Here is a 55,085-nt window from a genome sequence, read left to right on the forward strand (position 1 = left end):
CGGTGGACGGTGAAACACCTGGAGGCCGGCACCCTGAGGTGGACCTCGCCGAGCGGGCGCGCATTCGTGACCGAGCCGGCCACGTTCATCCGTGCGGTGAAACCCGAAGCGCCGCCGCCGGAGCCCGACCCAGGGTTGCCTACCGCCGCTGAAATCGCAGATCCTGCGATGAAAACTCCCCCCGTGTTAGGGTAGTAGCTGGTCTTACGACCCTTCACCAGGACGCGAACACGCAGCCACGACCCCATTGGGACGGCCATTTCGTATGGTGAGGCCCTGACGGATGCGGTCCCATGATCGCTCCAGCCCACGCCCGAAACGGCGTCGAGGCCGGTCACGGCCTACCCGTCCGACACAGCGCGCACCCGACACGTCGGCCGTCAAGACGGCCGCGCCCGGCGTGCCGGGGAGAATCCGTGACCGAAACCATTGCCGTGAAGGCAGATCGACTGTCCAAAGCGTTCGGGCGTCGCCCGCACGAGGTAGTCAAGAAAATGAAAGCGGGATCGAGCCGCGACGAGGTGTCCTCGCTGGGCACCGCCGCCGTGATCGACGCCTCCTTCGAGGTGCACCGTGGCGAGATATTCGTGGTGATGGGGCTGTCCGGCTCGGGCAAGTCCACCCTGATCCGCATGCTCAACGGTCTACTGGATGCCACCTCCGGCACCGTGACCGTGGCGGGTCAGCCGATCACCGGCATCCCGGCCGCCCAGCTGCGGGACGTGCGTCGCAAGAACATCTCCATGGTCTTCCAGCACTTCGCCCTGCTGCCGCACCGCTCGGTCATCGACAATGTGGCCTACGGACTCGAGGTGCAGGGTATGGGGCGCGAGGAACGCCTGGCCAAGGCCCGCACCATCATCCGTCTCGTGGGGCTCGACGGCTGGGCCGACAGCCTGCCGTCTGAACTCTCCGGTGGGATGCAGCAGCGCGTCGGCCTCGGCCGCGCACTCGCCGCCGACACCGATGTGCTGCTGATGGACGAGGCCTTCTCGGCTCTCGACCCGCTGATCCGCCGCGAGATGCAGGAACAGCTGATCGAGCTGCAGGCCGAGCTCGGCAAGACCATCATCTTCATCACGCACGACCTCAACGAGGCCATGTTCCTGGGTGACCGCATCGCGGTCATGCGCGACGGGCGGATCGTTCAGATCGGCACGCCGGAAGAGATCCTCACCGACCCGGCCAACGATTACGTCGCCCAGTTCGTGCAGGACGTCGACCGTGCCCGGGTGCTGACCGCTGCCAGTGTGATGGAGCCGGTGCGCGCCGTCGTCACGACCACCGGTGGTCCGCGTGCCGCCCTCCGCATCATGCGCGACTTCCAGACTTCCGCCGCGTTCGTGCTCAACCGCGACGGCAGCTTCGCCGGGGTCGTTCGCGACCGCGACGTGCTCAAACTCGTCAAGGCCGGGGACGCCGACCTGCGCTCGATCATCCTGGGCGACGCCGTCTCGGTCAGCCCGGATGCCCCGCTCGTCGAGCTGGTCGAACCCTCGGTTGAGAGCGACCTGGCCATTGCCGTCGTCGACGAGAAGAAGCGCCTGCTCGGCGTCATCCCCCGGGTGACCCTGCTGGCCGCGCTCGGCAACGTGAGCACGAACACCGGTGACCTGCCCGTGATCGAGCCGGCGGCGACCATCTCCGTCAGCATGATCACCGAAACCCTGCGCGAAACCGCGCTGGAAGGAGCCGCACTGTGAACGACTTCCGCCTTCCCCTCGGCACCATCGTCGAGGGCTTCATCGACTGGATCACCGACACGTTCGGTTTCTTCTTCGACTTCATCCGGGCCGCCTTCGACGGTGCGTATGAGCTGGTCGACTTCCTGCTGGTGACGCCGCCCTTCTGGGTGATCATCGTGCTCGCGGCGGGACTGGCCCTGGCCACCCGCGGCTGGAAATTCATGGTCGGAACAATCCTCGGCCTCACGGTGATCGTCGGCGTCGACCAGTGGGAAAACGCGATGGACACCCTCGCGCTGGTGCTCGTCGCCAGTGTGCTGGCGATCGCTTTCAGCCTGCCGCTGGGAATTCTGGCGGCCAAATCGACGGTGGCGTCCAACATCATCCGCCCGATTCTGGACTTCATGCAGACCATGCCGGCCTTCGTGTACCTGATTCCCGCGCTGATCCTGTTCCGCGTCGGCGTCGTTCCCGGCATCGTGGCCACCATCATCTTCGCGATGGCTCCGGGAGTGCGCCTGACCGAACTGGGTATCCGCGGGGTGGACCGGGAAGTCGTCGAAGCCGGCCAGGCCTTCGGCGCCTCGCCGTGGCGGATACTCCGCCAGATCCAGCTGCCGCTGGCCATGCCGACCATCATGGCCGGTATCAACCAGGTCATCATGCTCTCCCTGTCGATGGTCGTCATCGCAGGAATGGTCGGTGCCGGTGGGCTCGGAGCGGATGTCGTCGCCAGCCTGAACCGCATCGATGTCGCACTCGGCTTCGAGGCCGGCCTGGCCGTGGTGATCCTCGCGATCTTCCTCGACCGACTGACCGCGGCCCTCGGCACCGGCGACACCCCCCTCGGCCGCATCCTCGCGGCCCGCAAGCGTCGCAGCCAGCAAGCTCTGGCTGCCTGACCTGCTCACTGTTGCACCCCGGTCACCGTCAGGTGACCCGAAAGGAAACACCATGAAGAAACGATCACTGTCCCTCCTCGCCATCGGAGCCGTCGGGCTTCTCGCCCTGTCCGGCTGCGCGGCCTCCGAAGCGGAGACCGTCGGAAACGGCAATAAGGACAAGAAAGACATCACCATCGCCGTGTTCAACGGCTGGGACGAAGGCGTCGCGGTGTCCGAACTCTGGAAGGCCATCCTCGACGAGAAGGGCTACAACGCCGAGCTGGAATACGCTGACGTCGCCCCCGTCTACTCCGGTCTCTCCACCGGCGACTACGACCTGAACATGGATGTCTGGATGCCCAAGACCCACGCGTCCTACGTCAAGGAATACGGCGACGACATCGTCGATCTGGGGGCCTGGAACAAGGAATCACGGCTGACCATCGCCGTGAACGAGGACGCCCCGATCGACTCCCTCGACGAGCTGGCCAAGAACGCCGACAAGTTCGGCAATCGCATCGTCGGGATCGAGCCCGGAGCCGGCCTGACCAAGGCGACCACCGAGAAGGTCATCCCGACCTACGGCCTCGAGGACATGGAATACCTGACCTCGTCGACCGCCGCCATGCTCACCGAACTCACCGCGGCCACCAAAGCCGGCGAGAACATCGCCGTGACCCTCTGGGAGCCGCACTGGGCGTACGGTTCGCTGCCGATCAAGACCCTCGACGACCCCAAGGGCGCGCTGAAGGGCAAGGAGAGTCTGCACTCCTACGCCAAGGCCGACTTCGCCGACGACTTCCCGCGGGCCACCACCTGGATCAAGGGCTTCGACATGGACCTCGACAAGCTGTACTCGCTCGAAAAGGCCATGTTCGTCGACTACGACGGCAAGGACTACGAGCCGATCGTGGCGAAGTGGATCTCCGAAAACCAGGATTACGTGGACTTGCTCACCAGCAAGTAGCGCAACCCCACAAGGCCCGGATCCCCTCGATCCGGGCCTTTTTCGCGCACTATCGGTGGATGGCGGACACGATCGACCCCGCCCACGCGACCGCTTTCTCGAGCTCGCCCGCCGCCAGGGGACCGTGCGTGCCCTCCACGACGAACCCCACGGGCCTGGCCACGATATGGGCGCCCGCCCGCTCGAGGGCGTGCGCCATCTTGCCGGCGGCGTCTCCGTGGATGAACAGCCTGAGCCGCGTGTCGAACGCCGCGGCCCGCACCCCTCGCAGGGTTCCGTGGCTGAACTGGGCGAGGAACGTCTGCATCCGCGGCGAGGGACGCCAGCCGTTGACCGGGCCGCCCACGACGAGGAGTTCGACGCCGGTGAGACTGTCGAGTCCCAGACCGGCAACGGGAACGGCTCGGGTGTCCTCGCCGAGCTCTGCGGCAATCGCCTCGGCGATCACCTGGGTGTTGCCGAAGTTCGAGTCGTAGACGACGAGCGTGCTCATGTTTCCTGTGCCCATGGTGTCCTCCACTATCGGGTCCGGGGAGGTTCTGCCCTGTTCAGTCTGCCCCCGGCCATGCGGACCGGCAAGGGATGCGGCGCCTCGGCCGGGGAGCGGTTCAGTCGTCGAGGCCGCGGGCCACCAGGGCCTCGCCGATCGCGTCCGCCGCATACAGGGAGCGCACCACGACCGGCACAGCGAGGGCCAGCAGAGATCCCTGGGTTCCCCGGGCCCGGCGGGCCTCGATCACCTCGGTCACGATCTCGGCGACGAGGGGGATGCAGCGCAGGGTGAGGGCCACGAGCAGTCCGACCCGGTCGGCGTCGATCCAGCGGCGCAACGGCCGCAGCATCCGTTGGAACCCCTCGAGCACGGCCGTGACCGTGGTGGTCAGGGTGAACAGTGCGGCCAGCGCCACCGCGATCAGCAGGCGCCCGGCCATCAGGCCGGCGACGGTCCAGCCCGCGAACAGAGCCTGCACGGGCACGGCGATCAGCAGGACCCAGAGGATCGGCCCGATCTGCTGCCAGGCCGGTGCCAGGGGCACGCGCGCCACGAGGTAGAGCCCGAACACGACCGCGAGGGCGGCGCCGAGTTGCCACGGCTCCCCGAGCAGCCCCACGATCATCACCCCGGCGGAGAGCAGCGCCAGCTTGAGCAGCATCGGTGCACGGTGGATGAGCGAGTGCCCGGGGTGGTACAGCCCGATCATGCCAGCAGTGCCCGATACGACCCGAGGGCGGCCTCCGGCGTGCCGTCGGCGACGACCCGGCCGTCCTCGATCACCACCACACGGTCGAAGGCGGCCAGCAACTCGAGCTGGTGGGTCACCACGATGACCTGCTGGCTCATCCCGAGCAGGAGCTCGGTGATCCGGCGGGCGTTCCGCGCGTCGAGCAGGGTGGTCGGTTCGTCCGCCACCACGATCTGCGGTTCAGCGACGAGCACGGCGGCCAGGGCGAGCAGCTGTTTCTGACCGCCGGACAGTCGGTGCGCCGGGTGGTCGGCATGCTGGCTGAGGCCGAACCGATCCAGCGCGGCCGTCGTTCGGGCGGCTACCTCATCCCGGGTCAGCCCGCGCCGCCGCAGGGTGAACGCGACGTCCTCCGCGACGGTGGGCATGACGATCTGGTTGTCCGGGTTCGTGAAAATGAACCCCACCTTGCGCCGCACCTCTTTGGCGTTGCGGGCCACGTTCAGCCCGTCGACCGTGACCGTTCCGCTGTCGGGGGTGATCAACCCGTTGATCAGCCGCACCAGCGTGGACTTGCCGGAGCCATTGGCGCCGACGATCCCAACCCTCCGCTCGGTGAGATTCAGACGGATGTCGCGTAGCACCATCCGTTCGCCGAACGCATGCGAGACCCCGTCGAAGCTGATCGAGCTCATCGGCGACCGGCGAAGACCTTCGACGTGCGGGCTGACCGGCGACGCACCGGGATCAGCCCGGGGTAGGCCTTGTGCACCTGGCGTGCGACCAGCACGGTGACGACAGCCTTGAGCACGTCACCCGGCAGGAATTTCACGCTGTCGACCGCCGCAACCCAGACCGGCAGGCCCAGGTTCAGCGCGGTGACCGGTACGCCGACGAGGTAGACCACGACGATGCCGCCCAGCACGGTCGCACCCAGCGCGGCCCAGAACGGGTAGCGGGGGAGCAGCCTCCCGGTCAGGTAGCCGATGACCACCACGCCCAGCAGCCAGCCGTAGAGGTAACCGGCCGCCGGGCTCGTGGTGAACCAGACCAGCCCGCCGCGGCCGCCCGACAACAGGGGCAGGCCCGCCGCGGCCAGCACAAGGAGCAGCGCCACGGCGAAGAAGCCCTTCCGGGCGCCGAGCACGGCGCCCGCCAGCATCACCCCCAGGGTCTGGAAGGTGATCGGCACGGCCACCGCACCGATGGTCAGGGCGCCCGGCAGCCCCAGGGCAGCGATCAGGGCGGCGAAGATGGCAATCTGCGCGAGATCACGGACGGTGAGTGTGCGGGTGCGGGTGCGTGCGGTCATGCTCTTCAATCTAGAATCCTCCGGCGGCCCCGTTCCGACGAAGACCTACAAAGAATATGACCGAACTCTATAATCCTGGGCCGGCGGCGGATGTTCCGACCGGCACGGAGCCGGCGACGATCGCGTCAGCCGCCAGCGCCAGCGCCAGGTGGGACAGCGCCTGCGGCGTGTTGCCCGCCTGGTGACCGTAGCGAACGCCGTACTCCTCGGAGAGCAGGCCGACGTCGTTGGAGAGTGCTACCAGACGCTCCATCAGGGCCGTCGCGTCGGAGCCCCTGCCGGACGCGGCATACTGTTCGACCAGCCAGAACGAGCACGCCAGGAATGGTTGCTCGCCCGCGGGGAGACCGGCCACGGTCGTGTCGGTGCGGTAGCGCAGCACCAGGCCGCCGCTGAGAAGGTCGGCCTCGATCGCGGCCACCGTGCCGAGCATCCGTGGATCGTCCGGCGCGCAGAAGCCGACCTGGGGGAGTACGAGCAGGGATGCGTCCACATCGCTACCGCCGAAGTACTGGGTGAAGATGTTGCGCTCCGCGTCGAATCCGTGCCGCTCGATGTCCAGCCGCACCTTCTCGCGCAATTCGGCCCAGCGCTCGACCGGCCCGTCGAGTCCGAACTCGCTCACGCCGCGCACCATCCGGTCGAAGGCCGCCCAGACCATCACGCGGGAGTGGGCGAATTCGCGGGCCGGTCCGCGCACCTCCCAGATGCCCTGGTCCGGGCGAGACCAGTTGTGCTCGAGGTAGTCGATCAGGGCCCGCTGCAGCGGCCAGGAGAACTCCGTTTCAGTGATCCCCGCCTCGCGGGCAGCGTGCAGCGCAACCAGCACCTCGCCGATGACGTCGGCCTGGAACTGGTTGACGGCGCCGTTGCCCACCCGCACCGGTCCGGCGCCGCGGTATCCCGGCAGGCTGGTCAGCTCGCGTTCGGGGAGGTAGCGTTCGCCCGAGAGCCCGTACATGATCTGCACATCCTCCGGGTCGCCGGCAACCGCCAGCAACCGCCCGCAACAGCCAGGCCCGCCAGCCCTGGGCCTCCACCTCGTATCCGTGGGACAGCAGCACGGACCGGGTGAGGGCGGCATCCCGGAGCCAGACGTACCGGTAATCCCAGTTGCGGTGCCCGCCCCGGGACTCGGGAAGGGACGTGGTCGCGGCAGCCACGATTCCCCCGGTGGTCTCGTGCGTGAGCGCACGCAGCACGAGCATCGATCGCACCACCTCGTCCCGGAAAGCGCCTTCGTGGGTGTACGAGCGCGCCCAGCCCTGCCACCACTCGGCCGTGCGGTGCAGGGAGTCGGTGACATCCAGGGCGTGTGGCGGCTCCTCGTGCGACGGGTACCAGGCCAGTTGCAGGTCGACGGTCTCGCCGGCCGCGACGGTCAATTGCGAGACGTGCCGGTGGTCCGCCGGAGTCAGGCCGGGACCCCGCAGGATCACGGCGTCCGGACCCGCCACGGCGATCAGGTCACGCTGGTCTCCGCGGCGGAGCTGGCGAACCCAGGGCATGGTCGTCGCACAGCCGAAGCGGATGCGTAACTCCTGGCCCATCCGCACCGATCCGGAGATGCCCAGCACCCGGCGCACCAGGTCCGATCGCCGATCGCCGTGGGGCATGAAATCCAGGACCCCCACCTGCCCCGTCTCCGTCGTCCAGACCTGGGACAGGATGAAGGTGCCGTCGACATAGGAGCGTGTGCAGGTGGCCGAATCGTCCACGGGCGCCAGGAGCCATCGTCCGTGGTCCTCGTCGCCGAGGAGGGCCCCGAACATCGAGGCCGAGTCGTAGCGGGGCAGGCAGAGCCAGTCAATGCTCCCGTCCCGGCCGACGAGGGCCGCGGTGTGGCAGTCGCTGATCAGGGCATAATCTTCGATGTTGAGCGCCATGCAGACACCCTGCCAGCTAGGTTTGTCAGATGACCGCGCACATCTCGACGTTTCTTCTCCTGGGTGCGGGCGGGGACCTGTCATCCCGCCTTCTCATGCCCGCCCTGGGTCAGCTCCTGACGAAGCAGCCCGAGCGCCGGCTGCAGCTGGTCGGAGCGGGGCGGGAAGAATTCACTCCGGCCGCCTGGCGGGCCGTCGTGAAGAAATCGTTCGCCACGGCCGGAGCCTCAGGGTCCGCCGTGGACAGGGTCATCGCCGAGACCACGTATCACACGGCGAATCCCGCGGATCCGGCGGACCTCGCCCGGGTGCTGGCGGAATGCGAGGGCGTGCCGGCCGTGTACCTGGCCGTGCCTCCCGCCGTCGCCGCCCTGGTGTGTGACGCGCTCGCCGAGGTCGGGCTGCCGGCGGGCGCCCAGATCGCCCTCGAGAAACCCTTTGGCGTCGATGAGGAGAGCGCCGTCGCCCTGAACGCCCGGCTCGCCGGATTCGTGCCCGAGAACCAGATCCATCGCGTTGACCACTTTCTGGGGCGCTCCACCGTCTACAACCTGCTCGGGCTCCGATTCGCCAACCGGATCTTCGAACCGCTGTGGAGCAGCGAGCACATCGAGCGTGTGGACATCGTCTACGACGAGCAGCTCGGCCTGGAGGGCCGGGCGGGGTACTACGACCGCGCCGGCGCCCTGGTCGACATGATCCAGAGTCACCTTCTGCAGGTGCTGGCCGTGCTGGCCATGGAGCCACCGTCCTCTCTGGGAGCGGCCGACCTCCGGGATGCGAAGGGAATCGTGCTGCGCGCCACCCGGCTGCGCAACGGCAACCCCGCACGCAATAGCCATCGCGCTCGCTACACCGCCGGTGTCGTCGACGGGCACTCCGTGCCGTCGTACGTCGATGAGCACGGGGTGCGGGCGGAGAACAATACCGAGACTCTGGCCGAGGTCACTCTCGAGATCAACACCTGGCGCTGGGCGGGCGTCCCGTTCACCCTGCGATCAGGGAAGGCCCTCGCCGAGCGCCGCCGTGAAATCGTGATCACTTTCAAACCGGTGCCGTACCTGCCGACCGGGTTCGGCGCCCAGCCGGGCCCGACCGTCCTGCGGATCCTGCTGGTCCCGGACGAGATCTCGCTGGAACTGAACCTCAACGGCCCGGGGGACCCGCTCACCCTTGACCGGGTGCACCTCAACGCGGCATTCGGGCCGGGTCAACTGCTGGCGTACGGCGAGGTGCTCGAGGGAGTGCTCGGCGGGGATCCGACGCTCTCGGTGCGTGGGGACTCCGCGGAAGAGTGCTGGCGCATCGTGGCGCCGGTGCTTGCCGCCTGGCGCACGGATGCCGTACCCCTGGGGGACTATCCGGCGGGGACCACGGGCCCGGCGGATTGGAAACCCGTCGGCTGACTGACCCAGGAGCCCAGACCGGTCGGTCTGGCTGCTCGCGCCGCTCTTAAGCGACGAGTCGGGCGCGATCCGTCGACTCGGCCGCTTCGGGCGCGGCCGAGGAGAAGTGGGGCAGTGCCACGGGGGCCAGGGCTGCTCGCTCCGGCTCGGCCCACACGGAAATCGGGGCCGGCGTCCAGGACAGGGCCGTCGGCTCCGCCGAGACCTCGCCGCGCAGGGCAGCCGTCTCGATGCGCAGCACGGCAGCGAGCGAGGACGCGATCTGGTGTGCCTTCAGGCCGTGGAAGATCACATCGGTGTCGTCGCTGCTGCGGGGCACGAGGGTCCACTGCCCCTGGGTTCCGACAAGCTGCGCGAGCTGCTCGTGCAGAAGAGCGAAGACCTGTTCGTCGGTGAGCTCGGCCAGGGGCGGCGGGGTGACCGGCGCCACCGGTTCGACGCGACGTCGACGACCAAACATCGGGGAGCCCCTCTCGGCTGTGCTGAGTATTACTCCCAGTGTGCCGCCTTCACGCAGGCAAACCGTTCTGACACGCCGCAGAACCCCCGGTCAGTGCTCGATCTGGCGCTCGTCGGCGTCTTCGATGATCGTGCCGACGGCGACGGCGAAACTGAGTCCCCAGCCGATCCACATCAGGACCAGACGCCAGTCGTGTTTCTCGGTGCGGGTGGCGTGCAGGATGTTCAGCCCGCCGGCCAGTACACCGAGCATGGCACTGCTGAAAATGAACTTGCGCATAAAAGGGCCTCCTGCCTCCACGCTACCCGGCCCACCGGATATTCCTGTGATCCGACCCGTTTTTTCACCGGCCACTGCCCGCTGCCCGCCGCCCCACGAACTGCTCGCGAACCAATTCGACGGAGATTTTGCCGATATCGTGCCCCGGCGCACCGATTGGGTGGTTTTAACTCAAAATCTCCGTCGAATTGGTTCGACGCCGGGCCTGCTTCACCGGCACGGACTTCGTCGGAGCGGGCGGGCTGGTTCGCCGACCGGTCAGGGGGTGTTCGGGCCCTGGCCGATGCTCAGCCAGGCGTCGGTTCCGGGCTGGGGTCGGGCTCCGCCCCGGCTGCCCGGCCCGGTGCCGGGGGCGCTGCCCGGGCGGGAAGCGCGGGCGTTCTTCATCGCCTGGAGTTGGCGGTCGACGTCTGCTTTCGTCGTGCCGGCCGACAGCTGGCGTTCGAGGTCCGCGTCGGGCGCGGCGGTGGCATCGCTCAAGGCGCCGCTGGAGAGCAGCTCGTCGGTGGCGGCGGCGCGGGCCTGCATCTGCGCGACCCGGTCTTTGGCCCGGTCGAGGTTGATGCCGACATCGCTCATCTGGGAGCCGATCCCCGCCGCGGCCTGGTTGGCCCTCACCCGCGCCTCGGACGCGGAGTAGGTGGCCTTGATCGTCTCTTTCTCCGTGCGGAAGGCGGCGACCCGTTCAGCGAGGCGACGCTCGTTGTCGTGCAGTTGCGCCTGCTGGTGTTCCAGCGCGCGGTACTGGTTCTGCAGGGCCGCGACCTGGCTCTCGAGGAGGGAGCGGCGCTCGAGTGCCGTGCGGGCGAGGTCTTCCCGTCCCTGGTTCAGAGCCTCCTGGGCCCGGTCGGCCAGCCGCTGGTAGCGGGAGCCCATTTCCTGCCCCTGCAGCTCGATCCGTTTCTTCGTCGTCGCCACCTCGGCCAGTCCCTGCCGCATCTGCTGCAGCATCCTGACCTGTTGCTCGTAGCTGTCGTCGAGGGCCTCCCGGGGGTCCTCCAGCCGGGTCAGGGCTCGGGACGACTTGCTGCGAAGGATGACCCGCAGCCGCGAGCTGATGGTCATGATCCGTTCCCCCCGGTCAGACGGTTCGTTGACACCCGGTTCGTGGACCCCCGGTGCATCGCCTCAAGGACAGGAGGGGAGGGGAATGCGTCGTTGCCGTTGAGCGTGCGCAACTCCTGCACTCCGGCCCTCAGCGCGTCGACCTCATGGTCGACATCGGAATGCAGGGTCATCAGGCTGTCGTCGGTCAGGTCGCCGAGGCCGGAAGCGACGGCCGAGCGCAGGCGGCGCACCAGCACGGCGACCTGGTCGACCCGGCGGCGCGCCACCGGTATCGCCTCGGCGAGAACGGCGGGATCGCTCTCGCTCTGCAGCAGCCGCAACTGCGTTTCCAGCGTCGCGCCCTCGCTCCGGACCCGGCGAAAGAGCCGCGGGAGTTCGCCGAGCGGGCCCTCGCTGCTTCGGGCCAGGTCGACCGCTGCCTGCCCGCTGTCGAGAGTGTCCTGCAGCCGCACGCGCAGCTTCAGGACCTCGCGTTGCGGGCCCCGGACCACCCGGGCTTGTGAGCGCAGAACCGCGCCGGTCAGCATCCGGCTCGGGCGAAGGCGTTTGTAGAGCATGCGCACCACGACGAAGGTCACGATGAAGGAAACAAGGATGATGACGAAGAGTGCGATCAGCACCGAACTGAGCGTTGTCATGGGTCCGCCTTTTTCGAACGGTTCTCGTTGGGTCATGCCACGTCGCGACACGTTTGCAAACCAAAATACGCCGCTTTCCGACCCGCTGGTAGCCTTGAAAGTCCACCCAGGCGATCGCCTCCGCGCCCGCCGGAACGGACGAGACCATTTCTTCTTCAGCCGAACCCACGGCATCCGCCGATGGCCACGACGTGACCTATTCCCTGGTCGTGGTCTCCAACCGCCTCCCGGTCGAGATCGACGTCGCCGACGACGGCACCGAGAGTTGGCGCACCTCGCCCGGCGGGCTGGTCACCGCCCTGGAGCCGTTGATGCGGAGTTCCGACGGCGCCTGGGTCGGCTGGCCGGGAGTCGCCGACCGCACCTTCGAACCGTTCGAGAACGACGGCATCTCGATCGTGCCGGTGCGGCTGAGCGAAGCCGACCTCGAGGACTATTACGAGGGCTTCTCCAACGACACCATCTGGCCGCTGTACCACGACGTGATCGCACCGCCGAGCTTTCACCGCGAGTGGTGGGACGCCTATGTCCGGGTCAACCGGCGCTTTGCCGAGGCCGCCGCCGCCGCCGCGTCCACCGGCGCGACCGTCTGGGTGCACGACTACCAGCTGCAGCTCGTGCCACGGATGCTGCGCGAGGCGCGCCCCGACCTCGTGATCGGCTTCTTCAACCACATCCCCTTCCCGCCCTACGGGATCTACGCCCAGCTGCCCTGGCGCAAGCAGATCCTCGACGGCCTGCTGGGGGCCGACCTGGTCGGATTCCAGCGCCTGGCCGACGCGGGCAACTTCTCCCGGGCCGTGCGCCGCCTCTACGGTTACCCGACCCGCGGCGTCGCCATCGACGTTCCGGCGCCCGACGGCCAGACGCGGCGAGTGATCGCCAAACACTTCCCGATCTCCATCGACGCGGCCTCCTACGAGGAACTGGCCCGTGACCCCGAGGTTCAGGCGCGCGCCCGCCAGATCCGCGAAGACCTCGGCAACCCGAAGACCATCATGCTCGGCGTCGACCGCCTGGACTACACCAAGGGCATCGCGCACCGGATCAAGGCCTTCGGCGAGCTGCTCGCCGACGGCAGCCTGAGCGTCGAGGACGTCACCCTGGTGCAGGTGGCCAGCCCCTCCCGCGAACGGGTCGGGCCTTACATCGCGCTGCGGGACGAGATCGAACTGGCGGTCGGCCGGCTCAACGGGGACTTCTCGACCATCAGCCACACCGCCATCAGTTACCACCACCACGGCTACCCGCGGGAGGAGATGGTCGCCCTGTACCTGGCCGCGGACGTGATGCTCGTCACCGCGCTCCGGGACGGCATGAACCTCGTCGCCAAGGAATACGTCGCTGTGCGCTTCGACCGCGACGGCGTACTCGTCCTGAGCGAGTTCGCCGGGGCCGCCGACGAGCTCAAGCAGGCCGTGCTGATCAACCCGCACGACATCGACGGGGTAAAGGCGGCCATCCTCCGGGCGATCGCCATGCCCCGCCCGGAACGTCAGCGACGGATGCGCGCGCTGCGCCGCAAGGTCTTCGACAACGACGTCGCCGCCTGGTCCTCGTCCTTCCTCCGCACCCTCACCGAAGGAGCCGCCGTGCGCCCCGGAATCCCCGACGCCCTCGTGGGCGCGCTCCGCGAGGTCAGCGGCGCGGACAAGCTCCTCGTGGCCCTCGACTTCGACGGGACCCTCGCCCCGCACGTCGACCGGCCGGAAGATGCGCGGGCCGTGGACGGCACCCGGGGCGCCGTGCAGCGCCTGCTCGACCTGGACGGAGTGCGGGTGGCCTTCGTCTCCGGCCGGGCCCTGGTCAGCCTGCGGTACGTGTCCGACCCGCAGGATGACGTGCTGCTCACCGGCTCCCACGGGATCGAGGTGCAGCTCGACACCGCCGACATCCAGTTGGATCTCGTGGCCGCCGAACTGGAACAACTGGAAACCCTGAACCGGGTGCTCGAGGGCATCTCCGCATCCGTCGAGGGCACCTGGATTGAGCGAAAGCCCGCGGGGCGCGCCCTGCACACCCGCCTGGCCACGCCGCAGGCCGGCCAGGCCGCCCAGAAGGAGGCCAGGGACCAGCTCAGCGTGCTGATACCCGGGATGACCGTGCGCGCCGGCAAGGACGTGCTCGAGTTCGCGGTGCGGGGCAGCACCAAGGGGGACGCGCTCGAGCGGCTCCGCGAGTACACGGGAGCCGACCGGGTGTTCTACGCCGGGGACGACCTGACCGACGAGGACGCCTTCGCGGTGCTGCACGAGGGTGACCTCGGCCTCAAGATCGGCGCCGGGCCGTCACTGGCCGGCTACCGCGTGCGGGGGCCTGAGGAGGTTCCCCGGGTGCTGGGAATCATCGCGGACATCCGGGAGGCGGCCGCCACCGCGGCCGAGGCCCGGGCGAACTGAGCCCCACTTCGAGGTTCTAGACTCAGTGCATGACTGAGATCGATCTGAAGCCACGCAGCCGCGACGTGACAGACGGGATCGAAGCCACCACTTCTCGTGGGATGCTTCGTGCCGTCGGGATGGGAGACGCCGACTGGGAAAAACCCCAGATCGGTATCGCCAGTTCCTGGAACGAGATCACCCCCTGCAACCTGTCGCTGGACCGCCTCGCGCAGGCCGCCAAGGAAGGCGTGCACGGCGGCGGCGGCTACCCGCTTCAGTTCGGCACCATCTCGGTCTCCGACGGCATCTCGATGGGCCATGAGGGCATGCACTTCTCCCTGGTGTCCCGCGAGGTCATCGCCGACTCGGTCGAGGTCGTCATGCAGGCCGAGCGACTCGACGGCTCCGTGCTCCTGGCCGGCTGCGACAAGTCGCTCCCCGGCATGCTGATGGCCGCCGCGCGCCTCGACCTGGCCAGTGTCTTCCTCTACGCCGGCTCGATCGCGCCCGGCTGGGTCAAGCTCTCCGACGGCACCGAAAAAGACATCACCATCATCGACTCGTTCGAAGCGGTCGGCGCGGTGAAGGCCGGGCGGATGTCTGAAGCCGACGCCAAGCGGATCGAGTGCGCCTTCGCCCCCGGCGAGGGTGCCTGCGGCGGCATGTACACCGCCAACACGATGGCCAGCGTCGCCGAGGCCCTCGGCATGAGCCTGCCCGGCTCCGCCTCGCCCGCCTCCGCCGACCGCCGCCGCGACTACTACGCGCACCGCTCCGGCGAGGCCGTCGTCAACCTGCTGCGCCTGGGGATCACGGCCAGGGACATCCTGACCCGCAAGGCCTTCGAGAACGCGATCGCGGTGGCGATGGCGTTCGGCGGCTCCACCAACGTGGTGCTGCACCTGCTGGCCATCGCGAACGAGGCCGAGGTCGACCTGACCCTCGACGACTTCAACCGGATCGGCGACAAGGTTCCCCACATCGGCGACCTCAAGCCGTTCGGCAAGTACGTCATGAACGACGTGGACCGCCACGGCGGGGTTCCCGCCGTCATGCGCGCCCTGCTCGAGGCCGGGCTGATCCACGGCGACGCGCTCACCGTGACCGGCAAGACCGTCGCCGAGAACCTGGCCGAGGTCGACCCACCCGAACTGGACGGCGAGGTGCTGCGCACGCTCGACAACCCGATCCACGCCAGCGGCGGCATCACCATCCTCAAGGGGTCGATGGCCCCCGAGGGCGCCGTCGTCAAGACCGCCGGCTTCGACTCCGACGTGTTCGAGGGCCCGGCCCGCGTGTTCGAGCGCGAGCGCGCCGCCATGGACGCCCTCACCGAGGGCACGATCGAGAAGGGTGACGTGGTCGTCATCCGCTACGAGGGCCCGAAGGGCGGCCCGGGAATGCGGGAGATGCTCTCGATCACCGCGGCCATCAAGGGCGCCGGGCTCGGCGCCGATGTACTACTCTTAACGGACGGTCGATTCTCAGGCGGCACAACCGGACTGTGCATCGGCCATATAGCACCCGAAGCGGTGGACGCAGGTCCAATCGCCTTCGTGCGCGATGGTGATCTCATACGGGTCGATATCGCAGCTCGCACGCTCGACCTACTGGTCGACCCTGATGAGCTGGCCGTCCGGAGTGTTGGCTGGGCCGCTCTGCCTCCGCGCTACACCCGGGGCGTTCTCGCCAAGTATTCGAAGCTCGTGCAGTCCGCGGCCGTTGGCGCCGTGACCGGCTAGCTCACCATTCGCAATCGAACTAGGGATTTGATTTCATGACCGCGGACACCTCACCCGTGCCATCGCCATCGCCATCGCCCTCGCCCTCGACCGCCGCCGCGTCCGTGGACGCGGGCCAGGGCAAGCCGGAGATCCTGACCGGCTCGGGGGCCATCATCCGATCGCTGGAACTGCTGGGAGTGACCGACGTCTTCGGCCTGCCCGGCGGCGCCGTGATCCCGCTCTACGACGAGCTGATGACACAGGACTCCATCCGGCACATCCTGGTGCGCCACGAACAGGGCGCCGGCCACGCGGCCGAGGGCTACGCGTCCGCCAGCAACCGGGTGGGCGTGGCCATCGCCACCTCCGGCCCGGGCGCCACCAACCTGGTCACGGCCATCGCCGACGCCTACATGGACTCGGTGCCGATCCTCTGCATCACCGGTCAGGTCTTCTCGACCCTGATGGGCACGGATGCGTTCCAGGAGGCCGACATCGTCGGCATCACCATGCCGATCACCAAGCACTCCTTCCTGGTCAAGCGGGCCGAGGACATCCCCGCGGCCATCGCCTCGGCGCACCTGATCGCCTCCACCGGCCGTCCCGGCCCCGTGCTCGTGGACATCACCAAGGACGCCCAGCAGCAGAAGGCGCCCTTCATCTGGCCGCCGAAGCTCGACCTGCCCGGCTACCGCCCCATCACCAAGGCGCACGGCAAGCAGGTGCAGGCCGCGGCCCAGCTGCTCGCCGAGGCGAAGAAGCCCGTGCTCTACGTCGGCGGCGGCGTCATCCGCGCCCGGGCGTCGGAAGAACTGCTCGCCTTCGCCGAGCTGACCAACACGCCCGTCGTCACCACCCTGATGGCCCGAGGCGCGTTCCCCGACTCCCACCAGCAGCACCTGGGCATGCCCGGCATGCACGGAACCGTGTCCGCGGTGCTGGCCCTGCAGGAATCCGACCTGATCATCGCGCTCGGCGCCCGGTTCGACGACCGGGTCACCGGCAAGGTCTCCGAGTTCGCGCCGCACGCCTCGATCGTGCACGTCGATGTCGACCCCGCTGAAATCGGCAAGATCCGCGCCGCCGATGTGCCGATCGTCGGCGATGCCAAGGATGTCATCGCCGACCTCACCGCCGCCTACGCGGCCGCCGCGAAGACGACGACCCCCGACATCAGCGCCTGGTGGACCTACCTCAGCGGCCTGCGCGAGGAATTCCCGCTCGGCTACGCGGAACCCACCGACGGGCTGATGAGCCCGCAGTTCGTGATCCAGCGCATCGGCGAACTGACCGGGCCGGAGGCCGTGTACGCGGCCGGCGTCGGCCAGCACCAGATGTGGGCCGCCCAGTTCATCAAGTACGAACGTCCCAACTCCTGGCTGAACTCCGGCGGAGCGGGCACGATGGGCTACTCCATCCCCGCGGCGATGGGCGCCAAGGTCGCCGAGCCCGACCGGGTGGTCTGGTCGATCGACGGCGACGGATGCTTCCAGATGACCAACCAGGAACTCGCCACCTGCACGATCAACAACATCCCGATCAAGGTCGCGATCATCAACAACTCCTCCCTGGGCATGGTGCGCCAGTGGCAGACCCTGTTCTACGACGGGCGGCACTCCTTCACCGACCTCAACACCGGGCACGGCTCCGACATGGTGCCGGACTTCGTGAAGCTGTCGGAGGCCTACGGCGCCCTCGCCATCCGCGTGACCAGCGCCGACCAGGTCGACGACGCCATCAAGCTGGCGCTCGCGACCAACGACCGCCCGGTCGTGATCGACTTCGTGGTCAGCCGCGACGCGATGGTCTGGCCGATGGTGCCGCAGGGCGTCAGCAACAGCTACGTCCAGTACGCCAAGGACCATGCACCGACCTGGGGAGAGGAATAACCATGACCAGCCACGTTCTGAGCCTCCTGGTCGAGGACAAGCCCGGCCTGCTGACCCGCGTCGCCGGCCTGTTCGCCCGCCGCGGATTCAACATCGAGAGCCTCGCCGTCGGTCACACCGAGGTCCCCGGTCTGTCCCGCATCACGATCCTCGTCGACGTCGAGGACGCCCCGCTGGAACAGGTGACCAAGCAGCTGAACAAGCTGATCAACGTGATCAAGATCGTCGAACTGGACCCGGCGCAGTCCGTGCAGCGCGAACACCTGCTCGTCAAGGTGCGCGCCGACAACACGACCCGGTCCATGGTGCTGGAAGCCGTCACGCTCTTCCGCGCCCGCGTCGTCGACGTGTCCGTGGACGCCGTCGTGATCGAGGTCACCGGCGACTCCGGCAAGACCCAGGCTCTGCTGCGCGTCCTCGAGCCCTACGGGATCAAGGAAATCGCCCAGTCCGGCCTGCTGGCCATCGGCCGCGGATCGAAATCCATCAGCGAACGCGTCTTCAAGAACTGACCTGCCGGTCTCCACCGTTTGACCTTCCGGTCTCCACCAGCTCGACCCAATCCCCACACTAAGGAGAATTACCCCGTGTCTGAGATTTACTACGACAAAGACGCCGACCTGTCGATCATCCAGGGCAAAAAGGTAGCCGTCATCGGCTATGGCTCGCAGGGCCACGCCCACGCGCAGAACCTCCGCGACTCGGGTGTCGAGGTCGTCATCGGTCTCAAGGAGGGCTCCAAGTCCAAGGCCAAGGCCGAAGAGGCCGGTTTCACCGTTCTCAGCACCGCCGAGGCATCCGCCTGGGCCGACGTCATCGTCATCCTCGCGCCCGACCAGGTGCAGCGTCACCTGTTCGCCGCCGACGTCCTGCCGAACCTGGCCGAGGGCAAGGCCCTCGTCTTCGGACACGGCTTCAACATCCGTTTCGGCTACATCCAGGCCCCCGAGGGCATCGACGTCGTCATGGTCGCCCCCAAGGGACCGGGCCACACCGTGCGCCGTGAGTACGAGGCCGGCCGCGGCGTCCCCGTGATCGTGGCCGTGGAGAAGGACGCGTCGGGCCAGGCCTGGCCGCTCACCCTCAGCTACGCCAAGGCGATCGGTGGCCTGCGCGCCGCCGGCATCAAGACCACGTTCACCGAAGAGACCGAAACCGACCTCTTCGGCGAGCAGGCCGTTCTCTGCGGCGGCGCGTCGCAGCTGATCCAGTACGGCTTCGAGGTTCTGACCGAGGCCGGCTACCAGCCGCAGGTCGCCTACTTCGAGGTGCTGCACGAGCTCAAGCTCATCGTCGACCTGATGTGGGAGGGCGGCATCGCCAAGCAGCGCTGGAGCGTCTCCGACACCGCAGAGTACGGCGACTACGTCTCCGGCCCGCGCGTGATCGACCCGCACGTCAAGGAGAACATGAAGGCCGTTCTCGCCGACATCCAGAGCGGCGCGTTCGCCGAGCGGTTCATCCAGGACCAGGACGCTGGAGCGCCGGAGTTCCTCGCCCTGCGCAAGAAGGGCGAAGAGCACCCGATCGAGGCCACCGGCCGCGAGCTGCGCAAGCTGTTCGCCTGGAACGCCTCTTCCGACGACGACTACGTCGACGGCGAAGCCGCGCGCTAACACCCAAGCGCGTATCAACAACGGGGCCGATCCACACGATCGGCCCCGTTTGCGCGTTAAAACCGCTGATGGCCCGGGGCATGCGTCCGGGGTGCTTGCCGCGGCCGGCAGGTGTTTAACATGGTTTCCAGTGGATGAACCCGGCCGCTTCCACTTTCCTCACGCGCGGCCAGCAGACATCGACGACGGCAATCGCAGGTGAACCCATGGGCAAGCAGACGACACGGCAGCAGAGCGGGCATCCCCACTCCCTCGACGCGGTGAACGACCTGCAGAGGCATATTTCCGGTCTCGTGATCACGGTCGGCGACACCGGCTACGACGAGGCCAGACGCGTCTGGAACGGCATGATCGATCGCCACCCGGTCGCGGTCGTGCGGGCTGCCGATGCGGGCGACATCGGTCCGGTGGTGCAGTTCGCCCGCGCCCACGGCCTCACCATCGATAACCTGGTCGCCGCCGAGGTCCTGACCGCGGCGGGGGAGAACGTGACGGCGAGCGACTCCGAGAACTCCGAACTGCTCTGGGGGCTGCGCGGAGGCGGCGGCAACTTCGGGGTGGTGTCCACGTTCACGTTCCAGGCGCATCCGCTGCCCGCCGAGGTGTTCTCCGGCAACCTCGTCTACGGTCGGGACCGCTGGCTGGAGGCGCTCCGCGCCTTCGAGGCCTGGACCCGAGACCTGCCCGCCGAGCTGACCTCGATCATCAGCTTCCTGGTGCCGCCGCCCGGCTGGGAGCCGGGGGACGACCCGCTGATGCTGCTCGGCTTCGCCTGGGCGTCACCGGACATCGCGGCCGGCGAGGAGATCGTGGACCGACTGCGCCGGGCCGCGCCGCCCGACGCCGAGGTGGTCGAACCGGCGCGCTGGACCGCATGGCAGTCTGCCGTCGACGAGCTCTTCCCCCGGGGCGTGCGTGGGTACTGGAAGAACACCTCCTTCGACCGGCTCGACGACGACGTGATCCAGGTCATCGCCCGCCGGGCGGCCGAACAGACCTGGCGTGGGACGGGATTCGACATCCACCACATGGGCGGCGCGGTCGCACGGGTCGACGAGGAGGCCCCCCCGTTCCCGAACCGGGCGGCACAGTTCTGGCTGAACATCTACGGCTTCTGGCCCGATGCCGCCGACGACGAAGCCCGGATCGCGTTCGTGCGCGGGTTCGCCGCCGAGATGGAGCCCTTCGCCTCGGGCTGCCAGTACGTGAACTTCCTCGGGGCGGAACCTGACCAGGACCCGCTGGCCGCAGCATTGGCCGTCTTCGGGCCCGCGAAACTCCGGCGCCTCAGCGGGCTCAAGCGCACCTGGGACCCGCACGGCGTCGTTGACCCGGTTCAGTAGGGCGACACCGTTCGCGGTGTGCCGGAAGTACCCCGGCTCGAAGACGAGCACCTGGCGCACGAGCGACGGATGCCGCAGCGCCAGCTGCAGCGCCACGATCCCGCCGGCGCTCGCGCCGAAGACCGCGGCGGGGGCGAGGCCCAGCGCCCGAAGCAGCGCCGCGGCGTCGTCGGCGTGCCGGGCCGAATCACACGGCCAGTCCTCGCGGCCGCTGCGCCGGGTGCCGCGAGGTTCCCACGTCACCACGGTGAAACCGGCCAGGCGCTCGGCGATCGGCCGGAACATCTCGGCGTCGTCGCTGGCGGCACCCATGAGGAGCACCGGCGGACCGGCGCCGCGCACTTCGGCGTACAGCCGGCATCCGTTCAGGTCATACCAGCCGATGCGCGGTTCCGGGGCGCCGGTAAGGGCGAAGGGATTGCCGTGGGACTCCCCATCCGTGATGGAAAAAGTCTACGGGAGTACCGTGTTCGACGCCGGGGGAATACCCGGAACCCGTCGACGAAGGAGTCACCATGAAGGCGCTTGTTTACCACGGTCCCGGCAAGAATGCCTGGGAGGACGTGCCCGACCCGACGATCGTCGAGTCGTCCGACGCGATCGTGCGGGTCGACACCACCACCATCTGCGGCACCGACCTGCACATCCTGAAGGGCGACGTTCCGGCCGTGCAGGAGGGCCGCATCCTCGGGCATGAGGGCGTCGGCACGATCACGGCGGTCGGCAACGCCGTGCAGAGCCTCGCGGTCGGCGACCGCGTCATCATCTCCTGCATCAAGTCCTGCGGGCACTGCGTGAACTGCAAGACCGGGCTGTACTCGCACTGCCTCGGCGACGAGGGAGCGTCCGGCACGGGCTGGGTCTTCGGCCACCTCATCGACGGAACCCAGGCCGAGTACGTGCGGGTGCCGTATGCGGAGAACTCCCTGCACAAGCTCCCGGAGGGAGTGAGCGACGAGCAGGGCGTGATGCTCTCCGACATCCTGCCCACCGGATTCGAGATTGGGGTTCAGTACGGCCGGGTCAAGCCGGGTGACGCGGTCGCCGTGATCGGGGCCGGGCCGGTCGGGCTGGCTGCCATCGCGACGGCCGGGCTGTACGGCGCCGGCACCATCATCGCCGTGGACCTGGACGAGAACCGTCTGGAGCAGGCGCGCCTGTTCGGGGCGACGGATGCCGTCGTCTCGGGCGCCGCCGACTGGAAGGAGCAGGTCCTCGCCCTGACCGACGGCGCCGGAGTCGACGTGGCGATCGAGGCGGTGGGGATCCCGGAGACCTTCTCCATGGCCCTCGACGTCGTGCGTCCCGGGGGCAACGTGGCCAATGTCGGCGTGCACGGGAAGTCCGTCGAGCTGCACCTGGAAAACCTGTGGATCCAGAACATCAACATCAGCATGGGGCTGGTGAACACCAACACCACGCCCATGCTGCTCAAACTGGTGGCCCAGCACAGGATCCCCGCAGAGAAGCTCGCCACGCACCGGTTCAGCTTCGACCAGATCCTGGACGCCTACGACACCTTCTCCCGCGCTGCCGAGACGAAGGCCCTGAAGGTCGTGATCAGCCGGGTGTGACCATCCGAGTGTGATCAGACTCGGTACGCTGGAGCCATGACTTCTGGAACCGGCAACGGCGATAATCGGGACAGCGACGCCCTGGGCTGGGCCGGAGACGACGACCCCACGCTGGCGTCCGGGACCGAGACGGGGCGCCCCGGCGCGGCCGTCGAGCGACCCGCCGAGGCCCCTGCCGAGCAGGCCGGTGAGCCCGACATCTCGGAGGTGCCGGAGGGCTGGACCGTGGCGGGCCCGACCGCGGCCGTGGAAGCCGCCGAGGCAGCCCGCGGGCGGGTGCCGATGAGTTCCCTGACTCTGGTCGCCCTGGGCGTCTTCGGCGGCGTCTACCTGCTCTACACGATCGGCTGGTTCGTCGGCGTCGGCCGGATCCAGAACCCCCTGGTCGACGTGCTGGGCCAGTTCATGTTCTCCCTCGGACTCTGGCTGGCCGTCGCCGCTCCCGCGGTCTGGTTCGCGGTGACGTTCTGGCTGACCCGCACCCATCCGAGAGCGCGGATCGGCTGGCTGCTCCTCGGGGTGGTGCTGCTCGCGCCGCTGCCGTTCATCTTCGGAAACGGGGCGAGCGCATGAGCGACGCGAAACTGACGACATCCGCTGCCGCACCCGCCTCCCGGCGCCGTACCCCGCGCTGGCTCCGTTTCGGGATCGCCATCGTGTTCGGCCTCTTCTACGCGTACGACATCTGGGAGGGGATCGGCAACCTGGTCGGCCTGAACCAGACCGCGCAGGGCCTCGACACCCAGTTCAGCGGCTTCGGCCTGTTCGTGCTGCTGACCGGCATTCTGCTGCCCATCCTCGTCTACCTGCTGGCCGCCTGGCTCGGCCGTGCCAGGGGAGCGGGCGCCCAGGCGGCGCTGTTCCTCGCCGGGCTCTGCCTCAACGCGGCCATCGCCGCCGACATCTTCATGTTCGGACTCGGCAGTCTGATCGCCTGACCGGGTCCGGTCAGAGAATGGCCACCACGATCAGGCCCATCAGCACGAGCTGGCCGATCAGGCGCGGCACGAGGGGGATGGCGGCGGGGCCGAAGCGGTCCGGGTAGCGGGCGGCGAAGGCGTTCGCCGGGAAGACGGCGGCCAGAAAGACCACCAGGCTCACCCCGGCTGTAACAATCGTGCTACCGATCAGCAGACCGATGCCGCCGGCGATTTCGCAGAGACCCGTCACGATCACCAGATTCCGAGGGCTCAGCGGCCCGGCGAAACGCAGTCGTGGCGGGATCATCGCGGCCATCGTGCGTGCCACGGGCGGCAGGAAGTGGGTGATCCCGGCCCCGATGAAAACCACGGCCAGAACGATGCGGAGTGCCCACTGGACGTCCGGGAAGGTAACGATGCTCATGCCCCCATTCTGCAGCCGATAGAATATTGCCATATCGGGCGCCCCAGGGTCGCGGCGCATTCAACGCTTTTACGCTGCTATCGGAGGATCCGTTTTCGTGTCAAAACCAGTTGTCTTGATTGCTGAAGAACTATCACCTGCCACCGTCGACGCCCTCGGGCCCGACTTCGAGGTTCGCTCCGTAGACGGCACAGACCGGGTTGCTCTGCTCAATGAGCTGGCCACCGCCCACGCCGTGCTGGTGCGCTCCGCCACGAAGGTGGATGCCGAGGCCATCGCCGCCGCACCGCTGCTCAAGGTCATCGCCCGTGCGGGCGTCGGCCTCGACAACGTCGACATTAAAGCGGCCACGGCCGCGGGCGTCATGGTCGTCAATGCCCCGACCTCCAACATTATTTCCGCAGCAGAACTGACCGTCGGCCACATCATCAGCCTGGCCCGTCACATCCCGGCCGCCCACGGCGCGCTGGCGCAGGGGCAGTGGAAGCGCTCCAAGTACACCGGGGTCGAGCTGTACGAAAAGACCATCGGCATCATCGGCCTCGGCCGGATCGGCGCCCTGATCGCGGCGCGCATGCAGGCCTTCGGCACGAACATCATCGCGTACGACCCCTACATCACCTCCGCCCGGGCCCAGCAGCTCGGCGTGCAGCCGGTCAGCCTGGACGAGCTTCTCGCGCAGTCGGACTTCATCACCATCCACATGCCCAAGACGCCCGAGACCAACGGCATGATCGGCGCCGAGCAGTTCAAGCTGATGAAGCCCACCGCGTTCGTCGTGAACGTGGCCCGCGGCGGCCTCATCAACGAGGACGACCTCTACGACGCCCTCACCGCAGGCACGATCGCCGGCGCGGGCCTCGACGTGTTCGTCAACGAACCGCCGACCGGGTCGAAGCTGCTCGGCCTCGACAACATCATCACCACGCCCCACCTCGGCGCGTCCACGGACGAGGCCCAGGAGAAGGCCGGCGTCTCCGTCGCCAAGTCGGTTCGCCTCGCCCTGTCGGGTGAGCTCGTCCCCGACGCGGTCAACGTCGCCGGCGGCGTCATCGACCCCTACGTGCGCCCCGGCATCCCGCTGGTGGAGAAGCTCGGCCAGGTTTTCTCCGGTCTCGGCGCCCACAGCCCGCTGACCAGCGTCGACGTGGAGGTGCGCGGCGAGCTCGCCGACTACGACGTGAGCGTGCTCCGGCTCGCCGCACTCAAGGGCATCTTCACAAATGTCGTCAGTGAGACCGTGTCCTACGTCAACGCGCCGCTCCTGGCCGAACAGCGCGGCGTCGCCGTGCGCATGATCACCGACAAGGAATCGCCGGAGTACCGCAACGTCATCACGCTGCGCGGCGCCCTCGCGGACGGCTCGCAGGTGTCGGTCTCCGGCACCCTGACCGGCACCAAGCAGATCGAGAAGATCGTCGAGATCAACGGCTACGACGTCGAGGTTCCCTTCGACGAACACCTGATCGTGATGCTCTACACGGACCGTCCGGGCATCGTCGCGGTCTACGGCCGTGAGTTCGGCGAGGCGCAGATCAACATCGCCGGGATGCAGATCGCCCGCCACGTGGCCGGCGGCAAGGCCCTCAGCGTTCTCACGGTGGACTCGCCCGTTCCGGCCACCCTGCTGGCCAAGGTGCGCGACGCGATCGAGGCCGACATCATGGTCGAAATCGCCATCACCGAGTAATCACCCGAGTAGTCACCCGATCGCGGGTCGCTCGGCCATTCGCCCGATCACGGCCAGCAACCGGTCCAGTCTCGCCGCCGATGTCTCATCGGCGGCGAGCCGGCCCGGGGTCGCGAGGGTGGATTCGTAGTACAGCCCGTCACTGATGAGCATGATCGTCTCGGCCACGTCCGGGTCTCCCACCGCCTCCTCGATAGCGCTCAGCCACTGGCGCCGAGTTGAAGCCAGGGTGCGGTTGGCGAGCGGATGCGCCCCCTGCGCCAGGCAGACGGCGGCCCCGATCGCCTGGTCGAGGGGAGTGCCCTCGCTCATCGACGTGCGGATCAGGTAGTCTACCGCGCCCGCCGGCGCCGCCCGGATCCGCTCGACATCGTCGGCCACGAGCGCGTCCAGCCGCGACAGGAGCCCTTCGATCAGGGCGTCCTTCGAGCCGAAGTGGTAGAGCAGGCCGCCCTTGGAGAGGCCGGCGGCCGCGGCGACCGCCTCGAGGGTGCTCGCCCGTTCGCCCTGGTCGATCAGCAGCTGGGCGAAGGCGTCGAGGAGGCGATCGCGCGTGGGGGAGGGGCGCGGCGCGGTCCCGGCCGGGGAAGCGGGGGCAGAGGTCATGGTGCTACTATACCGTCTGGACGGTTTACTTCACCGTCCGGACGGTACAGTCACCGTCCCTGAAGCCGAAAGCAGTCGTCACCGTGTCCAACTCCCTCCGTGAGACCAGCCCCATTGCAGCCGAGAGCCGGGTGATCAGCTCCCGCCGCCGGTGGTGGGCCCTGGTCGTTCTGATGCTGCCCGTGCTCCTGGTATCGATCGACAACACGGTGCTCAACCTCGCCCTGCCGGCCATTTCCGAGGACCTCCGCCCGACCGGAACCCAGTTGCTCTGGGTGATCGACATCTACCCGCTCATGCTCGCCGGGCTCCTCGTGGCCATGGGCAGCCTCGGTGACCGGATTGGCCGGCGCCGGCTGCTCCTGATCGGCTCGGCCGGCTTCGGAGCCGTCTCCGTCGTGGCTGCCTTCGCCCCCAGCATCGAGTGGCTCATCATCGATCGCGCCGTGCTGGGTTTCTTCGGCGCCATGCTGATGCCTCCGACGCTGTCCCTGTTGCGGTCCGTCTTCACCGACCGCAACCAGCGCCGACTGGCCATCGCCATCTGGGCGAGCGGTTTCGCCGCCGGCAGCGCCCTGGGCCCCGTCGTGGGCGGCGTGCTGCTGGAACACTTCAAGTGGGGCTCCGTCTTCCTGCTGGCGGTGCCGCTGCTGGTGCCGCTCCTGGTGCTCGGCCCGCTGCTGGTGCCCGAATCCCGCGACCCGAACCCCGGGCGCATCGACGCCCCGAGCATCGCGCTCTCACTGGCCACCATGCTGCCCGTCGTCTACGGCATCAAGGCCGTTGCCGAAGCCGGCGCCACGCTCCCGGCCCTGGCTCCGATCGTGCTCGGCCTCGCCGCGGGCATCCTCTTCGTCCGCCGCCAGGGCCGGCTCACCCACCCGATGATCGACCTCGCCCTGTTCCGGCAGGGCGCGTTCAGCGGGGCGATCGGCGTCAACCTGCTGAGCGTTGTCGCACTCGTCGGCGGGCTGTTCTTCGTGTCCCAGTACCTGCAGCTCGTCCTGGGCCTCTCACCGCTGGCGGCCGGGCTCGTGCTCGTGCCGGGGCTGGTGGCCATGATCGTGTCCGGCCTGGTCATCGTTCCGATCGCCCGCCGGGTGCGGCCGTCGATCGTGGTGCCGGTGGCACTGCTGATCTCGGCGTGCGGCTATGCGGCCGCCGCGCTCGGCGGGGCGAACCTGGACGCGGCCGGCATCGCGCTGGTTTTCGTCGCACTCGGGATCGGAATCGGCGCCGCCGAGACGGTGTCGAACGAACTGATCGTGGCGAGCGCTCCCGCGGACAAGATGGGAGCGGCATCCGCTGTCGGGGAAACCGCGTACGAGCTCGGTGCGGTGCTCGGCACGACGATCCTCGGCACCATCCTGACGGCGAGTTACCGCAGCGCTGTCGTGCTGCCGGAATCGCTGACAGCGGCGCAGCGCGCGGCCGCATCCGAGACGCTCGGCGGCGCCGTGGCCGTGGCCGCCGGGCTGCCGGCCGGCCGGGCCGACCTGCTGCTGCAGTCCGCCCGCGACGCGTTCGCGGGCGGGATCGGGCCCACGGCCTGGATCGGGGCCGGGCTGGTGCTGGCGGCGGCGTTGGTGGCGCTGATCACCCTGCGCAAAGCCACCTGAGCCGCCGCCAGCGTGCCGTACTGCTAAAGACCGTTCGTCTGGATGTCGTCGACGGAGCTCTTCTGTGAGGTGACCTGCTCGCCGCTCGCCGGGTCGATGGCGCTGCGGGTGGTGGTCAGGGTGCTGCGCTTGCGGGTGAGCAGGACGATGCCGAGGATGGTGATGACGGCGCCGGCAGCCATCAGGATGTAGCCGACCAGCTCGATGTCCATCCACTCCACGGAGACGTTCAAGGCGAACACCATGACGGCGCCGACGACGAGGAGGAAGATTCCGAATCCGATACTCATGCTGACTGCTTTCTGTTGGTTGTCAGGAATTGTCCAGCTTAGACACTTCATGTGTCGCAGTAGGGTTTATCTACAGCCAACGTCCAGACATACGGAGTCGAATGTCCCCTCAGATCAAGCTCGCTGTCATTCCCGGAGACGGGATCGGCCCCGAGGTCGTCGCCGAAGCGGTCAAGGTCCTGGGTGCCGCCACGGCATCAGAGGACGTGTCTTTCGACCTGACCTGGTTCTCCCTCGGCGCGACCCGGTTCCTCGAAACCGGTGACGTGCTCACCGACGAGGACCTCGGCTCGATCGCCGGCCACGACGCCATCCTGCTCGGCGCCGTCGGCGGGACCCCCGGGGACCCCCGTCTCAAAGACGCCAACATCGAACGCGGACTGCTCCTGAAGCTGCGCTTCTCGCTCGACCACTACGTCAACCTGCGCCCGAGCGTGCTGTTCCCGGGTGTGCAGAGCCCGTTGGCCGCCCCCGGCAACGTCGATTTCGTCGTCGTGCGCGAGGGCACCGAGGGCCCGTACGTCGGCAACGGCGGCGCCATCCGCCAGGGCACGGCACACGAGGTCGCCAACGAGGTCTCCGTGAACACGGCCTTCGGCGTCGAGCGGGTCGTGCGCCACGCCTTCGCCGTCGCCCAGGCCCGGCCGGGCAAACACCTCACCCTCGTGCACAAGACCAATGTGCTCGTCTTCGCCGGTAGCCTCTGGCAGCGGGTCGTCGCATCCGTCGCCGCCGAGTTCCCCGAGGTGGCCGTCGACTACCTGCACGTGGATGCCGCGACGATTTTCCTCGTCACGAATCCGAGTAGGTTTGATGTCATCGTCACGGACAACCTCTTCGGCGACATCCTGACCGATCTGGCGGCCGCAATCAGCGGCGGCATCGGTCTCGCGGCCTCCGGGAACATCAATCCCGAGGGCCGGTTCCCCAGCATGTTCGAGCCCGTGCACGGTTCGGCCCCGGACATCGCGGGCAAGCAGCTGGCAGACCCCACCGCGGCCATCCTCTCGGTCGCTCTCCTCCTGGACCACCTGGGCCTCGCGGATGCGTCGACGCGGGTTTCCGCGGCCGTCACCGCGGATATCGCCGCCCGCGATCGGACGCCCCGGAGCACCTCCGAGGTGGGCGATGCCATCGTGACCCGACTGACAGACAAGGGACTCCAATGAGCCAGGCAGCACCCAGCGAGACCACACCGACCGATACCACGTCCACCGAGACCACGACCTTCCCGCTGAGCTTCGCCGTCACGCCCTCCGAGGCGGCCCGGTCGCAGGTCGAGCGCGAGGACATCCTCGCCGACCCCGGATTCGGCAAGAAGTTCACCGATCACATGGTCGCGATCGACTGGACCATCGACGACGGCTGGCACAACGCCCGCGTCATGCCCTACGGCCCGCTTCAGCTGGACCCGGCGTCCTCCGTGCTGCACTACGGGCAGGAGATCTTCGAGGGCCTGAAGGCCTACCGTCACGCCGACGGTTCGATCTGGACCTTCCGCCCCGAGAAGAACGCGGAGCGGCTGCAGCGCTCGGCCCGCCGCCTGGCACTGCCCGAGCTGCCGGTGGCCGACTTCATCGAATCGATCAAACAGATGGTCGCCATCGACGGCGACTGGGTGCCCTCGGCTCCGGAGACCAGCCTGTACCTGCGCCCCTTCATGATCGCCAACGAGAGCTTCCTCGGCGTGCGGGCCGCCCACCAGGTGGGCTACTACGTGATCGCGAGCCCGGCCGGCGCCTACTTCGCCGACGGCGTGGCCCCGATCAAGATCTGGCTCTCGACCGAGTACTCCCGAGCCGGCCGCGGCGGCACCGGTGCGGCCAAGTGCGGCGGCAACTACGCCGCCAGCCTGCTGCCCCAGATGCAGGCCTACGACAACGGATGCGCGCAGGTGCTCTTCCTCGACGGCGAGACCAGCAGCCGCATCGACGAGCTCGGCGGCATGAACGTGTTCTTCGTCTACGGCGCCGACACGATCGTCACGCCGCGCCTGACCGGGTCCATCCTCGAGGGCGTCACCCGCGACAGCATCATCCAGCTGGCCCGGGACAGGGGACTGACCGTGGAGGAGCGAGACGTGACCCTCGGCGAATGGCAGGAGGGGGTGGCATCCGGTGCCATCACCGAGGTGTTCGCCTGCGGGACCGCCGCCGTCGTCACGCCCATCTCCCAGCTCAAGGGTCCGAACCTCGAAATCGGCGACCCGGATGCGCCGGCCGGCCGGATCACGATGGCGCTCCGCCAGGAACTGACCGACATCCAGTACGGCCGCCTGCCCGACCGCCACGGCTGGCTCACCCGCCTCGACGCCCCGGCCGGAACCGCATGAAGATCGCGCGGTTCAACAATGACGGGCTGATCTCGTTCGGGATCATCGACGACGACGAGCTGGTGGTGCTCAAGGGCGACCCGATGTTCGCGGGCTACGACCCCACCGGCCAGCGCGTCCCCGTGCGCGACGTGAAGCTGCTCGCCCCGGTGATCCCGCGGTCGAAGATCGTCGGGATGGCCTGGTCCTACTTCGCCGACGAAGACGAGCAGTCCGTCGCCATGGACTCCGAGCCGCGGTTCTTCCTCAAGCCGAACACCGCCGTCGTGGGCCCGGGCGACCCGATCGTGCTGCCGGCCGCGTCGCGGGACGTGCGGGTGGAGGGCGAACTCGCCATCGTGATCGGCAAGATCACGAAGAACGTGTCCGTGCTGGACGCCGAGGACTCCATCTTCGGCTACACGATCGCGAACGACGTCACCGCTGTTGACCTGCGCGAGCGGGACGGGCACCTGACCCGGGCGAAGAGCTTCGACTCGTTCTGCCCGCTCGGCCCGGTCATCGACACCGAGTTCGACTGGACCGGCCTCTCGATCGAATCCCGCATCAACGGTGAGACCTTCCAGGAGGGCACCGCGGCGCTGCTCAAACACACCGTGGCGGAGATGATCTCCTTCGTCTCCGGCGTGTTTACCCTGCTGCCGGGCGATGTCATCCTGACCGGGGCCCCCGGCCGGGCCCGCGCCGTCGCCGACGGCGACACCGTGCAGGTCGAGATCGCGGGCATCGGCGTGTTGTCGAACCCGGTGCGCCGGGCCTGAGCCCGGCCGCGCGACTGTCAGCCTGCTGCGGGCGCGTCCTGCGGAAACCAGGCCCGAATCTGGTCCAGCGCCGTGTCGAGCAGGGCGACCGACTCGGCCGCGTTGACCCGGGCGAGGAGCATGGCGCTCATCCCCAGTGAGGCCAGGGTCCTCGCACGCTCAGGGGCGCGGTCAGGCCCGGATTCTCCCGGAGCCGACCCGGCCGCCCGGAGGGCGTCCTGAAGGGCGCGGGTCAGCTCCGACCGGTAGTCGTCGACGACCTGGCGGGCCGGGTCGTCGTGGGCGGCGAGGCCCGCGGCGCAGTTCACGAGCAGGCAGCCGCGGCGGGGGGAATCCTCCGGCAGGGCGCACACCGCCGAGCGGAGTTCCGCGAAGTAGGCGATCAGTGACGCGCGGCCGGCCGAGGGGCCGACCCCGGCCCCGGCCCCGGTCAGGATGCGCAGGCGCGGCCGGATCACGGTGTCCTGGTAGTCCTCGACGGCGGCGTCGAAGAGGCCGCGCTTGCTGCCGAACGCGTGGTAGATGCTGGATCGCTTGAGTCCGGTGGCGGCTTCCAGATCGGCGAGGGAGGCCGCGTCGAAGCCCTTGTCCCAGAACAGGTCCCGGGCCGCCTGCACGACGGTGATGCGCTCGAAGCTCTGCATCCGTCCCATCGCGTTTCCTCCAATTTTCCTGTGAGTGGTTTTGTGTATCGCTCAGTACACAATATATTAGACCATCCGTTACAAAATAGCAGAGGAGCCCCCGATGGCCTCGTCCACCACCAGCACCCAGATCCAGCTCGCCGCGCGCCCCACCGGCTGGCCGACGGATGCCGACTTCAGCACCATCCGGATCGACCTGCCCGAGTTGGCCGCCGGCCAGGTGCGCGTCGCCAACGAATTCGTGTCGGTCGACCCCTACATGCGCGGTCGGATGAACGACGCCAAGTCCTACTCCGCGCCCTACGCGCTGGGGGACACCATGACCGGCGGGGCCGTCGGCCGCGTGGTCGCCTCGGCCTCCGACTCGGTTGCCGTCGGCGACGTGGTCGTGCACCAGTTCGGCTGGCGCGACCTGGTGCAGGAGGATGCCGCCGGATTCCGGGTCGTCCCCGAGCTCCCGGGCGTGCCGCTCTCCGCCTACCTCGGCGTGCTCGGCATGACCGCCCTCACCGCCTACGTCGGCCTGCTCGAGGTGGCCGGACTCAAGGAAGGCGACACCGTCTTCGTCTCCGGCGCCGCCGGCGCCGTCGGCAGCATGGTCGGCCAGATCGCCAGGCTCAAGGGCGCCAAGCGCGTGATCGGCTCGGCCGGTTCGGCCGAGAAGGTCGCCCTGCTGACCGAGAAGTACGGCTTCGACGCCGCCTTCAACTACAAGGATGGCAACATCGCCGAGCAGCTCGCCGCCGCCGCTCCGGACGGCATCGACGTCTACTTCGACAACGTCGGCGGGGAGCACCTCGAGGCGGCCCTGGCCACCTTCAACGATGGCGGCCGTGCTGCCCTCTGCGGCGCGATCTCCGTGTACAACAACACCGAGGCATCTGTCGGCCCCCGTAACCTGGCGAACATGATCGGTCGAGGCCTGACCCTCAAAGGCTTCATCGTGGGCAACTACGTGCAGCACTTCGCCGCGTTCTCCACCGACATGGCCGGCTGGCTCGCCTCGGGCGAGGTCGTCTTCGACGAGACGGTCGTCGACGGGATCGACAACGCGGTCGAGGCGTTCCTCGGTCTCATGCGCGGTGAGAACACCGGCAAGATGGTCGTCCGCACGAACGTCTGATCGACCCGACAGCATCCTTTTCATACGATCACAATCTCTGGAGAAACCATGAATTCAGTACTTTTCGTCGTCAGTGCCGCTGACCACTGGACCCTCAACGACGGCAGCCTGCACCCGACCGGTTACTGGGCCGAGGAGCTCGCCGAACCGCACCGCCTGTTCACCGAGGCCGGCTGGCAGATCACCATCGCTACGCCCGGCGGCGTCGCCCCCACCATCGACGCGGGCAGCCTGACGCCTGCGGCCGCCGGTGGCGAAGACCGCGCCGAGGCCATCGTCGCGTACCTCGACACGATCGGCACCGAACTCGACGAACCGCGCTCGATCGATAGCGTCACGGTCGCCGACTACGACGTCGTCTTCTACCCGGGCGGTCACGGCCCGATGGAAGACCTCGCCGTCGACGCCGTCTCCGGCGCCATCATGACCGAGGCCCTCGACTCCGGTCGCATCCTCGGCGTGCTCTGCCACGCACCGGCCGCGATGCTCGCCGCCAAGCGCGCCGACGGTAGCTGGCCGTTCACCGGCTACCGGATGACCGGCTTCACCGACGAGGAGGAGACCCTCGGCGGCCTCGCCCCGAAGGCGAAGTGGCTCGTGCAGAGCCGCCTGGTCGAACTGGGCGCCGACTTCGTCGCCGGCGAGGCGTGGGGCGAGCACATGGAGATCGACCGCAACCTTTACACCGGCCAGAACCCGGCCTCCTCGGCCGCCCTCGCCACCGCGATCATCGCGGCCGTAACCGAAAAGACCGCCTGACCACCCCGCCGAGCCGTGAGTTCCGACCCTCTTTTTCGCTTTTTGAGGGGAGTTGCTCACCGCTCGGCGGACCGCGCCCGGGCTTGACGGTGGGTTGCGGGTCCGGACCGGCGGGCGGCGGGCGGCGGATTGTCAGGGGCGGAGGGCGCGGAGGGCGTCGGCGACGTCGTCCTCGTCGTTCCAGAGGTGGAAGGCCACCCGCGCCCGACCGGCCCGGCCCGAAGCGGTGAGCCCCGCCTGGGTGAGCCGGTCCAGGTCGGTGCCGTCGGCATCCGGCCAGGTCACGATCGCCTGGCCGGCCGGCGCCAGGCCGAGCCCGGTGCAGAGGGTGTCGCCCAGCGCCACGGCGTGATCGCGCACCTCGGCCAGGTCGAGCCGGCCGAACAGGTCCAGCGCGGGCTCGGCGCCCACCCAGGCGTTCCAGGCGGGGGAGACGTCGAACCGGCGCGCGTCGGTCGCGAGGTCCATGGCCGGTCCGTAGCAGGAGGCCCATGGGTCCCGGCCGGCGTACCAGCCGGCCTGCACGGGGAACAGCCGGGCGGCCAGGCGCTCGGTCACGGTCAGGAAGGCCACGCCCCGGGGAGCGCAGAGCCACTTGTAGCTGTGGCAGATGGTGGCGTCGAAGACGGATGCGTCCACCGGCATCCACCCGGCGGCCTGCGTCGTGTCGCAGAGGGTGAGGCTCCCGTGCCGTGCGGCCGCGGCCCTGATCGCCACGGTGTCGGCGACCGCGCCGGTGGCCGACTGCACCAGCGACCAGGCCACGAGCCAGGTGTCGGCGGTGATTCCGGCGGCCAGCTCAGCCAGCGGCAGATGCCGCACGGTGACCCCGCGGTGGGCCTGGCCGAGGAAGGGAAACACCATCGAGCTGAAGTCGCCGTCAACGCAGAGCACCTCCGCGCCGTCGGGCACGCTCGCGGCGAGCAGGCCGGCCAGCACGGATGCCTGCGACCCGATCGCGACCCGGCTCACCGGAACGTGCACGAGCCCCGCGTACGCGTGCCGAACCCGCTCGACGGCGGCGGCATAGCCCGTCGCCGAGGCCTGTCCGAGCGCCCACGCCTCGGCGTCCGCGCGAAGGGCCGCCTCCGTCTCCCTGGTCGGCAGCCCCAGCGTGCAGGCGGCCAGGTAGCCGCGGCCGCCGCGGAACCGGGCGCGCGCCTCCCGCACCCCGATGTGGGGCGGCAGCTCCGGCAGCTCCGGCAGCTCCGGCAGCTCCGGCAGTTCCGAGCGCGCGTCGGTCGAACGCGCGGCGGGGGAGTCGATCGGATTCATTCCTCCAGCATGCGGCGGGGGCATGCATTCGACAACAGCCACTAAATGATGTGAAACATAGCCGCAGGTTATAATTCGGGAATGACTCCCGTCGCCCCGCCCGTTCTCGATGCGCAGAGCCTGCGCGTCGTGGGTGCCATCGCCGCCCACGGGTCGATCACCGCGGCGGCCGCCGCGCTGGGCTACAGCCAGCCGGCCGTGAGCCAGCACCTCAAACGGCTGGAACAGCGCATCGGCATGGCCGTGATCGAGCGCGTCGGCCGCGGCGTGCGGCTCACCGAGGCCGGCCGGCTTCTCGCCCGGCACGCCGTGACGGTGACCGTCGCCCTGGAGGCCGCGTCGGGAGAGCTGGCCGAGCTGCAGGGGCTGCGGGCCGGCCAGGTGAGGCTGGCGGCCTTCCCCTCCGCCTCGGCCACGATCGTGCCCCGGTTGATCGCGGATCTGCGGAGCCGGCATCCGGGTATCACCGTCACCTACGTCGAGGCCGCGCCGCCGGAGGCCGTGGCTCTCGTGCGCGAAGACGACGCCGACCTGGCGATCACCTTCAGCTACCCCGGCGACCGGGTCGACCCGCACCGGGCCAGCGCGCACGGCCTGGTCGTGACCACGCTCCGCCGGGACGAGATGCTGCTCGTGTTGCCGGCCGGCCACGCGCACGCCGGCGACGACGCGGTCGACCTCGCCGACCTGGCCGGGGAGAACTGGATCGGCGGATGCCCGCGGTGCCGCGGTCACCTGCTGGAGCTCTGCGAGCACAGCGGTTTCACGCCCCGCATCTCCTACGAGACTGACAACACGGCTGCGGTGCTCGGCCTCGTAGCGGCGGGAATCGGCGTCGCGATGCTGCCCGCGCTGGCCGTCGGTGCCGGGCTCGCCCCCGCATCCGTCGCGGCGCACCCGTCGGTGAGCATCCGCCCGACCCTGGCCCGGGACCACCGCACCCTGCACGCGGTCACGGTCGCCGGTGCCGCCGGAGTGCCCGCCATCGCCGCGACCCTGCGGCGTCTGGCCGCGCTCACCGCGCTCACCGCGGCCGCCCCGGCCGGGGCCGTCGCCAACTAGACTCGATGTCGATGTCTGAGACAATAGCGCACCCGTTTTCCACCGCCACCGGCACCGACGTCCGCGTTCGGTTCTGCCCCTCGCCGACCGGAACGCCGCACGTCGGCCTCATCCGCACGGCCCTGTTCAACTGGGCTTACGCCCGGCACACAGGTGGCACGTTTATCTTCCGGATCGAGGACACCGACCCGGCCCGTGACACCGAGGAGAGCTTCGTGCAGCTCCTCGACGCGCTGCGCTGGCTGCGCCTGGACTGGGACGAGGGCGTCGAGGTCGGCGGGCCGCACGGCCCCTACCGCCAGTCCGAGCGCTACGACATCTACGCCGACGTCATTGAGAAGCTCAAGGCATCCGGCCACATCTACGAGAGCTTCGCCACCGGTGAGGAGATCGAGGTGCGCAATGTCGCACGCGGACGCGATCCCAAGGCCGGCTACGACAACTTCGAACGCGATCTGAGTGACGAGCAGAAGGCAGCCTTCCGCGCCGAGGGCCGTTCGCCGGCGTTGCGACTGAAGGTGCCGGACACGGACATCTCCTTCGACGACCTGGTTCGCGGCGAGATCACCTTCCCGGCCGGCTCGTTCAGCGACTTCGTCGTGGTGCGGCCCAACGGGCATCCGTTATACCCGTTCGTGAACCCGGTCGACGACGCCATGATGGGCGTCACCCACGTGCTGCGCGGCGAAGACCTGCTCTCCTCCACGCCGCGCCAGATCGCGCTGTACCACGCGCTGATCGACATCGGGCTGGCTACGTTCGTGCCGCGCTTCGGGCACATGCCCTACGTGATGGGGGAGGGCAACAAGAAGCTCTCCAAGCGCGACCCCGAGTCCAACCTGTTCCACCACCGCGCTCGCGGCTTCGTGCCGGAGGGCCTGGTCAACTACCTGTCGCTGCTCGGCTGGTCGCTCGCGAGCGACCGCGACGTGTTCACGATCGATGAGATGATCGCCGCGTTCGACGTTGTCGACGTATTGCCGAACCCGGCCCGCTTCGACCTCAAAAAGGCCGAGTCGCTCAACGGCGACCACATCCGCCTGCTCGACCCCGCGGACTTCGCCGCTCGGGTCATCCCGTACCTGGTGGCCGCCGGCGACGTGACGGAACCGCTGAGCGAGGTGCAGCAGGCCATCCTCGAGGCCGCGGCCCCGCTCGTTCAGGAGCGCATCGCCCTGCTCGGTGAGGCGCCCGGCATGCTCGGCTTCCTGTTCATCGGCGGCGACTCGCTGGCCTACCAGCCGGATGCGCTCGCCTCGCTCCCGAAGAATTCCCAGGAGATCCTCGCCGCCTCCACCGCGGCGCTGCTGGACATTCCCGAAGCGGAATGGACGCACGACCGCGTGCACACCACGCTCACCGAGACGCTGATCGACGGCCTCGCACTCAAGCCCCGAGTGGCCTTCGGCCCGTTGCGGGTCGCCGTCTCAGGCCGCCGCATCTCGCCGCCGCTGTTCGAGTCGATGGAGATCCTCGGCAAGGCGGAGTCCGTGCTGCGGCTCACCCGCCTGGCGGCGCACACCCTCGAGTAACCGAGGCTCCGGGCGGAGGTGGGCCCTGGCTCGCCACCGCCCGGCTCCGCCCGGCTCCGCCCGGCTCCGCCCGGCTCCGCCCGGCTCCGCCCGGCTCCGCCCGGCTCCGCCCGGATCGCCGGCGGCACGTTCTCGCCATCGAATTCGGCCCTGAATTTGTACCGCCCGGCAAGGTGGGTTAGAGTTACGAGTCGGCCGGTTCTTCGGAACGGGCAGTGGGGTATGGTGTAATTGGCAACACGACTGATTCTGGTTCAGTTGTTCTTGGTTCGAGTCCAGGTACCCCAGCAGTAGCAGGCGCAGGATTCCGCGGCGATATCACCCATCGCCCATCCTTCCCTCGAGGCCCAAGATGGGCCGAATTACCAGATACGACACCAGATACCCCAGCCAGCAGTGCTGGGTTGTCGTGCGGCCCGGACAAATACTGATCTGTCACGGCTCACGCGGATGGCTCCCGGTAGCGCCTACATACCTTCTGGGTATGGACGCGACGACGCAGGTTACTCCCACGTTCCTCACCCAGCACGAACTGTCCGAGTTGCTTCGACTCCCCGAGCGCACGCTGGAAGATTGGCGTCTCACCCATACGGGCCCGCCGTACCTGAAGCTCGGCCGGCACGTACGCTACGACTTCCAGGACGTGCTCGTCTGGGTCCAGGAGCATCGGCATGGGTAAGCCGCAGATCCCCGCCGGTGAGTTGGGCAAGATCGACGTCAGGCGCCTCCCCAGTGGCCGGTACCGGGCCCGTGCCTCTACCCGTGACGACAGCGGCGCTCTGCATCGTCTCGGCGCGACCGCGGAGACCGAGGAACGGGCTCGCACCGAGGTCCGCCGCCAGGCAATGGCCTTGTCGACCGGTGGGTTTGGGGGCCTTGCGCCGTCGAACACGGTTGCCGATGCAGTCGAGCTGTGGTTGCCTCAGATCCTCACCCGTGCGAAGACCGGCAGCCTCACCTACTCGACGTACGAATCGTATGAGACGACCGCACGCCTGGTCATCTTGCCGCGGTGCGGCGGAGTACGGCTTGACCGGCTCACCGTCGGTCGCTGCGATCGGATCCTCCAAAAAATCTTGGACGAGGAATCCATCTCGAAGGCACGTCACGCCCGCGCCGTGTTGAGCCTGGTCTGTGGCTACGCCGTGCGCGACGACGCGATGGTTAGCAACCCAGTGCGCGACGTTCAGCGGTTGCCTACAACACCGAAAAAGGAGTCCACGCTCACCACGGAGCAACTCAACAACATCCGCGAACTCATGCAGCAATGGCGAGTCACGCAGGGGGACGGTCCCAGACCCAACTATCGCCTTTTGATCGACGGCATGGAAATCATGTTGGGCACCTCAATACGGATCGGAGAATGCCTCGGCCTGCGTCGCTGTGACGTGGACATGACGACCCTGCCTCCGACCCTCGTAGTCAACGGAACCATTGTCAGCACGAAGGCAGAGGGGATCCATCGCAAAGACTCTCCGAAGCGCTCACGACAACGGCGCAGCATCGCTCTCCCCTCGATGGCCGCAGCGGCCGTTCGCCGCCGACTGGCCCTCGCCGAACCCGACCCCGAGTCGTCACTGTTCTCCACCAAGTCCGGCCGTTCACTGAGCGTCAGCAACTACGAGCGGTTACTCCGCTCGTTCATTGCCGACGAGCGTGCAAACCTGGTCAAGTTGGGAGTCGACGTCGACGAGTACACCACCCACATCTACCGACGCACCGCGGCAACGCTCATCGAGCGGGCCGCCGGTATCACACTGGCATCTCGACTGCTCGGCCATGCAAATGAGCAGACCACTCGAAACAGCTACGTTGTCACGGCCGACCTCGTCGACCCCGTGACAGCGGAGATACTCGACGCTGTGCTCGGTGGTTGAACAAGGTCAGACGATTCAAGAATGAGTTCGTAGGAGGAACCTCAGCTGAGGCTGAAGGCATGCTCTTTAAGTGCGGCCTCGAGGATCCCAAGGGCCTTGGGGCCTATTCCGTGTAGGGCAGCCAGGTCGGAGCGGCGTAGGCCTGCAAGCTGCCTCAGCTCAATGTAACGCGCGGCTTGAAGTGCCCGCGTCGCGGGCGCTCCAACCTTTGGTAGCGCACCGAGCGAGGAAGTCATGGCGGAGAATATCAGCCCCGTGAGACGCCGCGCCCAGTGTTCGGTCTGACGCCCAATGACGCAGATTCGGTGCCAACCCGCCATAGTTCTACAGTCTCGGGGGACTGGCGTTTGGGAACTCCTTGTGGCTCAAGAATCGGTGCACCACCTTCGATTGCGCTCTATTCTGCACTTTCGGCAATTGACCGTCGAACGTTGCGCAGTCGCCCTCGGCTGTGCGAGCCAGCTGGACAAAGCCATCTACGCGGCTTGTCATGTCGAGCAGCGTCAGAGCACACCGATACGGTCAGTCCATGACCCGAATCCCGTGGGAGCGTTACTCAGGCGAAGACGTCGAAGAGTTCGTCGCAGCACTAGTCCTAAAGCGTGCAGGAAACGGTCACCTGATCACGCCGGCGCAGGGCGACCGTGGAATCGACATTCGGGTCCCGACACAAAACGGTTACGAAATCTGGCAGGTGAAGCGCTACACCTCGGCACTCACTTCCGCACAGAAGAAGTCTGTCAAGAAGTCTTGGGACAGCTTCGTGAAAGAGGCGCTGCCCACGATTCCAGTAGTCGCATGGAAGCTCGCCATGCCGTTCAACCCGACCAACGAAGCGCTCGAGTGGTTCGAGAAGTTGACTGCCGGCGGCGTACTAGCCGAGTGGGTCGGTCGCTCAATGTTGGATATCTGGGCGGCCGACGAGCCAGGACTCACCGAGTACTACTTCGGCAACGGCCGTGATGAAACCGTCCGACTCATGGCGCAGGCCATCACGAGCGGAGCGGAGATTCCAAACGGGATCGCAGGGGAGGATCTCCTCGCTGCGGTGACGAACCGAGCCGTCCAGCTCCAGAAGTCATTGGACACGGTCGACCCGTTCTATCGCTACGAAATCGAAGTCCTGCACGGCGAAGCCACCGACGATGTATTGGAGCGTGATACCGAAGCCCACCCAGGCGTGGTGCTCAGCACTTACGAACAGTTCGCTCACGACCGCTATTCGGTCACCCGCATCTTCCCCCGTTTCGCAGGAGTCGAACGGCTCCGGCCAATCAAGCAGACGGTGACGTTTACCGCCAAAGCAGGCTCGGATGAGCAGAAGGCCATGGAGGACTTCATAGTTTTTGGCACCCCCTTCAAGGGCGTCGACGGGATCGTCACCACGGCTGAGGGGCCGGCCGGGACCACGCAGCTCGGCCAGGGCTCCTTCTCATTCCTGACTGCGAAGTCGAACGCGTTCGGTTTTCCCCCGCTCGAGATCCGGGTGATCGATAGCCAAGGAAAGACGGTATGCAGCATCCCCGCTGAAAACGTCCGTCACTCATCGGGTTTCGACACCGGCGGCCGTTGGATCGCTTTTAGTGACGCCCAAGGCATTCTCGACATCGATCTTCAATTCGGTGTCACGACGCATCCGGCTTCCATGACGATCAGAACGACGCCGACGACCGGGATGCGGCCTGCCAATGTACTGCCCACCGTGCAGGCAGTGGCCCAGTTCGTTGACGGCCACTTCCTTGTTCTTGCGGTGCGTGACGGCGGGCCCGCAGTCATCTCGAAACCGTGGCCCCTCGCGACGGACGAGCTTCAGGACACCTCCAAACGGTTCCTGCCGTTCCTGGAGGCCTTGGCCGAGATCCAGCGCCATACCTTCACGCGCATTCTCGTCCCAGATCTGGAGCAAGTCCCGCCCGAACAGCGCGGACAGATCCTTCGAGCTGGACGGCTCCTCCGCGGAGAGACCGTCGAGCTCGACTGGAATTCTTTCGGGTTCACTGTTCAGCAGCCCGAGAACCTGGGCGACCTGGCGGCCGAGAAGTTCGCTTTGCTAACCCAGGAGACGCTCATTGTCAACATCGCGGACGACGCGGTCGAGACCGACATGGTGGTCCGAACGCATGTCCCAGCCGCTCGAGTCGAAGGAGACATCGCACCAAAAGAAATGAGCCCGGGCGACAATTTCCGCGTCATCCCGGCAGGAAAGGGCGTGGCAACAATGACTGCGTTCAAGCACGTCAAAGACGGCGACGACGCTGCTTGATGCGCGGCCCACAGACCCCACGACCCTAGCCGAGCGCCATCAAGCGTGCTGGAGCATGCCCTACTTGCATCCGGCAATCCACCTGGAAGACGGAAGCCCTGCGCACACTTCGAGGGGCACAAGCCAATCAACCCGTCCGAATCTCGGTCCCCGCCGTTCGCCCCGCTTGTGGCTTTTCGATTTAGATGGCGGTGATTCTTCAGAAGTGAATGGCGGCATAGTTACTCAAGTCGCCGGCCTGGATGGTGTCAGATGCGGAAGCTGCACTGCAAATACGTATGCATGCCGAGGTGCGTCTCGGCGAAGCGGTATCGGGTGACCACTTTGCCGGTCGGCATCGGAAGCTCCGCAACAGGCGCTCGGACGCTCTTGATCTGAACGAGCCGGGGAGGCGTCTCAGGTGAGGTCGTCAACGGTAATGGCCGACTTTGCCTCGGGCCTCAAGACCCGAGCCCGTTACGGTATGAACATGACTGAGGACGAAGAATTCGACAGAAGCTGGGAAGTCACGAAAAACAACTGGGACCGGACCAGTCGCCAGGTGGCTGAGCTTTCTCAGGCGCTCAACGAATCTCAGAGTCTCCTGACTGCCGCCCTTGCCACGAAGGACACCGAAATGATCTCCGAGGCCCTCGAGCAGGCACGCAGTATTGTAGCGAACGTCTTGAAGTAAGCGGCTCATTGGGGGTCCCGAACAGTGACGGCCAAGGGTGGGCCCCACTGCCTCAGGGGGAACAGGGTGCGTCCACATGAAGTGTGGGTGCCTGATTCCCGTTATGCCCGCCCAGGAAAAGGAGCGGTCAGCGTGGGCCAACCGGGCACGCATCACGAGCGACCATGATGCTCAGCGGCGAGAAACACAACAACTCGTGAATTCGTGCACGCGTTAGTCAAGACTCGACTTCCTTGATCGCCAAAAGAACGAGTCCGTGAATCAAGGAGACTCGGCACGCGCATAGAAAGCAGCCTCGGCCGCGCGGCGTCTGGCGACGTCGTCCACGACGAACTGCACGAAGTCTGCGTCGCGATCGCTGATCACGATGTCATCGACGGCATCCGCCGGCGGCTCTCCTGGCCACGAAGTTTTGCGCGTCGGACGGTCACGATCGAGGCGGGTCCCCGATGCCGACACCCAGTCGTGCAGACGCTGGCGTGCATCCGCAAAGTCTCGGTGCCATCCGAATGGGGCCGAGCCGTGCTGGTCGGGGTCGTATGCGCACAGCCAGTGCAGGTGCAGTGCGGAGAGTTCCCAGACGAGCTCGGGGTGGCGATGCCAGAGGGGCGGCACGACGGATGCCGGGAGACCGTACGTCCGTCGTAACCAGTTCACCCACCGGTTGAGTTCGATCCACTCTGTTTCGGCGTCGTCTGCGCTGAGGAGATTCCAATTGATCGGATGCGGCGGCTCTGCCGAGAGTGGCCCGTCGAGTTCGTCTTCGCCGAATGAGGCGCTCTGGTCGCCGGACGCCCAGTCGACCAGGGACGCTGCCATCGTTGTCCTCACATTCCGAGCACGGCTGAGCCAGCGCGAGCGTGCTCCGCCTCGAGCAGAACTGCCTTCTGGGCGGCTAGAGCATCCCGTTCGGTGCCTGCAACTGAGCGGCGGGTTCGGTCGACGTCGTAGTTGGTGCGTGCGAGGTCGTGGCCGATCTTCTTTGCGACGAACTCTTCGCGATTGATCACCTCACCGTCGCGCTCAAACTGAAAGTTGCGGACGTAGCCCTCGGCGACGAAGCTGTCGCCCTTTGCAAACCGGGTCAGTGCCCGGTCGGCGGTGGCACGGTAGGCGACGAGGTCGTGGAAACTCGGCTCGAGAACGGTGAAGCTGCCGCTGTCTTCGCGACGGAAGTGCGGTTGGCCGACGCGGACGTAGAAGCGGGTTTCACCGTTCTCGGTCACCGATTGCTGCGGATCCGACGCAATGAAGCCGGACAGTGATTGCTGGGTGTGAAGTGTCATGGGACTCAACTTCCTGTGATCTAGGCGGACCGTCGTGATCCGCGTTCACTAGGAGGTGCGCGGCGCACCCCACACGGCCGCGACATAGTGAGCCCATGCCTCATTCCGTGGGGCTGACCGGGTGCTCCGCGGGTTCTTGGTGCGTCGGTGCGCGCATCAACGCTTCGATACTCGTCCGGTCTTCCCTCAGCTGCTTGGCGTCGGGGCGAGTGGTCCACATTCTCAGGCTTGCGACGACGGGTGGCGCCGCGCGCAGCATGATCAGGCCCGTTCCGAACGGGAGGGTGCGGATCGTGTCGGGAGGCATGATCGCGACGCGGCGGATGGAGCGTTGTGCTGAGCGTGAACCGCGATCGCCGATCGTTGTTGAGTCTGTCGACTCGTCGCGGTCGCCGATGAGGGTCGAGAGGTCCTGCAGGTCTCGTGAATTGGACGCCCCGCCGAGCACGATCTTCACGATCGATGAGTCCCAAATGGTGCCGGCTGCGTTGTCGCTCCACTTCGTGCGTGCCTGCGCGAGTGACTGCAGGACCGGCATGGTTGTGATGCCGGTGCCGCCGCCCTCGGCCATGAGAGTGGGGAGGGAGGGGAGTGGCGCGAGGTTGCCGATCTCGTCGAGCGCGAGCAATAGGGGTGGGTCGAGTCGCGCACCCGCGCTTCGAGCGGCGATGCGGCGGGCGGTCTCGACGAGGTCCTCGACGAGCGCCGACACGAGTGCGGCGGAGTTGTTCGAGCCGGCGCCGGTTGCCAGGAGGTAGAGGGTGCCGTTGCTCCGCAAGAATCCTTCCGGGTCGAACTCTTCGCCCTCGCTCGGTGAGACGGCATCCAGTACTCGGGGGTCAGCCAGCGCGCCCAGCGAGAGGGAGACGCCTTGCCAGATGGAGTCGCGTGTTCGGGGATCGGCCTCGAGCATGGCTTGCAGAGAGTCACCCCAGCCTGTGGCCGCGGCTGGGGTGCTCAGCAAGATGGAGACCGCGTCGTGGGCTGCCGCTGGGTCGAGTGTCCAACGAAAGAGCTCGGCGGGTGAGCAGTGGTCGAGCGCCGCCGCATGGAGGAGGGATTGAAGGGCCGTGCGGGTCTTGGCCTCCCAGAACCCGCCGCCGTCGACGCCGCCAGCGGCCAGCCCGGTTCCGGCTGCCAGCCCCGCCGCGCGGATCATCGCCGTGAGTGGGTCCTCGCAGCCGCGGATCGGAGACCAGCGCAGTCCCACGGGAATGCCCGGCGCTAGTTGCTGGGGATCGAATACCGCCACGGGCCCCAGTCGTTGCCGTGCGCGCAGCGTGGTGGTGAGGTTATCGGGGCGTGTGGAGGTGGTCACGACGGGGCCGGGGGCGTCAAGGATGGCGTTAATGACAATGTGCGCCCCCTTTCCCGAGCGCGGCGGGCCGATGACCAAGATTGAGTCCTCGACACTCGCCCAGACCGTGGTGTTGTGTGATCGGCCGATTCGATAGCCGACCTCGCTGGGGGTGGCGCTTGTTAGGGAAGGCCGAAGGTGCGCTGCGCGCTTCAGGAGTGCTTGGTGCGATGCGGCTCGGGTTACTTCGGCGCGGGTTGCGATGCCGGGGATCCGGTGCGGGTCGACTTTGGCTGCGCGGCCCGTGCCCCGGAACATCCGCCACAGCCAGATGGCCGCAGCCACGGCGAGCCCGAGCATCGAGATCGTCGTGAGCCAGTACGCGAACGGGTTCAGGCCCGGTGCATGCAGGGCCGCCGACGGGTTTCCTGGGTTGAGGAGCACGGCGAGTCCGGCTTCGGGCCCGCCGGCTGGTTGTTCCAGTCTCGTTGCCCAAGCCGCCACCGCACCCGCGGCTCGGAGCAGGAGGGCAAATGCGGACACGCCGATCAGGATGCCGATGCCGAGGTTGGTCAGCTCGTCGCCGAGGGTGGCCTGCGGTCGTGGCGTGCTCATCGATCCTGTCCGTTCCGTGCAGATCGGTTAGAACCGAAGATCCGGACCAGTCCGGCTGAATCGTCGTGTGGGGGAGTATGCGAACGTCCGGTCACCTGAGAAGCCGGCCGTGGAGTCCAGCAGGTCCGTGACATCTTGCGCGTCGATCACGAGGCTCGCGATTCCCTCTTGGACCAGCCGATGGCAGCCGGCACTCGCCGGGCTCGTCACCGGTCCAGGGACGGCACCGACCGGCCGACCCAGTGAGTGAGCCTGCCCGGCGACGTTCAGCGAGCCGGATCGATGTCCCGCCTCAACGATGACCGTTGCGGCAGATAGGGCCGCCAGAATCCGGTTCCGTTGGAGGAAGCGCCACCGAGTAGGAGTGGAGCCGGGTGGAAGTTCGCTCACGAGCAGTCCGCCGCTCTGTTCAATGCGTTCGAAGAGTTGCTCGTGGCCGACCGGGTAGACCCGGTCGAGCCCTCCGGCGAGCACGGCGACCGTAGAACCGGGATGGGTGGCGGTGGCTGCTCGATGTGCTGATCCGTCGATGCCGTAGGCGCCTCCGGACAGGATTACGCGGCCCTGCGAGGCGAGGTCGGAGGCGAGTTCGGTCGCCACTTGGCTGCCATAGGCCGTCGCGGCTCGGGCGCCGACGATAGCGACTCGACCGGGGAGAGGAACCGAGAGGCGACTTGGGTCGCCCTTGAGCCAGAGCGCGATCGGGGCACTCGTACTGAGCTGCTGCAGTTCGCCGGGCCATTCGATGTCCTCCGGTGTCAGCAGCCTCAGGTCGTGGCGCTCCATATCGGCCTGTATCCGTTCGATCTGACCGGGGTTGATGCGCGGGGCTAAACGTCGTCGCCACAGCTCACCTTCAGCGGGGTCGACGCCGTTCGGTAGCCTTACGCCTGAGGTGATGAGTCGCACGGTCTCCGTCGCGCCGAGTCTCGCGACCAATGTTCCCGTGATGATGTCGCCCGGCTCGGACAGCGCCGCGAGGGTCATCCTGGCTTCTCGCTCTTCGGTCATACTCTCGGCCATCACAATGTCTCCTCGCTCTGAATGGATGGTGCGCTCTGGGTTACGCATCTCGGTTACTGCCCTGAGGTCATCCGTGCGGTCGTGTCGAACGTCTCGAGCTCGTCGGGGTGCAGCTGGTGCTGCACAACGAAGCTGCGATCCTTGATTCGCCAGAGGCCCTGTCCAGTGCCTAGTGCGGGGAGTAACTTCTGCTCGGTTCGGCTGAGCCCGAGTGCGCTTGCCGTGGATCCGAGCTGGTCCGGTTCCTGGCGGTAGACGATGCGAGTCTCCGCGTTCGCCAGCAGCGACGACGCGAGCGCGCGCATCGCAGACCCCGAGTCGCCAACGTTGTCGAGGTCGCTGAGCTTGTGGAAGACGAGCATGTTCGCAATACCGAAGTGCCGGGCCAGGCGCCACTGCGCATCCATGCGGCGCAAGAGCGCCGGATATGCCATGAGCCGCCAGGCCTCGTCGTAGATGACCCACCGCTGGCCGCCGGCCGGGTCGGCGAGCGCGGACTCCATCCATGCAGATGAGCAGGTCATCAGCACGGAGATAAGTGTGGAGTTCTCAGCCACGCGCGACAGGTCAAGCGAGACCATCGGCAGGGAGGGGTCGAAGCGCACAGTGGACGGACCATCGAAGAGCCCGGCGAGGTCTCCGGCAACCAGGCGTCGCAGTGCATGGCCGACGAGACGTCCATCCTCTGCGAGCCGGCCCTCGTCGTCCTCGGGGTTCGGGGCGAGGATGCGATCCACCACCATCGGCAGGATCGGCACTTCAGCGCTCCGAACTGTATCCGCCAGTGCGAGGTCGATCGCCGTGTGCTCGAGCGGACTGAGCGTTCGATCGAGCACGGTCTCGGCGAGCGCCCCGATCAGGTCACGACGCCGCGAGGCCAGCTGTGCCGACCACTCGGCATCCGAAGCGGATGCCGCCCGGTGGCCCTCGTCAAGCGGGTTCAGTCGGTTGCGTAGGCCATGGCCGAGGATGATTGCCTTGCCGCCCACGGCCTCGGCGACGGCGGTGTGCTCGCCCTTCGGGTCGCCAGGAACATAGACGCGTCGTCCAAAAGGGAGTGAGCGTGTGTAGAGCGACTTCGCCAGTGATGACTTGCCGGAGCCGACGATGCCGGCGAGAACGATGTTCGGAGCGGTGATCATCCCACGTTGGTAGAGCACCCAGGGGTCGTAGACGAAGGAGCCACCCGAATAGAGGTCCTGCCCGACAAAGACGCCGGCCGATCCGAGTCCGGCCTCAGCAAGAAACGGGTAGTGGCCGGACAATGTCGCGGAGGTGTCCTGATGCTTGGGAAGCCGCAGTCGTCCGGGCATCCGCAGTTGTGCGGAACCCGAATCACCGGCGGCGGAAAGGTAGGCCCCCGATCGCCCCTCGTCCCGCTCGGCGAGCCATCTTGTGCGCGCCTCGAGACGCTTAACCTTCTGAGCATCCGCTTCGATCTTTGCGGCAGCTCGCCGGCGAGCTCGACGGTCGCGGTGCAGCTCGCCGTTCGGCTCGACCAGCGTCGTCGTGTGTAGCCGCTCATTCACCCCCGCGTTGTTCACAATGCCACCCTGTGCCTTGCGCGACTTGCTGACCGGTCGCGCGTGGCAACCCATGGGTCGGCAACATCCGGACGCACCCAAGCAGTCTGCATGGCTGACACCCTGGACGCCGGGACGAGTTCTGATTGAGAATCGGCCGGATGCCGACGCAACAGCGATACATAACCGAACGTCGTGCTGTACCTCAGCGCGTAGGTCGAGCCGTGGCTCTCGATGGTTCTGTCGGTCGATACAGCCGGGACGCGGTCGTAGACGTACCCGTTTTCTAGCGCGGCATCGACTGTCTCCTCGCCATAGTCCCATTGCTGCAGGTACTCGATTGCCGCGGTGGCTCCGTCGCGGTCGATCATGCCGAGCACCTCATCGGCTTCGTCTCCCTGCAGGAAGGTGACGCTGATCCATCGGGATGCTGGTGGGTTCTGGTGTGTGTAGAACATGTCGGCTCCAATCGGGATTGCTTTGAAGGACAGGTGCGCACCCCTCACACGCTGCGACACAGAGGCAGTGCCGCGGCGGTGAAAGCCTGTGCCTGCTGACCAACGAGGCGTCGCGTTTCGCACGAGCTCTGGATGGCGGCTTGCTCGATCGATGCCACAGCGGCATCGAGCTCGTCGACGGTAGGCGCGGTCACGCACACGAGACCGGTCGCGCGCAAAACGCCGTGACCGGCCGTGAGGTCTGCCTCCTGATGCATCAGGTCCTCGTACTCCGCCGTCGCGCCGGCATCCTCTATCTGACCGATACGCCTGCGCTGGTGGGCGTCGCTGATCAGCTCGGTCTTCTTCTTGCGGAGGTCGCGCGCCGCCTGATCCGCGCGGACGGGCAGGTAGTGCAGCGACACGGTTCGAAGGATGCCGTTGGTGAAGACGAGGGGCAAAAGGAAACCGGGGAATACCTGCGATCTGGGCCATTCGCTGATCCAGAGCACCGCGTGGAAGGCGCTGTCGGTGCGGAGACGATCCCAGCTCTCAGCGACGGAGACCGGGCCGGCGGTGTCGAGTGCACGGCCGATGTCGGGATGGCGTTCCAGGTCGACGCCGACGGCGGGGTCGTAAGCAGTTCGCAGGGTCATCGCGAGCTCGTCAGCGGTCAACCAGCCTCCGACAGCGAGGTCCGCTGCCCGAAGAGCCTGGGTCAGGGCCGTCATTTCCTGTCGGAGCACCGTCGCGGCGCCGCGCATCCCACCGCCCTGCGTGCGGATTTGACGGGAAGCCGCAGTGAGGTCGAGGGAAAGCGCGATCGTCGTCGCGTGCCGTTCACCGGCAGGCCCGGCACGTTCGATGAGATCCCGGTAAGTGGATGCGGCCCAGCTGTCATCGTTGATGCCGTGCCGCTCCCACCACTCGGCCAGGCCAGTGCCGGAATCAGGCAGGGTGCGCTCCGACACCTGTAGCCGAGCGATCCGCCCCGATCTGCATGCACCGGCCAGCACCCGCCCCCACCCCGCCACGCGCCGATGCTGCTCGCCAGGGTCAAGCAACGCGAATGCCGGGTGCGACACCGCCACGACCGCGGTAAGAGTCTTCGCATGCGGGTCGTGAATCATGACCGCCCCTGACTCGGGATCATTCCATTCGCGCAGCGCGGCCGCGTCGCCCGGAAGCGACAGGGTCCCAATCGGACGCGGGCGCACGATTTGCCGCCGATAGGTCAGCTGCTCATGGGCAGCACGCCATACCCATCGACTGACGATCGGAACCCATTCGACGATCTTTCTGCCGCCAATCGGGATACTGGCAATCACTACCGCGGAGCCCCAAATAGGGCTCGTCCATGCAACGCCGGCGGCGCCCGCCGTGTAGAGCGCGGTGACGATGGTGAGCGTCCCGATTGACAGGGCAACGAGTTGCGGAATTGAGAGACCGAGAAGGATGCCCCGCTTGGTCAGTCGTGAGAACTGCACCGGCGCGAGTTGGTACTCGGCGCGGTCCTTGTCGGTGTCCATGACTACACGTCCTTCTTTGCTGATCACAGTGTTGGGGAGGCAGAGTCCGGCGCAGACGAGGGCGGCCTTGGTCGCGGTGGCCTGGGTGCCGGGGGAGATGCGCTCGGCAGGGCCGACTCACCAGTGGACTGCATGTGAGCGTCTGCCGTTTGCCCGACCGCACTACCGACCTTCGGGCCAGCCTTAGCGGCGGCCGTGGCGACGGTCGCGCTCGCCGCGACACCCGCGGTGGCGACCCCAACTCCCGCTCCTGCGCCCTCGCTGGCGGTGCCAGCCTTGGCGGATGCGCCCGTGCTCGAGGCTGACGTGGGGCCAGGTCCTCCGCTATTTGGTTCGGTGTTCGGTGCCGGACCGCCTTGCGCCGTTGGCCCACTCCCGCCGTCGCCACTTGGCCCGAGGATCTTTTTGGCGCCTTCCGCCATCGGTGCGTTCGGAACCGGGACGGGCCGGTTCATGGCCGACTTCGCCTCCTGCTCGGTCGACATGGCGTGATGAATATCGAGCCCAACAAAGCTCAGGAACTTGTAAGTGATGTACGGAGCGAATGCGGCGATGAACATCAATACGATCCCGGCGATCGGATCGCTGACGGATGCTAGATCCGCGTCGATCGGTGCCGCGACCTGCGCGACCGCTACCAGAAAGATCACGACGAGCACGAGTTTCGACAGGATGAGGGCGATCACGAACGCAACCCATTTCGTGAACCAGCCTTTTGCGGCATCCCAGGTCGCGCCCGCCAGCGCTATCGGACCGAAGGCGATCGCCACCAGCAACAGTGCCTTGCGGATGAGGAGCGAGAACCAGACGATCGCCGCGGCGCTGATCGCGAGTGCGGATAGGAAGATCGTCACGATCGCTCCAACTCCGGGGGCGCCGACGTTGAGCGCGGCGAGGCCCGCAGGTAGAAGAGCGATGCGGTTGCCCATTCCCTCCATCGTGTTGCCGCTCGCGTGAACGATCCCGATCGTCAACTGATCGGTGATCTCCAGGAGCAGTCCCGTGATGGTGATGATCACGAACGATCCGAGCACCGACTTGCCGGCGCCGATCGCGGCTCGGGAGAGCGCCGTCGGATCGCGGTGGACCAGCCCAGTGAGGAGTTGCAGGCAGAAGAACACCAGGGTGACGAAGACAGCAAGGCCAAAGAGCACGTTGTAGACGTCGATGTACGCCGGATCGGTGAGGTCTACGAGCGTGGTCGAATCAAAGGCAGCCCAGACGGATTCGAAGAGCCAGGCGGCGGCGGAGCCCATCGCGTTCGCGAGCCAATCAAACGGTGCCGCGACCAACGATGCGGCGCCTTCCCCGGCGGTGTCGCAGACTTCCGCGATCACCGGCACATCGCACACGCTCATCGGAGGACCCCGCTGACTTAGGAATCGGGGTCAGACGGCTTGACCGACGTTCCAGAAGAAGTTGACCAGCGTGACTGACGCACCGGCGATGATCGCGGCGCCACACGAAACGAGAACGCCGAGCTTGCCGCGGGATGCGAGGTGCGGGTTGGAGGAGTTGGCTCCGAAGCCCCAAACGATCGCCGAGATGATCAAGGCGAGCACGCTCAGGATGAGGCCAACGGTCATCACCGCACCGACGATGATTCGTAACTGCTCGATGCCGGGTAGCCCCGTGCCGTTCGGATTGATGTCGATCACAGTTGGCTCCCTCGGTCGTTTCATGCCTACGAGAGGGAGGAGTGCACAGCATCCCCACGAATGGACTAAGTGTCGAGACGCGATTCATTTTCAATGAGAAGCGTGGGATGTTCTGGATCCAGTGGGGGTGAGAATCATGAACGTTGAGGCCCCCACTCCGGGGGTGTTCAGCGGCGACAGGTCCTTCGCTATCGGCCCCGAGCTATAGCCTGCAAATATGAATCATCGACTCCTCGTCCCTCTTGCCGTTTCGCTCTTGCTACTTACAGGGTGCTCAGCCCCCGCAGCCGGTTCCAACACCGGAGCATCTTCACCGAAGACTGAGGAGACCGTCGAAGAGGTCGTTGTCGAGCCGCTGGACCTGACGGGAGAATGGAAACAGACAAATTCAAACAGCGAAGATTCCTATCAGACTGCGACAATCACGGGCGAGCAGATCACCGTCGATTGGGTGAACGCGGCAGACTCAACGAAGGCTGTTTATTGGATCGGCTCGTACGTTGCGCCTACCGAGGACACCGAGTCGCACTCGTGGGACTCGCAGGGCGACGTTGCTCAGATGGAGACCGCCATCATGGCCTCCGGCGACACGGCAAAAGCTTTCACCTTCAAGGGTGGCGTGCTCTCCTATGAGCTGACGGCAATGGGTGTCACCATGACCGTCGAGATGAGCCGTCAATAGCCTTCTGAGGCAGAACAGGCGTCACCTCTTCGCTGAGATGGCGTCTTTTTCTTTGCCTTTGACAGCCCCGTCTCCCGCCCGTGCTCGTGCAATGGAACCATGCGGCCAGTCGGCTGATGCCGAGTAGTTGCGCGACGCTAGGCTGAAGAAATGAAGACCCAATTGCGTGTCGCCGCTGTCCTGGCTGCTACCCTCCTGCTCACTTCCTGCAGTTCGACCGCCGAGCCGGCAGAGGGCGCGTCGAGCCCTGACAAAAGTCCTATAGCAACCGCTACCGAAGATGCTGCCCCCGTTGAGTCGCTGCCGTTCAACGCGAGCGGTTTGCTGGGCGGTACGGCGCAGCCCACCTTCCCTGACGGCGAGCCGGGCGAGGCCTCGGTGGTCCAGATCGGCCCGCTCGACAAGGAACGTGGGACTCTGGTCTTTGCGTTCAGGAACAACACCAGCGACGGTATTTCCCACGTGGACTGGACCGCAACGGCACGCAGCGCTGGCGCGATCGTCGCGACGGGTAGCAGCCAGGGCACAACCCCCTCTCAGGTGCAGCCAGGTGAGGTCGGGCTCGCCTACATCTATTTCGACAACAGTGCGGAAGTAACTGACGACGCGGAATACGAGTTCACGGTGAGCACCAGCCCCGTTGACACCAGCTCGTACAACACCGCGCCCTTCAAAGTCACAGAGGCGACTCTGGTGGGTGAGTCCATCGTGGGCGCTGCTACCAACGAGACCGGTGCGGAGGCTACTGGCCCCTACGGCGTCAGCATCTACTGCTTCGACGGTGACAACTTGGTGTCGCAGCTAGGCACCTACGCTGAGCAGTCGGATGAGATCGCAGACGGTGGTTCGGTCACGTTCTCTGAAAATCTCTATGGTGACGCGTGCCCGACGTTTGCCTTGGGAGTTGGCGGCTACTTCTCCTAACCACGACACACCCGTGCTGCTCCTGCTCAGCGAGGAAGCACGTAGCGCCTCAGGTATCTGCCTGTAGTGACGACAAGCGACTAAGAACCCCGAAGCAGCGAGACTTCGGGGTTTCGTCGTATTCAGGGTGAAGGTCACCCAGGTCTCGTGATCCGAATTCGTGAGTCCGACCGATGATGCAGTGGTCAGGGCTCTCGGCACCTTGTGCGTGGGCGCGGAAGTCGCCTGTCAGAGCGTTGAGCCGACGTCGAGCAGGAAGTTGACCCAGGCGACGCCGCCGCCCGCGAGGGCTGCTGCGCCGCAAGCTACAAACAGTCCCATCCGCGCGCGGGTGGCGGTCTGGAAGTTGCCGTTCGCCGAGGCGAGAGCCCAGGTGACCCCGCTGATGATCATCATGAGCACAGCCATGATGAGCACGAATGTCAGCAGCGCGCCGACGATGCTCTGCAATTCCGCAGCACCGCCGACGGCGCCGAAGTCGGGGAAGATGTCCATCTCATTGCGCCTTTTCTGGTCTGCATCCGGCCGTGGCGACCTCGGCTCCAGCAAGGCCGGTAGCGCGGTGCTCGTTGAGCCACTCCACAGCATTGACGGGAGTTTGGCCGGCCCCGCCTGGACGGATCTCTAGGTGAAGGTGCGGTCCGGTCGACTTGCCTGCGGAACCGACGTCACCGATGTGTTGGCCTGCAGCCACGCTGTCGCCGGCCACGACGTGAATGCCGGAGTCATACATGTGGGCGTAGTACGAGGTGATGCGCTCGCCGTCAATCGTGTGGTCGATAGTTATCAGGCCGCCGTATGTGCCCCGCTGCCCGGCAAAGCTGACGATACCGTCGGCCGCCGCGAGGATCGGTGTGCCCGCCGGCGCCGCGAGATCGCTGCCCGAGTGGAACGCACGCGCGCCGCTGTAAGGGTCGGTCCGCCACCCGAAGCTGTCCGTGCTCGAATATGAGCCGGCGGGAAGTGGGAATACGACGCTCGCAGTTTCGGGCACGATCGGTCCGGAACCGGCGGGGCTCGCAGATTGGGCCCGAGTCAGCGCGGCGATAATCGACTCGGCGACGGGCCGAAAGTTTTGGTAGCGGTCCGGATAGGCGCTGACTTCGACGGCTTGCGCGGCCGCGCCCGGGTCGAGCAGTTGCCAGCCAGCGATGTCCAAAAGCCCGCGTGGTGATCCTGCGTTGGGACCCGAGGGGCCTCCGAAGAACGCCCGTGCCTGGTGTGCTGGGTCCATGAGCTCGGCGACCGTACCCCAACCCGATACCGGGCGCATCTGGAAAAGTCCTAGAGAATCGTGATCGGAGCCGACCCCGTCGTTCGGGTAGCCCGCGGACTCCGGATACGCGCCGGTGTTGGCGAGCATACGCAGCGTCGATTCCGTGAGCGCGGCCATTATTGCGATGAGCACTCCATCGCGGCCGACGCCGGCCGTCTGCGATCCGATAGCGATGATCGTTGCAGCGTGGCTGAGCTGCCGCGCGTTCAGGCTGATCGAGCGGCCATCCCGAGTCTGGGCGGTGAGTGAGTCGGGGACGTTGCCCACGGCGAGCGATCCCGATCCCGCTCCGCACGAGATCGCGGCAGGATTCATAAGCGCGGCCACGCCGAGCAAGCCGGCCAGCGGGCTGGCGAGCACAACGACGAGGAGGAGCCCGATGAGCTTCTTCATCGCTCGGTCTCACTCCAGGGGTCGGTCGAGTTGGGAGAGACGAAGAAGCCTGCACGGCTCCTGGCCCGGGCACACGACGAATACCGTGAACGCCACCTTCCGCTCCGTTCGAATGACCTCGGTGTCCCACGTGCCCGCTCGGTGGCGGGATCCCACTACCGTGAATGCCGCGGCACCCCGTGGAATCTGCCCCGATGCCGCCTGCTCCAGCGCGGTCGACCACGCGGCTGGAACGACTACCGACTCGCGCTCGAACCACTGCCGAGTTCCATACGCGCTGAGCTGCCCCCACATCT

The 55,085-nt window shown here is 67.2% G+C and carries 54 protein-coding genes, 1 tRNA gene and 2 pseudogenes (1 of these 57 running past the window's edge); 29 read left to right on the forward strand and 28 right to left on the reverse strand.

Annotation, left to right across the window (positions count from 1 at the left end; translation table 11 throughout):
• Positions 1-338, reverse strand: a 338-nt coding sequence (locus E3T42_RS17045) for a hypothetical protein (RefSeq protein WP_206750368.1), incomplete at its 3' end; no start/stop codon positions are given.
• Positions 339-416: 78 nt separating this feature from the next.
• On the opposite strand from E3T42_RS17045, the gene E3T42_RS08550 reads away from it, so the two are divergent.
• From E3T42_RS08550 to E3T42_RS08560, 3 genes are read left to right on the forward strand one after another with little or no spacing between them, the layout of a single operon-like run.
• Positions 417-1,703 (forward strand): glycine betaine/L-proline ABC transporter ATP-binding protein, encoded by a 1,287-nt coding sequence (locus E3T42_RS08550; protein WP_241975937.1) that lies wholly within the window; start codon positions 417-419, stop codon positions 1,701-1,703.
• Positions 1,700-2,587, forward strand: a complete 888-nt coding sequence (locus tag E3T42_RS08555; protein ID WP_134402817.1) for a proline/glycine betaine ABC transporter permease — start codon at positions 1,700-1,702, stop codon at positions 2,585-2,587. Before E3T42_RS08550 ends, E3T42_RS08555 begins: the two co-directional genes overlap by 4 nt.
• 52 nt (positions 2,588-2,639) lie before the next feature.
• Positions 2,640-3,536, forward strand: a complete 897-nt coding sequence (locus tag E3T42_RS08560; RefSeq protein ID WP_134365205.1) for a glycine betaine ABC transporter substrate-binding protein — start codon at positions 2,640-2,642, stop codon at positions 3,534-3,536.
• Between the two features lie 49 nt (positions 3,537-3,585).
• Here the strand turns inward: E3T42_RS08560 and E3T42_RS08565 are convergent, their stop codons facing one another.
• The 5 genes and pseudogenes from E3T42_RS08565 to E3T42_RS08585 all read right to left on the reverse strand — a co-directional run bounded on the left by E3T42_RS08565 (position 3,586) and on the right by E3T42_RS08585 (position 7,918).
• Positions 3,586-4,044, reverse strand: a complete 459-nt coding sequence (locus E3T42_RS08565) for a flavodoxin domain-containing protein (RefSeq protein WP_241975938.1) — start codon at positions 4,042-4,044, stop codon at positions 3,586-3,588.
• Between the two features lie 100 nt (positions 4,045-4,144).
• Positions 4,145-4,738 carry an energy-coupling factor transporter transmembrane protein EcfT gene (locus tag E3T42_RS08570; protein ID WP_134365206.1) on the reverse strand — a complete coding sequence of 198 codons (594 nt, stop codon included), beginning with the start codon at positions 4,736-4,738 and terminating at the stop codon, positions 4,145-4,147.
• Positions 4,735-5,415: an energy-coupling factor ABC transporter ATP-binding protein gene (locus tag E3T42_RS08575; protein WP_134365207.1), complete on the reverse strand. Its 681-nt coding sequence runs from the start codon at positions 5,413-5,415 to the stop codon at positions 4,735-4,737. The genes E3T42_RS08570 and E3T42_RS08575 overlap by 4 nt, the downstream gene beginning before the upstream one ends.
• Positions 5,412-6,032 (reverse strand): biotin transporter BioY, encoded by a 621-nt coding sequence (locus E3T42_RS08580; protein ID WP_134365208.1) that lies wholly within the window; start codon positions 6,030-6,032, stop codon positions 5,412-5,414. Before E3T42_RS08580 ends, E3T42_RS08575 begins: the two co-directional genes overlap by 4 nt.
• 67 nt (positions 6,033-6,099) lie before the next feature.
• Positions 6,100-7,918, reverse strand: a pseudogene (locus E3T42_RS08585) (glycoside hydrolase family 15 protein).
• A gap of 29 nt (positions 7,919-7,947) precedes the next feature.
• Between E3T42_RS08585 and E3T42_RS08590 the strand changes: the two are divergent.
• Positions 7,948-9,324, forward strand: coding sequence for a glucose-6-phosphate dehydrogenase (locus E3T42_RS08590; protein WP_134402818.1), 1,377 nt, complete (start codon positions 7,948-7,950; stop codon positions 9,322-9,324).
• A gap of 46 nt (positions 9,325-9,370) precedes the next feature.
• Here the strand turns inward: E3T42_RS08590 and E3T42_RS08595 are convergent, their stop codons facing one another.
• The 4 genes from E3T42_RS08595 to E3T42_RS08610 all read right to left on the reverse strand — a co-directional run bounded on the left by E3T42_RS08595 (position 9,371) and on the right by E3T42_RS08610 (position 11,769).
• Positions 9,371-9,784: a hypothetical protein gene (locus E3T42_RS08595; protein WP_134365210.1), complete on the reverse strand. Its 414-nt coding sequence runs from the start codon at positions 9,782-9,784 to the stop codon at positions 9,371-9,373.
• A 90-nt stretch (positions 9,785-9,874) separates the two neighbouring features.
• Positions 9,875-10,063, reverse strand: coding sequence for a hypothetical protein (locus tag E3T42_RS08600; protein ID WP_134365211.1), 189 nt, complete (start codon positions 10,061-10,063; stop codon positions 9,875-9,877).
• Between the two features lie 258 nt (positions 10,064-10,321).
• A complete protein-coding gene (locus E3T42_RS08605) occupies positions 10,322-11,128 on the reverse strand; it encodes a PspA/IM30 family protein (RefSeq protein WP_134402819.1) in 807 nt (268 codons plus the stop codon).
• On the reverse strand, positions 11,125-11,769 hold the full coding sequence (locus E3T42_RS08610) for a hypothetical protein (RefSeq protein ID WP_134402820.1): 645 nt from the start codon (positions 11,767-11,769) through the stop codon (positions 11,125-11,127). The genes E3T42_RS08605 and E3T42_RS08610 overlap by 4 nt, the downstream gene beginning before the upstream one ends.
• Before the next feature lie 191 nt (positions 11,770-11,960).
• Between E3T42_RS08610 and E3T42_RS08615 the strand changes: the two genes are divergently transcribed.
• From E3T42_RS08615 to E3T42_RS08640, 6 genes are all read left to right on the forward strand, one after another.
• Complete coding sequence (locus tag E3T42_RS08615) at positions 11,961-14,168, forward strand: bifunctional alpha,alpha-trehalose-phosphate synthase (UDP-forming)/trehalose-phosphatase (protein ID WP_241975940.1); 2,208 nt, start codon at positions 11,961-11,963, stop codon at positions 14,166-14,168.
• Between the two features lie 29 nt (positions 14,169-14,197).
• Positions 14,198-15,892 (forward strand): dihydroxy-acid dehydratase, encoded by a 1,695-nt coding sequence (gene ilvD, locus E3T42_RS08620; protein ID WP_134365214.1) that lies wholly within the window; start codon positions 14,198-14,200, stop codon positions 15,890-15,892.
• Positions 15,893-15,927: 35 nt separating this feature from the next.
• Positions 15,928-17,763 (forward strand): acetolactate synthase large subunit, encoded by a 1,836-nt coding sequence (locus E3T42_RS08625; protein WP_134402822.1) that lies wholly within the window; start codon positions 15,928-15,930, stop codon positions 17,761-17,763.
• A 2-nt stretch (positions 17,764-17,765) separates the two neighbouring features.
• The gene (gene ilvN / locus E3T42_RS08630; protein WP_134365216.1) at positions 17,766-18,275 is read left to right on the forward strand and encodes an acetolactate synthase small subunit; all 510 of its coding nucleotides are present in this window, start codon (positions 17,766-17,768) and stop codon (positions 18,273-18,275) included.
• A gap of 75 nt (positions 18,276-18,350) precedes the next feature.
• Complete coding sequence (gene ilvC, locus E3T42_RS08635; RefSeq protein ID WP_134365217.1) at positions 18,351-19,379, forward strand: ketol-acid reductoisomerase; 1,029 nt, start codon at positions 18,351-18,353, stop codon at positions 19,377-19,379.
• Between the two features lie 206 nt (positions 19,380-19,585).
• On the forward strand, positions 19,586-20,722 hold the full coding sequence (locus E3T42_RS08640; protein WP_134402823.1) for an FAD-binding oxidoreductase: 1,137 nt from the start codon (positions 19,586-19,588) through the stop codon (positions 20,720-20,722).
• Between the two features lie 60 nt (positions 20,723-20,782).
• Here the strand turns inward: E3T42_RS08640 and E3T42_RS08645 are convergent.
• Positions 20,783-21,064 (reverse strand): annotated as a pseudogene (locus E3T42_RS08645) (alpha/beta fold hydrolase); the annotation flags it as partial.
• Between the two features lie 173 nt (positions 21,065-21,237).
• Here E3T42_RS08645 and E3T42_RS08650 point away from each other — a divergent pair.
• Genes E3T42_RS08650 through E3T42_RS08660 form a run of 3 tightly spaced genes read left to right on the forward strand, consistent with a single transcriptional unit; the run spans position 21,238 to position 23,234 of the window.
• The gene (locus tag E3T42_RS08650; protein ID WP_134402824.1) at positions 21,238-22,296 is read left to right on the forward strand and encodes a zinc-dependent alcohol dehydrogenase family protein; all 1,059 of its coding nucleotides are present in this window, start codon (positions 21,238-21,240) and stop codon (positions 22,294-22,296) included.
• Positions 22,297-22,332: 36 nt separating this feature from the next.
• A complete protein-coding gene (locus tag E3T42_RS08655; RefSeq protein WP_134365219.1) occupies positions 22,333-22,869 on the forward strand; it encodes a DNA polymerase III subunit gamma/tau in 537 nt (178 codons plus the stop codon).
• Positions 22,866-23,234 carry a hypothetical protein gene (locus E3T42_RS08660; RefSeq protein ID WP_134402825.1) on the forward strand — a complete coding sequence of 123 codons (369 nt, stop codon included), beginning with the start codon at positions 22,866-22,868 and terminating at the stop codon, positions 23,232-23,234. The genes E3T42_RS08655 and E3T42_RS08660 overlap by 4 nt, the downstream gene beginning before the upstream one ends.
• Positions 23,235-23,244: 10 nt before the next feature.
• Here the strand turns inward: E3T42_RS08660 and E3T42_RS08665 are convergent, their stop codons facing one another.
• The gene (locus E3T42_RS08665) at positions 23,245-23,640 is read right to left on the reverse strand and encodes a DoxX family membrane protein (protein ID WP_134365221.1); all 396 of its coding nucleotides are present in this window, start codon (positions 23,638-23,640) and stop codon (positions 23,245-23,247) included.
• 97 nt (positions 23,641-23,737) lie between these two features.
• Between E3T42_RS08665 and serA the strand changes: the two genes are divergently transcribed.
• Complete coding sequence (serA, locus tag E3T42_RS08670; RefSeq protein WP_134402826.1) at positions 23,738-25,330, forward strand: phosphoglycerate dehydrogenase; 1,593 nt, start codon at positions 23,738-23,740, stop codon at positions 25,328-25,330.
• 12 nt (positions 25,331-25,342) lie between these two features.
• Here serA and E3T42_RS08675 read toward each other — a convergent pair whose 3' ends face one another.
• Positions 25,343-25,936, reverse strand: coding sequence for a TetR/AcrR family transcriptional regulator (locus E3T42_RS08675; RefSeq protein ID WP_134365223.1), 594 nt, complete (start codon positions 25,934-25,936; stop codon positions 25,343-25,345).
• Between the two features lie 113 nt (positions 25,937-26,049).
• Between E3T42_RS08675 and E3T42_RS08680 the strand changes: the two genes are divergently transcribed.
• Positions 26,050-27,555: an MFS transporter gene (locus E3T42_RS08680; RefSeq protein WP_370262106.1), complete on the forward strand. Its 1,506-nt coding sequence runs from the start codon at positions 26,050-26,052 to the stop codon at positions 27,553-27,555.
• Positions 27,556-27,578: 23 nt separating this feature from the next.
• Here the strand turns inward: E3T42_RS08680 and E3T42_RS08685 are convergent, their stop codons facing one another.
• Positions 27,579-27,845, reverse strand: a complete 267-nt coding sequence (locus E3T42_RS08685) for a DUF6458 family protein (protein ID WP_134365224.1) — start codon at positions 27,843-27,845, stop codon at positions 27,579-27,581.
• Positions 27,846-27,946: 101 nt separating this feature from the next.
• Between E3T42_RS08685 and E3T42_RS08690 the strand changes: the two genes are divergently transcribed.
• The 3 genes from E3T42_RS08690 to E3T42_RS08700 are packed head-to-tail and all read left to right on the forward strand — an operon-like array spanning position 27,947 to position 30,938.
• On the forward strand, positions 27,947-29,014 hold the full coding sequence (locus E3T42_RS08690; RefSeq protein ID WP_134365225.1) for a 3-isopropylmalate dehydrogenase: 1,068 nt from the start codon (positions 27,947-27,949) through the stop codon (positions 29,012-29,014).
• Positions 29,011-30,177: a branched-chain amino acid aminotransferase gene (locus E3T42_RS08695; RefSeq protein ID WP_134365226.1), complete on the forward strand. Its 1,167-nt coding sequence runs from the start codon at positions 29,011-29,013 to the stop codon at positions 30,175-30,177. The genes E3T42_RS08690 and E3T42_RS08695 overlap by 4 nt, the downstream gene beginning before the upstream one ends.
• Positions 30,174-30,938 (forward strand): fumarylacetoacetate hydrolase family protein, encoded by a 765-nt coding sequence (locus E3T42_RS08700; RefSeq protein WP_134365227.1) that lies wholly within the window; start codon positions 30,174-30,176, stop codon positions 30,936-30,938. Before E3T42_RS08695 ends, E3T42_RS08700 begins: the two co-directional genes overlap by 4 nt.
• A gap of 17 nt (positions 30,939-30,955) precedes the next feature.
• Here the strand turns inward: E3T42_RS08700 and E3T42_RS08705 are convergent, their stop codons facing one another.
• Entirely contained in the window at positions 30,956-31,591 is a 636-nt protein-coding gene (locus tag E3T42_RS08705) for a TetR/AcrR family transcriptional regulator (protein ID WP_134402827.1), read from the reverse strand.
• 94 nt (positions 31,592-31,685) lie between these two features.
• Here E3T42_RS08705 and E3T42_RS08710 point away from each other — a divergent pair, with 94 nt between their 5' ends.
• A complete protein-coding gene (locus E3T42_RS08710) occupies positions 31,686-32,705 on the forward strand; it encodes an NADP-dependent oxidoreductase (protein WP_134365229.1) in 1,020 nt (339 codons plus the stop codon).
• Between the two features lie 48 nt (positions 32,706-32,753).
• Positions 32,754-33,464, forward strand: a complete 711-nt coding sequence (locus tag E3T42_RS08715; protein ID WP_134365230.1) for a type 1 glutamine amidotransferase domain-containing protein — start codon at positions 32,754-32,756, stop codon at positions 33,462-33,464.
• Between the two features lie 132 nt (positions 33,465-33,596).
• Here the strand turns inward: E3T42_RS08715 and E3T42_RS08720 are convergent, their stop codons facing one another.
• Positions 33,597-34,739 (reverse strand): aminotransferase class V-fold PLP-dependent enzyme, encoded by a 1,143-nt coding sequence (locus E3T42_RS08720; RefSeq protein ID WP_134402828.1) that lies wholly within the window; start codon positions 34,737-34,739, stop codon positions 33,597-33,599.
• A gap of 81 nt (positions 34,740-34,820) precedes the next feature.
• On the opposite strand from E3T42_RS08720, the gene E3T42_RS08725 reads away from it, so the two are divergent.
• The 7 genes from E3T42_RS08725 (at position 34,821) to E3T42_RS08760 (ending at position 42,146) form a co-directional block, all read left to right on the forward strand.
• Positions 34,821-35,801 carry a LysR family transcriptional regulator gene (locus E3T42_RS08725; RefSeq protein ID WP_134402829.1) on the forward strand — a complete coding sequence of 327 codons (981 nt, stop codon included), beginning with the start codon at positions 34,821-34,823 and terminating at the stop codon, positions 35,799-35,801.
• A gap of 11 nt (positions 35,802-35,812) precedes the next feature.
• Positions 35,813-37,333, forward strand: a complete 1,521-nt coding sequence (gltX, locus tag E3T42_RS08730) for a glutamate--tRNA ligase (RefSeq protein ID WP_134365233.1) — start codon at positions 35,813-35,815, stop codon at positions 37,331-37,333.
• A 216-nt stretch (positions 37,334-37,549) separates the two neighbouring features.
• Positions 37,550-37,621, forward strand: a tRNA-Gln gene (locus E3T42_RS08735).
• Between the two features lie 196 nt (positions 37,622-37,817).
• Complete coding sequence (locus E3T42_RS08740) at positions 37,818-38,012, forward strand: AlpA family transcriptional regulator (protein WP_134402830.1); 195 nt, start codon at positions 37,818-37,820, stop codon at positions 38,010-38,012.
• Entirely contained in the window at positions 38,005-39,210 is a 1,206-nt protein-coding gene (locus E3T42_RS08745; protein ID WP_134402831.1) for a tyrosine-type recombinase/integrase, read from the forward strand. Before E3T42_RS08740 ends, E3T42_RS08745 begins: the two co-directional genes overlap by 8 nt.
• Before the next feature lie 529 nt (positions 39,211-39,739).
• Positions 39,740-41,473 carry a hypothetical protein gene (locus E3T42_RS08755; protein WP_134402833.1) on the forward strand — a complete coding sequence of 578 codons (1,734 nt, stop codon included), beginning with the start codon at positions 39,740-39,742 and terminating at the stop codon, positions 41,471-41,473.
• A gap of 469 nt (positions 41,474-41,942) precedes the next feature.
• The gene (locus E3T42_RS08760; protein WP_134402834.1) at positions 41,943-42,146 is read left to right on the forward strand and encodes a hypothetical protein; all 204 of its coding nucleotides are present in this window, start codon (positions 41,943-41,945) and stop codon (positions 42,144-42,146) included.
• Positions 42,147-42,407: 261 nt separating this feature from the next.
• On the opposite strand, the gene E3T42_RS08765 is transcribed toward E3T42_RS08760, so the two are convergent.
• The 9 genes from E3T42_RS08765 to E3T42_RS08805 form a co-directional block, all read right to left on the reverse strand.
• A complete protein-coding gene (locus tag E3T42_RS08765; protein WP_134402835.1) occupies positions 42,408-42,965 on the reverse strand; it encodes a hypothetical protein in 558 nt (185 codons plus the stop codon).
• An 8-nt stretch (positions 42,966-42,973) separates the two neighbouring features.
• The gene (locus tag E3T42_RS08770; RefSeq protein ID WP_134402836.1) at positions 42,974-43,432 is read right to left on the reverse strand and encodes a single-stranded DNA-binding protein; all 459 of its coding nucleotides are present in this window, start codon (positions 43,430-43,432) and stop codon (positions 42,974-42,976) included.
• Positions 43,433-43,532: 100 nt separating this feature from the next.
• Positions 43,533-45,344 carry a type IV secretory system conjugative DNA transfer family protein gene (locus E3T42_RS08775; RefSeq protein ID WP_134402837.1) on the reverse strand — a complete coding sequence of 604 codons (1,812 nt, stop codon included), beginning with the start codon at positions 45,342-45,344 and terminating at the stop codon, positions 43,533-43,535.
• A 27-nt stretch (positions 45,345-45,371) separates the two neighbouring features.
• On the reverse strand, positions 45,372-46,367 hold the full coding sequence (dprA, locus tag E3T42_RS08780) for a DNA-processing protein DprA (RefSeq protein ID WP_241975942.1): 996 nt from the start codon (positions 46,365-46,367) through the stop codon (positions 45,372-45,374).
• A 53-nt stretch (positions 46,368-46,420) separates the two neighbouring features.
• Entirely contained in the window at positions 46,421-47,965 is a 1,545-nt protein-coding gene (locus tag E3T42_RS08785) for an ATP-binding protein (RefSeq protein WP_241975944.1), read from the reverse strand.
• Positions 47,908-48,348, reverse strand: a complete 441-nt coding sequence (locus E3T42_RS08790) for a hypothetical protein (protein WP_134402840.1) — start codon at positions 48,346-48,348, stop codon at positions 47,908-47,910. The genes E3T42_RS08785 and E3T42_RS08790 overlap by 58 nt, the downstream gene beginning before the upstream one ends.
• A gap of 44 nt (positions 48,349-48,392) precedes the next feature.
• Positions 48,393-49,856, reverse strand: a complete 1,464-nt coding sequence (locus tag E3T42_RS08795) for an SCO6880 family protein (protein WP_134402841.1) — start codon at positions 49,854-49,856, stop codon at positions 48,393-48,395.
• A 23-nt stretch (positions 49,857-49,879) separates the two neighbouring features.
• Positions 49,880-51,214, reverse strand: a complete 1,335-nt coding sequence (locus E3T42_RS08800; protein ID WP_134402842.1) for a conjugal transfer protein TrbL — start codon at positions 51,212-51,214, stop codon at positions 49,880-49,882.
• A 30-nt stretch (positions 51,215-51,244) separates the two neighbouring features.
• Positions 51,245-51,538 (reverse strand): DUF6112 family protein, encoded by a 294-nt coding sequence (locus tag E3T42_RS08805; RefSeq protein ID WP_130177580.1) that lies wholly within the window; start codon positions 51,536-51,538, stop codon positions 51,245-51,247.
• 193 nt (positions 51,539-51,731) lie between these two features.
• Here E3T42_RS08805 and E3T42_RS08810 point away from each other — a divergent pair, with 193 nt between their 5' ends.
• Together E3T42_RS08810 and E3T42_RS08815 are read left to right on the forward strand one after the other, a co-directional pair.
• Positions 51,732-52,196 (forward strand): hypothetical protein, encoded by a 465-nt coding sequence (locus E3T42_RS08810; protein WP_134402843.1) that lies wholly within the window; start codon positions 51,732-51,734, stop codon positions 52,194-52,196.
• 150 nt (positions 52,197-52,346) lie between these two features.
• On the forward strand, positions 52,347-53,120 hold the full coding sequence (locus tag E3T42_RS08815; RefSeq protein ID WP_134402844.1) for a hypothetical protein: 774 nt from the start codon (positions 52,347-52,349) through the stop codon (positions 53,118-53,120).
• Between the two features lie 228 nt (positions 53,121-53,348).
• Here E3T42_RS08815 and E3T42_RS08820 read toward each other — a convergent pair whose 3' ends face one another.
• The 3 genes in view from E3T42_RS08820 to E3T42_RS08830 are tightly spaced (at most 9 nt apart) and all read right to left on the reverse strand, a layout consistent with a single transcriptional unit that may run on beyond the window.
• Positions 53,349-53,615, reverse strand: a complete 267-nt coding sequence (locus E3T42_RS08820; RefSeq protein ID WP_134402845.1) for a DUF6112 family protein — start codon at positions 53,613-53,615, stop codon at positions 53,349-53,351.
• Position 53,616: 1 nt separating this feature from the next.
• Positions 53,617-54,789 (reverse strand): M23 family metallopeptidase, encoded by a 1,173-nt coding sequence (locus E3T42_RS08825; protein ID WP_134402846.1) that lies wholly within the window; start codon positions 54,787-54,789, stop codon positions 53,617-53,619.
• Between the two features lie 9 nt (positions 54,790-54,798).
• A protein-coding gene (locus E3T42_RS08830) for a hypothetical protein (protein ID WP_134402847.1) crosses the window boundary here: on the reverse strand, positions 54,799-55,085 show its end. Its footprint extends 367 nt past the window's final position; the window shows 287 of its 654 coding nt (coding positions 368-654); its start codon lies off the right edge, out of view; it ends in the stop codon at positions 54,799-54,801.

The organism is Cryobacterium sp. TMT4-10 (assembly GCF_004403275.1).
Lineage (GTDB): Bacteria > Actinomycetota > Actinomycetes > Actinomycetales > Microbacteriaceae > Cryobacterium > Cryobacterium shii.

Excerpts from the sequence above, each read along its gene's own strand:
- E3T42_RS08655 (WP_134365219.1), top strand. The coding sequence starts at position 22,333 with ATGACTTCTGGAACCGGCAACGGCGATAATCGGGACAGCGACGCCCTG.
- E3T42_RS08565 (WP_241975938.1), bottom strand. The coding sequence starts at position 4,044 with ATGGGCACAGGAAACATGAGCACGCTCGTCGTCTACGACTCGAACTTC.
- E3T42_RS08775 (WP_134402837.1), bottom strand. The coding sequence starts at position 45,344 with ATGAGCACGCCACGACCGCAGGCCACCCTCGGCGACGAGCTGACCAAC.
- E3T42_RS08640 (WP_134402823.1), top strand. The coding sequence starts at position 19,586 with ATGGGCAAGCAGACGACACGGCAGCAGAGCGGGCATCCCCACTCCCTC.
- E3T42_RS08795 (WP_134402841.1), bottom strand. The coding sequence starts at position 49,856 with ATGGACACCGACAAGGACCGCGCCGAGTACCAACTCGCGCCGGTGCAG.
- E3T42_RS08690 (WP_134365225.1), top strand. The coding sequence starts at position 27,947 with ATGTCCCCTCAGATCAAGCTCGCTGTCATTCCCGGAGACGGGATCGGC.
- E3T42_RS08710 (WP_134365229.1), top strand. The coding sequence starts at position 31,686 with ATGGCCTCGTCCACCACCAGCACCCAGATCCAGCTCGCCGCGCGCCCC.
- E3T42_RS08810 (WP_134402843.1), top strand. The coding sequence starts at position 51,732 with ATGAATCATCGACTCCTCGTCCCTCTTGCCGTTTCGCTCTTGCTACTT.
- E3T42_RS08805 (WP_130177580.1), bottom strand. The coding sequence starts at position 51,538 with ATGAAACGACCGAGGGAGCCAACTGTGATCGACATCAATCCGAACGGC.
- E3T42_RS08770 (WP_134402836.1), bottom strand. The coding sequence starts at position 43,432 with ATGACACTTCACACCCAGCAATCACTGTCCGGCTTCATTGCGTCGGAT.
- E3T42_RS08760 (WP_134402834.1), top strand. The coding sequence starts at position 41,943 with ATGACTGAGGACGAAGAATTCGACAGAAGCTGGGAAGTCACGAAAAAC.
- E3T42_RS08595 (WP_134365210.1), bottom strand. The coding sequence starts at position 9,784 with ATGTTTGGTCGTCGACGTCGCGTCGAACCGGTGGCGCCGGTCACCCCG.
- E3T42_RS08820 (WP_134402845.1), bottom strand. The coding sequence starts at position 53,615 with ATGGACATCTTCCCCGACTTCGGCGCCGTCGGCGGTGCTGCGGAATTG.
- E3T42_RS08625 (WP_134402822.1), top strand. The coding sequence starts at position 15,928 with ATGACCGCGGACACCTCACCCGTGCCATCGCCATCGCCATCGCCCTCG.
- E3T42_RS08765 (WP_134402835.1), bottom strand. The coding sequence starts at position 42,965 with ATGGCAGCGTCCCTGGTCGACTGGGCGTCCGGCGACCAGAGCGCCTCA.
- E3T42_RS08575 (WP_134365207.1), bottom strand. The coding sequence starts at position 5,415 with ATGAGCTCGATCAGCTTCGACGGGGTCTCGCATGCGTTCGGCGAACGG.
- E3T42_RS08560 (WP_134365205.1), top strand. The coding sequence starts at position 2,640 with ATGAAGAAACGATCACTGTCCCTCCTCGCCATCGGAGCCGTCGGGCTT.
- E3T42_RS08700 (WP_134365227.1), top strand. The coding sequence starts at position 30,174 with ATGAAGATCGCGCGGTTCAACAATGACGGGCTGATCTCGTTCGGGATC.
- E3T42_RS08570 (WP_134365206.1), bottom strand. The coding sequence starts at position 4,738 with ATGATCGGGCTGTACCACCCCGGGCACTCGCTCATCCACCGTGCACCG.
- E3T42_RS08705 (WP_134402827.1), bottom strand. The coding sequence starts at position 31,591 with ATGGGACGGATGCAGAGCTTCGAGCGCATCACCGTCGTGCAGGCGGCC.
- E3T42_RS08660 (WP_134402825.1), top strand. The coding sequence starts at position 22,866 with ATGAGCGACGCGAAACTGACGACATCCGCTGCCGCACCCGCCTCCCGG.
- E3T42_RS08610 (WP_134402820.1), bottom strand. The coding sequence starts at position 11,769 with ATGACAACGCTCAGTTCGGTGCTGATCGCACTCTTCGTCATCATCCTT.
- E3T42_RS08725 (WP_134402829.1), top strand. The coding sequence starts at position 34,821 with ATGACTCCCGTCGCCCCGCCCGTTCTCGATGCGCAGAGCCTGCGCGTC.
- E3T42_RS08785 (WP_241975944.1), bottom strand. The coding sequence starts at position 47,965 with ATGGGTTGCCACGCGCGACCGGTCAGCAAGTCGCGCAAGGCACAGGGT.
- E3T42_RS08815 (WP_134402844.1), top strand. The coding sequence starts at position 52,347 with ATGAAGACCCAATTGCGTGTCGCCGCTGTCCTGGCTGCTACCCTCCTG.
- E3T42_RS08745 (WP_134402831.1), top strand. The coding sequence starts at position 38,005 with ATGGGTAAGCCGCAGATCCCCGCCGGTGAGTTGGGCAAGATCGACGTC.
- E3T42_RS08755 (WP_134402833.1), top strand. The coding sequence starts at position 39,740 with ATGACCCGAATCCCGTGGGAGCGTTACTCAGGCGAAGACGTCGAAGAG.
- E3T42_RS08675 (WP_134365223.1), bottom strand. The coding sequence starts at position 25,936 with ATGACCTCTGCCCCCGCTTCCCCGGCCGGGACCGCGCCGCGCCCCTCC.
- E3T42_RS08790 (WP_134402840.1), bottom strand. The coding sequence starts at position 48,348 with ATGTTCTACACACACCAGAACCCACCAGCATCCCGATGGATCAGCGTC.
- E3T42_RS08600 (WP_134365211.1), bottom strand. The coding sequence starts at position 10,063 with ATGCGCAAGTTCATTTTCAGCAGTGCCATGCTCGGTGTACTGGCCGGC.
- ilvN (WP_134365216.1), top strand. The coding sequence starts at position 17,766 with ATGACCAGCCACGTTCTGAGCCTCCTGGTCGAGGACAAGCCCGGCCTG.
- ilvD (WP_134365214.1), top strand. The coding sequence starts at position 14,198 with ATGACTGAGATCGATCTGAAGCCACGCAGCCGCGACGTGACAGACGGG.
- gltX (WP_134365233.1), top strand. The coding sequence starts at position 35,813 with ATGTCTGAGACAATAGCGCACCCGTTTTCCACCGCCACCGGCACCGAC.
- E3T42_RS08590 (WP_134402818.1), top strand. The coding sequence starts at position 7,948 with ATGACCGCGCACATCTCGACGTTTCTTCTCCTGGGTGCGGGCGGGGAC.
- E3T42_RS08720 (WP_134402828.1), bottom strand. The coding sequence starts at position 34,739 with ATGAATCCGATCGACTCCCCCGCCGCGCGTTCGACCGACGCGCGCTCG.
- E3T42_RS08665 (WP_134365221.1), bottom strand. The coding sequence starts at position 23,640 with ATGAGCATCGTTACCTTCCCGGACGTCCAGTGGGCACTCCGCATCGTT.
- E3T42_RS08825 (WP_134402846.1), bottom strand. The coding sequence starts at position 54,789 with ATGAAGAAGCTCATCGGGCTCCTCCTCGTCGTTGTGCTCGCCAGCCCG.
- E3T42_RS08650 (WP_134402824.1), top strand. The coding sequence starts at position 21,238 with ATGAAGGCGCTTGTTTACCACGGTCCCGGCAAGAATGCCTGGGAGGAC.
- E3T42_RS08605 (WP_134402819.1), bottom strand. The coding sequence starts at position 11,128 with ATGACCATCAGCTCGCGGCTGCGGGTCATCCTTCGCAGCAAGTCGTCC.
- dprA (WP_241975942.1), bottom strand. The coding sequence starts at position 46,367 with ATGGCCGAGAGTATGACCGAAGAGCGAGAAGCCAGGATGACCCTCGCG.
- E3T42_RS08695 (WP_134365226.1), top strand. The coding sequence starts at position 29,011 with ATGAGCCAGGCAGCACCCAGCGAGACCACACCGACCGATACCACGTCC.
- E3T42_RS08740 (WP_134402830.1), top strand. The coding sequence starts at position 37,818 with ATGGACGCGACGACGCAGGTTACTCCCACGTTCCTCACCCAGCACGAA.
- E3T42_RS08800 (WP_134402842.1), bottom strand. The coding sequence starts at position 51,214 with ATGAGCGTGTGCGATGTGCCGGTGATCGCGGAAGTCTGCGACACCGCC.
- E3T42_RS08715 (WP_134365230.1), top strand. The coding sequence starts at position 32,754 with ATGAATTCAGTACTTTTCGTCGTCAGTGCCGCTGACCACTGGACCCTC.
- E3T42_RS08685 (WP_134365224.1), bottom strand. The coding sequence starts at position 27,845 with ATGAGTATCGGATTCGGAATCTTCCTCCTCGTCGTCGGCGCCGTCATG.
- E3T42_RS08580 (WP_134365208.1), bottom strand. The coding sequence starts at position 6,032 with ATGACCGCACGCACCCGCACCCGCACACTCACCGTCCGTGATCTCGCG.